Source organism: Legionella shakespearei DSM 23087, assembly GCF_000373765.1.
GTDB classification, from domain to species: Bacteria; Pseudomonadota; Gammaproteobacteria; order Legionellales; family Legionellaceae; genus Legionella; species Legionella shakespearei.
Map to the genome: position 1 here is coordinate 7,248 of NZ_KB892396.1, position 43,941 is coordinate 51,188.

Here is a 43,941-nt window from a genome sequence, read left to right on the forward strand (position 1 = left end):
CTAATACGGGCTACAAATTCTGCAAGATATGGGCAGATATATAGTAGAGTGCCCCCATCATAGTGTTTTAATGAACTCGTTAAAACATTCTTGCACTTCTTCCTGTTTAAGAATCCATGGACAATGTCCTGCATCAATCACTTTGTTGATTATATTTGCCGATTGGAATCGTTTATCTTGTATAAAAATCTGGGGAGGGCAAATAAAATCGTGTTCACTGGCAATGGTCATTGCTGGTATTAAAGAGGGTTGCCATTTGCATTGATAGTTCGCATAAAAATTATGAATGGTGTAATCATAGGCCTCACTGTTAAAGGCAAAAAGCGGTATCATTTGTTCCCCTTCACGCATTTCTTCAGCTGTAAAACAATAATATTTATAGGTATTCCAGAATTCTCTATACGTCTCATCAGACGGGTTTAAATGATAGACGGTGGCAGGAGCAACCAAATCGGGAAGCTGATGTTTTTCTTGCATCGCCGCGACATGCTCAAAAAAACTGTTTTTTGTTGTGGTATTCATCATCACAAGGCCTGACAGATGTGGTTCAATTTCAGGAATATTCAAGACAAACATGCCGGCAAAACTGTGAGTGACCAATACCGGATTATGAACTGTTTGTAATAACGCAATCAGTCCCTTTTCCCAATCTTTAAAATCAAGAGTCCCTTGAGGGTTTGTGCCATCCCTGGGGAAATCAAGCAGCAATATGCTGCCTGGTAATTTCAGGTTTTTGCAAAAATCTATTAAATATTCGGATCCTAAGCCAGGACCACCTGGCAAAAATATCCAGGTATAACCAGAGCTTTGTACTATTGGGTTAATTCTATAACCATGATCTGTGAACTTCATACTGCTTTTATCCAACATATAGTTTCAGATTCGTAGCCCGCATTAGCGTGAGCGTAATGCGGGAACATGGGTTCCTTGCCACTTCGATCCCGTATTACGCTTCGCTAATACGGGCTACGTCCTTTGTTTTTTATAATGTATCGTTGCAGGAAATAAAAAAATTCCCGCTTGTGCGGGAATTATATAATAAATGCTTGATTTGGCGAATCAGGAACCCTGATTTTGACGCTCTTTGATTTCAGACAAGGTTTTGCAATCAATACATAAGGTTGCAGTAGGTCTTGCTTCAAGGCGTTTGAGGCCAATTTCAATACCACAGGCTTCGCAATAGCCGAAATCGTCATTTCTTAAACGTTCCAGAGCATCTTCAATTTTCTTGATAAGTTTTCGCTCTCTGTCACGGGTACGCAGTTCAATACTGAACTCCTCTTCCTGGCTTGCTCTGTCAGAAGGATCAGGGAAATTGGCTGCTTCGTCTTTCATGTGGGTCACAGTTCGGTCGACTTCTTCCATTAATGACTGACGCCAGGCTAACAATATTTGTTCAATATGAGCCAATTGCTTTTCATTCATATACTCTTCCCCTTCAGTCTCCTGATAAGGGGCGATTCCCATGCTTCCTATTGCGTCGTTTTTCACGTTGTATTGTCTCTCATTGGTTTTATCAATTAATTGTTCTGTCATTTTGGCCTCCAACTCCTCGGTCTGTTGACTTTGAAACTGAGTTCTGTGGAAGTCGCAAGATATACCAAAAATCGACAGATTCATCAACAAAATAATCTTTTAATATCAATATCAAGGATGCCAACCTCCACTAACCCTATCATGTCCCTGAATATCTTGCCAGCACTGCACATTTTTATATCCTGATTTATTAAGTATAGTCTCAATATCAGTTTTTTGATCATACCCGTGCTCGAGCAAGAGTAAACCATTAGGCAAGAGGTGGTCATAACCGTGTTGGATAATATATTGTAGATCAGCTAATCCTTCTTGACTACTCACCAATGCACTTCGTGGTTCAAATCGGACATCACCTTGATTTAAATGAGGATCTTGTTCATTAATATAAGGAGGATTAGAAATAATTGCATGATATTTTTTTTCTGGCAGGGCACTAAACCAGTCTGAATGGTAAAAATGAATAGTGCCAAGACCTAAATCTGCTGCATTTTCCATGGCTACTTTTAAAGCCTCTTCACTGGCATCACAGGCACTGATTTCCCAATCAGGCCGCTCTTTGGCAAGTGCCAGGGCAATGGCTCCACTGCCTGTTCCCATATCAAGAACAGAGATATTGGGCTGATCACCCAGAAGTTCCAGAGTTAACTCAACCAGACGTTCTGTATCATGCCTTGGAATTAACGTATGGCTATTTACTTTTAAAGTAAGAGACCAGAAATCACGGTATCCTGTAAGGTAGGCGATTGGAATTCCCGAAGCACGTTGCGCTATCAGTTGCTTAAAGGCTTCTGATTGCTCAGCGTTGATAGCTTCTTCAGCATGCGCGTAAAGATAAGCCCGGTTTTTATTTAAAAGATGGCCTAATAATAATTCTGCTTCCAGACGGGTATCGGTATCGAGCGCGTCAAGTTGCTGCGAGGCTTGTTCCAGAGCCTTGCGGATACTAATCATTGCGTCCCAGTTCCGCCAGTAATTCGGCATGGTATTCGCGTTTCAAAGAGTCTATAACCAGGTTTAAATTTCCTTCCATTACATCACCTAACTGATAAATGGTCAGGTTAATACGATGGTCGGTCAGACGCCCCTGTGGAAAATTATAGGTACGGATGCGTTCCGAACGGTCGCCAGTTCCTACCAGTGATTTACGGGTTTGTGCCTGCTCTTTTCTTTGTTTGCTTTGTTCTGCATCCAATAAACGGGTTTGCAGCAGAGACATGGCTTTTGCACGGTTCTTATGTTGAGAGCGCTCATCCTGACACTCTACAACCACGCCAGTCGGAATATGAGTAATTCGAATGGCCGAATCCGTTTTGTTAACGTGCTGGCCTCCGGCACCTGATGATCGATAGGTATCAATACGTAAATCATCGGGGTTAATTTGAATTTCATCAATTTCATCAACTTCGGGCATAATAGCTACTGTGCAGGCTGAAGTATGCACGCGGCCTTGTGATTCGGTTTCTGGCACTCGTTGAACCCGATGTGCCCCTGACTCAAATTTTAATTGCGAATACACGGCACTGCCGCTGATTCTGGCAATAATTTCTTTATAACCACCGTGTTCTCCATGGCTTGCACTGATTAACTCCAGTTGCCAGCCTTGAGTTTCTGCGAAGCGGCTGTACATGCGATAAAGATCGCCTGCGAAAATGGCTGCTTCATCGCCACCAGTCCCTGCGCGTACTTCAAGATAGATATTGCGTTCATCGTCAGGGTCTTTAGGAATTAAATGCCATTGCAACTGTTCATCAAGCTCTTCCACCAATTGTTTGGCACTGTCTTGTTCTTCTTCTGCCATTGCAGACAGTTCTTTGTCATCACCATTCAAAAGTTCCTCTAAGGACAATAAATTATTTTTAGCATCCAGATAGGATTCATAACATTGAGCAACCGGATCCAGTTGCGCGTATTCTTTGGATAAGGCTTTAAACTGATTTTGATCGGCAATCACAGACGCTTCGGATAATAAACGACCTACTTCCTGAAAGCGTTCCAGCATTTGCTGTAATTTTAACTCAAGAGATTTCTTCATAGGATGATTGGCATTGTGTGGTTGTATTAAAAAGGTATTGCGCCAGTGACAACAAGTCTTCCCGACCGTCCCAGGCAATTTGTCTTAAGCCTGTGGTTGGATTATGAGTTAATTTGTTTACCAGGCGCTCGCTGAATTCATTAAGAACCGTCTGTTGGCTTTGGCCGGCAGAAAGCTTTTTCAAGGCACGTTCCAATTCCTGTTGTGCCAGCTGTTGCATTTGACTGCGATAATCGCAGATTACATCTTTTGCCCTTAAGGAACGGTGCCAGCGTATGTAATTATCCAGTTCACTTTCAATTAATTGCTCTGCCTGAAGGGCTGCATGCCTTCTTTCATCCATTCCCTTTTCTATCATGATGTGTAAATCATCCACATTATAAAGATGAACTTGCTCTAATTCACCGACATTGTTTTCAATATCGCGAGGAACAGCCAGGTCCAGGAAAAACATAGGTGCTTGCTTTCTTTGGCTCATTGCATGTTCGACCAGGCTTTTATTAATAAAGGGAAGAGGGCAGGCCGTTGCCGAGATAACCACATCTGCCTGGGGCAGATATTGGGGAATGTCACCAATGGAAACTGTTTTTCCGCCAAAAGTATCAGCAAGCTTTTGGGCATTTTCCAGCGTCCTGCTGGCAACCATAAAGCGGTGCACTCCATGTTGGTATAAGTACTTGGCGACCAGGGATGCTGTTTCTCCAGCGCCAATTAAAAATACATTGAGCGGCTTATAATTTGTAAATAATTGACCTATCAGTTGCACTGCTGCATAAGCAACAGATACGGGATTTGTACCTATACCACTGCGAGTTCTTATTCTTTTTGAGGCACTAAAGATGTATTCAAAAACCGGACGCAGTTGTGTTTTGACTGTGCCCAGACGACAAGCCTGCTGGTATGCCTGTTTCATTTGCCCCAGAATTTGTGGCTCACCTATCATCATCGAATCCAGGCCGCTGGCAACACGCAGGGTATGTTTGATTCCCTGATTGCCTTCATGCACATAGAGAAAAGGCGATAATTCATCTTGTAATAATTGATGTTCGTTTGCCAGCCAGTGGCTAATGATTTCTGGCTCTTCAGTATCGCAATAAATTTCGGTGCGATTGCACGTAGATAAAATAGCCGCTTCGTTCACTGCCGGAAGTTCTATAAGACTGTGCAGCAAGGAATCCTGCATAGCAGCAGGCAATGCGACTTTTTCACGCACATTAATTGGAGCCGTTTTATGATTAAGTCCGCAAGCGACAAACATTATTGGATATTATTAGTCATTGTTTCAGTTGAATTAATGAATTGTAACCGATCAACCGCAAAAGGTGTAGAGAAACAACGAACAAATCCTAAAGTAGTTTTTCATTTGGCCGTCAACAATGATAGCCACTTTTTGCACACACTGTGTAAATTAGAAAGGAGCAGCTAATGGACATTATCCTTCAAGGTCAACATAATGCTGAAGAAATGGTTGAGAGCCTCGACCGGGTTTTGAAATTATTTAAGGAGCGTTATCAGGTTGAAGGTTTTCGTGAAATCCATTTGACAGTCACTTTATTGGATCAACAAGGTGATGAGGTGGAGTTAATAGATACTGAATCTCATCAGGCTTATCGAATTTTCGAAGTGTACCGACAAGGATATGAATTGGACGGACGCAAAGGTATTCCTATGCTGCAGTTAGTAGTGGATAATACCAGTAAATAAAATATTGTGGCACGAACGTAGCCCGGTTGTAAGCAGTTGACTCTTCTACACACGATCCACGTCGTCCTGAGCGCGTCTTTTGGCGAAGGATCTCCTGAAAGCGGCACGGTGCCAGCATTTGGAGATCCTTCGCGCCAAAAGACGCGCTCAGGACGACGTGGAGCTGCTACGGACCGTCCACAGCTAATCCGAATAGATACAGGAGTTACTATGTTGATGGCGATATTAGCCATAATTCTCACCCTTATATTGGTCGTGGGTATCCATGAAGCAGGACATGGAATTGCAGCGCGTATCTTTGGGGTAAAAATAAAAAAAATTTCTATTGGTTTTGGCAAACCCTTAATTCAATGGCAACGCCCCAATGGCACTGTATGGAGCTGGGCAATGTGGCCTTTGGGTGGCTATGTTGATCTTCTTAATACGAGAATCACTCCTGTTAAACCCGCTGAAGAGCCCTATTGTTTTGATAAGAAGCCTGTTTGGGTGCGCCTGATTATTTTGTTAGCAGGTGTGTTTGCTAATCTCCTGACAGCCTGGATTGCTTTCGCTCTGGTTTTTTATATTGGTATTGCTTATAAAGTGCCACAAGTGCAATCAGTTCAGCCAGATAGTCTGGCTGCTCAGGCTGGAATAAACCCGGGAGATCAAGTGCTTGCAATACAGGGGAGACAAACATCTTCCTGGAATGCGGTGGGCATGCAATTGATTATTTTCTGGGGACAAAAGGATATTAAAGTAACGGTGAAACAGGCTCAAAATCAAGCTCTGAAAGAGGTCACTCTTGATTTAAGCCTGCCTCGTTTTACCCAAAAGCAACGCTCTTTGTTAGCAGGACTTGGCATAAGTCCGGATGCCTCCGCAGCGCAAGAGGTCGTACGCGCTTCTTCACTGACTGATGCAATGTGGCAAGCGAAAACAACAATCCTGCATTTGCTTTATTTCTTTATCATGATTTTAAAACAGTTGTTCACTGGTGCGCTCCCATTTTTTATTTTATTAGGGCCTTTAGGCATTTTTGCTGCTTCTGTCGCTTCCTTGACTCAAGGCGTGATGATTTTTATTTATTTCATTGCAACTTTTAGCGTGGCTGTTGCCTTGGTTAATTTATTTCCCTTACCTGGCCTTGATGGTGGTTCCATGGTGTATTTGTTAATAGAAAAGATAAGAGGGAAGCCCATATCGGTCGCGATGGAAGTTTTATTATATAAGCTGATGATGATTGTGTTTTGTGTATTATTAGTACAATTGTGTTTGAATGATTTGGCCCGATTAGTGTAGGGTTATTGTTCATTGTGTTAATACAGTGAAAGATGCGAATAAATATGAAAATCTACGCAAGTGGCCCCTCCACCTTCGGGGGAGGGTGATTCTGCATAGTTCGGAGGGTTACTCAATTATGAATTTTTAACAATTGTTCGTGCACAACACCAAACATCCACTCTTTTCACCCCGGCATTTTTTAAACTGAAAGCGATTTCATTTGCCGTACTGCCGGTTGTTAACAGATCATCAACGAGAGCAACATGTTCATAAGTCATAGGAGCGGTATGAAAGACTCCCTTGAGGTTTTTTTGTCGCTGTTCACTGTCTAATCCTGCTTGTGGTGCGGTATTAATTACTTTCTTACAGCTGGTCAAATCAAAAGGAAGACTTAACTTCCTGGCCAGCAATTTAGTCAAAATTGCTGCCTGATTAAACCCGCGAGCCTTGAGACGGCTGGGGTGCATGGGGACGGGAATAAGACATTGGGGTTTGGGCCTGTCAGTGTCCCAGGCCTGCACCATCAAATGACAGAATAAATTAGCAAGATAAAGGCCATTGTAGTATTTAAATTGATGCAGCAGGCTTCTAAGTGGTTCTTCAAAGGAATAAGCAATAAACGTTGCATCAAAATGCGGAGGATTTTTAATGCAGTGTCCACAGATTAAGTAACCATCGTCAGGAAGAGGGTAGGCACACTGGACACAGCGACAGCCCAGACGGCTCATTAATTGAATGCATTCAGCGCACACAGCCAAGGTGCTTTTATGAAATTGGTTGCACAATGTGCATATTGAAGGCAGACGTATACTTCGTGTTATACTGATTATTTTCTGGCGCACGAGCGTTGGATTTCCTGTATTTAACTTTTTTCCTGGTCAGTATAATGGCGGTCAAAAATGAAATTAGCAAGGCATTTAATCAACATGCCGCAGAATATGAACTGGCAGCAAAAGTTCAACATGAAATTGGCGAAAGGCTGTTTGAGCGTCTGCAGTATTTAAAAATGGCTCCTCAGCGTATCCTTGATTTGGGCTGTGGCCCCGGGATGTTTTCGCGTGAATTGGCAAAGATGTATCCCAAGGCGCAAATTGTTGGCCTCGATTTGGCTCAGGCTATGTTGCTGCAAGCCAAAAAGAAACAGAGCTGGCGGCGTAAATGGTCTTTAGTAACTGCGGATATGAGCCATATGCCTTTTCCTTCGGGTCTTTTCGATTTGGTATTTGCCAATCAGGTGATTCATTGGGGGCATCCGCAGGCTCAGGTTTTTCGTGAAATTAACCGGGTAATGAATGTGAATGCCTGTTTTATGTTTACCACTTTAGGGCCAGACACGTTTAAAGAGTTAAAAGCCGCATGGTCCGGAGTTAATGAATTTCAGCATGTGAATGAATTCGTTGATATGCATGATATTGGCGACAGTCTGATGGCTGAGCACTTTTTAGAACCAGTGATGGATATGGAGTTATTAGCTGTCCATTATGAGACTTTGCCCCAATTATTAAATTCTCTGCAAGCCCAAGGGGTAAGAAATATTAACCCGCAAAGGAATCAGGGCTTAACCGGTAAAAAATCGTGGCAGCAATTTGAGCGCAATTACGGGGCATTGCAAACCGGTAACGGTAAATATCCCCTTACTTATGAAGTAGTTTACGGGCATGCCTGGAAAGGGGAACAGCGAAAAACAAACAACGGTATTGAGACCTTGATCCCCTTGTCCCAAATCAAAAAAAACATTCCTAAGGGGATATAACCTGTCGTAAGGAATTTCGATGACTAACAATCAGCATGAAGCAGATATTTATCAATGTCCTCTGGCCACACCTGTAGATGCGACCCAGTTCACGGTGGGTGATCTTCATGCTAATTCCATGTTGTTCCTGTATTTTCTTGCTGAAAAAGGCATAGTAAAAATCAGTGATGCACATTACGAACGTTTAAAAAATATATACCTCAAACATCCTGCTTCAGCTCCTGATCGAGAGCCTTCAGAACAGCCACTTGCCTCAGAAGACATTATTGAATTCAATCAAATCATTGATGGGCTTGAAGCCGGGGAAAAACCTCTGGTCCGACTGATTGGCGATGAGATTTGCGACCGCGGCCAGAATGATTATTTTATTTTCAAAATTTTAAAAAAATTGAAACAGAGCGGTATTCCCTATGAAATACTCCTTTCCAATCACAGTATCGAATTTCTTATTGCCTATGAGTATTTAATTGGGAACGATGTGACTAACCTTGGTGCCCCCAATATTAATTTTTCCGGGCAGGCAAAATCATTAAATAATATGAGAATGCTCATCCAGGAAGGGTTAATTACCAGGGAAGAAATTGATGAACTGGTTAAAGACGTTTATAAACCAGGCTTAAGATTACTGTCGTATTCTATAAGCGGGAATGATATTACCCTCTACAGCCATGCAGGAATTGATTTGAAAACCATCCGTTACATGGCTCTTAAATTCAGGCAATATGGTGTGGTGTATCAGGATGGCAGTATTGAAGAATTAGCCCGCACAATTGATGCGATTAATGAAGTATTTGCGGAACATGTACGACTTGGTATGGTCCATCAATTACCTGTAAATTTAACACTGCGTCCTAATGCTAAAGATGATCCCATCACTTTTGCACTTTGGAATCGCGAGTATTCTGAATTAAAACGGAATAAACAGCATAAAGGCTATAATGTCTTTTATGTCCATGGGCATGACTCTCAGGAGCCAACGCATGAAAACATTATCAATCTTGATGGTGTTCTGGCTAAGGGGATTGCAGCAAATATTGGTGATTACACTGGCAGAGTTTTTGCCACCAACGGGGGGCCGTTATCTGGAGTTGCCAATGAAATTGCCGAAGCAAAATTACATGCAAGGCATCAGGTAATATTAAATAAAATTGATGCGATTTTTGCCGAGCTTCAGAATAGGATAGGAAAAGAAAATCAGCACAATAACACAGAAGCTCTTGATAAAGCTGGAAAATTAATTACGGCTTTACAAAAGGCGCGTGATAAGTATGAAGAACAATTAAAAAACGGAATACCTTATCTTAAAGCGGGATTTCAATTTAAAAGAAAATGCGAACATGCGATTGAGGATGTAAGGACTGTATTGGAGCGCGATTTGGGTTGGGGGGACTTTCTGACCAATCTGTTGAAAACACTGATGAATGTGGTAATCCAGGTCTTTACTTCTAATCCGAATGCTCTGTTTACAGCGAACAGATCCAAGGCAGCCGTGGCTTTAGATCAAATGGAAGTGGATTTGAATTTGAAGCACAGTCCTTAAAATGTAGCCCCCAAAAAAATCCACGTCGTCCTCCTGATCTACGTCGTCCTGAGCGCGTCTTTTTGCGCGAAGGATCTCCCCATTCTGGCACCATGCCACTTTCTGGGAGATCCTTCGCGCAAAAAGACGCGCTCAGGACGACGTAGATTATTACGGCTATCGCCTAATACGGGCTACGTATTATCCCAATTGATTCCCTGAGTCTGGGTTAGGAGCATCGGTCTTGCTTTCTTCTGCTTTGGGTTCTGGGCGGAAAAATGCGTGGCGATCTTTTAGCAGATGTACTTCTTTCTCAAAGCGCGCCCCTTCGCTTTTAAACAAGTCGAAAGGTTGTCTTCCAGTCGCTGCATAGACTATACCCGCAATAAGTAATCCCGGTAAAATTCCTGTAAGTACGGTTGCAGCAATGATTGCAATACCTTTAAGGAAATTCAAAGCCGAGACATGGGTATCTTTCTTAATGATGTCCATATTGGTTAATGGCTCAGAGCTGATAAACGAAGTTTGTGCGCTGTCCAGATAGGCATAAAAGTCTTTAATTTTATCTTCTGGTTGCTTCGATTTGCTTTTTAATAAGGAAACCAGGTGGCTGATAACAGGATTTATTGATGCTTTCTCTGGTCTTTTATGCAGATCGGCCTGATATTTCTGAGTTAAGGCCAGCAGCTCACTGACGATATTTGAACATTCTTGTTCTTGCTTCAGATCCAAAGTTTCAGGCTTTTTCTCTGGCATTGCATCTGGTTGAACTGGAGTAATCAATGGAGGCGTCTGTGCTGGCAAAATGGCCGGAGCATCGTTATCGATCGTTTGTTTTGGGCCATTATCCCGATCATAAACCGCTTTCTTCTTGTTTACACTTAACTCTTGCTGCGCATAAGCTTCTGGCGTTAAAGCGCACTGAGCCTTAAAAACACTGCCTATGTTATCAGCGACGTGACATGAGGCATCTGTACCACCATGACCGTCATATACTCCCATTAAAAAGGGTGGTGTTTCTTTCGTGATGGTTTGAATTGCGACAGAAATGTTATCGCGAGATCCATCACGTTTTGCTTGCTCCACTAACTCTTGAGCCAATGCTTCTTCAGATTCATTGCCTGGTGAAGACATGTCTCTTAAAATACGGAACAGATACTGTTCATGTCCTTGTTTGGACTGATCTGAACCTGCACCATCAGTAAATCCATCACAAGTTGTAATAATTTGAATTTTGCTTATCTTTTCTGGAGCAATGTTCAGCCTGTCAGCAATCTGAGCTGTACTGGTAATATCAATTTGTGCTTCAGAACAAACACCTGCCTGTTTCAGGCTATTATCACCAATCGCACGTGATACAGCCAAAGTTCCGTTAACCCTGCCCAAAAAGATAAAACCACCCGCCGCTTCAATTCGGGTTTTTTCCTCTAAATTGGTAGGCTTGTGTGTCACACTGTTTAAACGGACAACACCAAGAACTTGTCCCCATTCATCGTAAACCGCAGCAAAACTGGCTGCATCTGCCAGGGTGGCTGTGATCAGATTTCCTTTACCATCGTATACAGTTGTTGATGCCGTTGTACCTGCCTTTAACTCAGGTTTTTCCAATAATTGATAACTGGTCCATAAACGGTGGCCAATTTCTTCCGGGCTTAAAGGTGTTGTGGTATTGGCAGCGGTTAATTCATTGTTCTCCAATACATGCCATGCCAAGGCATCTTCCTGAGCATCACGGTGGGAAAAATTGGCTGTTTCATAATAGCCAAAATGGTATTCTTTATTAATTCCTGACACATTTTCTTCAATGTTTTGCGGTTTGGAAATGATATGCGGCATTATCTGCTCCTGGAAAAATACATTGTGATCAAAATTATATCACATTAAAAATGAATTAAATAGACAATCAGAGGGCGATTCACTCTGAGCATTCAACCAATTTACTGCGTTTTTCCAATTGGCTGGTTAATTCAATTAAATGATTTGCTTTTGCACCAAATAATTTTAAAGAATCAAGTGCAATCTGGTAATGGTTTGCTATATCGGCTTCCAATTGGGAACGTGTAAACAGGGTAGCAAAAGTTGTTTTTTTATTGGCCAAATCGGAAGAGCGTCCCTTTCCTAAAAGTTCGGCGGGAGCATAGTAATCCAGATAATCATCTTGTATTTGAAAGACAAGACCAATATGGTGAGCATAAGTTCTGAGCGCTGCTGTTTCCTGTTCTGTGGTGTTGCTCTGGGCAGCCAAAACCATTTCAAAACAAGCCTGAATCAGTTTTCCTGTTTTAAGGTGGTGTATTTCTTTTAATTGGGCTTCAGTTACGGAAGAGGTAGCCAGTTCAGACAGGTCAAGGCTTTGTCCACTCACCATACCACTCACACCACTGGCCTTAACCAATTCGCGGGTAATCGCTACAATTTGCCCGGCATGGAGTAAGGGGGGCAAGCGTGTCAGTAATGCTTCTATTGCCAAAGCCTGCATGCCATCACCAACCAAAATGGCTGTGGCCTCATCGTAGGCTTTATGGCAGCTCGGTTTGCCACGGCGCAAATCATCATCGTCCATAGCTGGAAGATCGTCATGAATCAGTGAATAACAATGAGTTAATTCTATTGCTGCTGCTATCACATCCAAAGCAGAAAGGCTGACTTCGAGAAGTTCACCTGCCAGATAAACCAATACTGGCCTTATCCTTTTGCCACCCGGAAATAAAGAATAATGCATGGCCGACTGGATGACTTTTGCAGGAGTTTCTGTGCCCGCAAGCAATTCTTCAAGATAGCGTTCGTGTCTTTGGGTATATAATTCAATCACTTATTGATTCATCCGAATTAAGGTCAGCACTTTGGGATGCGGTGGTTAAAATTTCTATCTTTTGTTCTGCCTGGTTTAATACCTCCTGGCAATGTCTGGCAAGTCCGATTCCCTTTTCAAATTGTTTGAGTGACTCTTCAAGAGTTAATTCACCTTTTTCCAACTGTTTTACAATCTCTTCCAAATCAGATATTGATTGTTCGAAATGAATGCCTTTGTCCATAAAAGATTACCTGTCTTATCAAAAGGGGTGATTATACTGAGTTAGATTCAGGATTCAACAGTGTTAATTACTTTGCATCCCCAGATCCACGTTGTCCGATCTACATCGTCTGATCGATCCACGTCGTCCTGAGCGCGTCTTTTTGCGCGAAGGATCTCCTGAAATTGGCATGGTGCCAGTATTTGGAGATCCTTCGCGCAAAAAGACGCGCTCAGGACGACGTGGATCGATCAGACAACGTGGATTAGCGCAGCGTAATAGTAATACAGGAATATTTTACCCCGTACCCATTAAAGGTTATGATTCGTCTAAAGCTCTTACGCAGGTTAAATATCATGAAAACCAAAACACAGTTTGTCTGTAATCAGTGCGCAGCAACCTTTAAACAATGGGCCGGACAATGCGTGCAATGCAGTGCCTGGAATTCCATTGCTGAAGAAGGGGTGATTCCGGAAAGCAGGAATTCACGAACCGGGCAATGGGCCAATCAGCGTTCCATGATCACGGCTGTTGAAGATGTCGTTATGGATAAGGAAGTGCGTATGGACTGCGGTTTATCCGAATTAAACCGCGTTTTGGGTGGCGGTCTGGTTTATGGTTCAGTGGTATTGATTGGCGGAGACCCGGGGATTGGCAAATCGACTTTGTTGTTACAGACCTTAGCCAATTTATCCATGCAGGAAACGGTTTTATATGTCACCGGTGAAGAATCCTTACAACAAGTGGCCATGCGTGCCCAGCGTCTGGGTTTGCCTCTGGCTGGCTTGCGCTTGTTGGCAGAAACACAGGTTGAAGCCATTCTTGCTCATGCCCAAAAAGAAAAACCGAAAATTATCGTTGTCGATTCGGTACAGACTATTTTTACTGAAACCATTAGCTCAGCTCCCGGAGGCGTGAGCCAGGTTCGTGAATCAGCAGCGCAATTGGTTCGTTTTGCCAAAATGACCCAAACGGCGGTATTTTTAGTCGGCCATGTCACTAAAGAGGGGACTTTGGCGGGACCACGTGTTTTGGAACATATGGTGGACAGTGTCTTGTATTTTGAAGGGCAAAGTGACAGCCGTTTCAGAGTGATAAGGGCGATTAAAAATCGCTTTGGTGCGGTCAATGAGTTAGGTGTTTTTGCTATGACCGACAGGGGCTTGAAAGAAGTAGCCAATCCTTCTGCTATCTTTTTATCCCGCCAGCCAGAGCCAACACCAGGTAGTGCTGTCATGGTTACCTGGGAGGGGTCTCGTCCCATGCTGGTTGAAGTTCAGGCCTTGGTTGATGAGTCGCACGGACAGCAAGCCAAGCGGGTAACAGCGGGGCTGGAGCATAATCGCCTGGCCATTTTATTGGCCGTTTTACACCGGCATGGCGGTATCGCTACTTATGATCAGGATGTCTTTATTAATGTAGTCGGGGGTGTCAAAGTCACCGAAACCGGCAGTGATCTGGCCTTATTGGCTGCCGTTGTATCCAGTTTGCGTAATCGTGTTTTTGACAGTGAAACCATTATTTTTGGTGAAGTGGGATTGGCTGGTGAAATCAGGCCGGTACAAAGTGGCCAGGAGCGCATTAAAGAAGCAATAAAGCATGGGTTTAAACGCGCTATAGTGCCCTTTGCCAATGCTCCCAAACAACAAAGCCCTGACATGATCATCGAACCTGTTAAATATTTACGCGAAGTATTGGACAAAATGTGAGTATTACTTATGAGTTATCCATTAGATGGCGAAACAATAAAACACTTTCAGGAGCAGGGTGCAGTGTGTATTCGGCAATTGCTTCAGGCTGACGAAATTGAGTTGTTACGAAAGGGAATCGAACTGAATCTGGCCTCTTTAAGCCCACGGGCAAAGGTTGCAAGCAAAGCTGATGATCCGGGTTTTTTCGTAGAAGATTTTTGCACCTGGCAACAAAATCCATATTATCAGCAGATCATCTTTGAAACAGCTCTTGGAGCCGCGGCAGCCCAATTAATGCAAAGTCAGACGGTTCGATTGTATCATGACCATTTGCTGGTTAAAGAACCAGGAACCCGGCAAATTACTCCATGGCATCAGGATCAACCTTATTATAATGTTGAAGGCAGAATGAATTGCAGTTTTTGGATTCCGGTTGATCCAGTCAGCAAAAATGCAACTTTGGAATTTGTCGCCGGCTCCCATCTTGGTCCTTGGCTTATGCCGCGCACCTTTATGGATAATCAGGCGAAATGGTTTCCCGAAGGAAGTTTGCAGGAGCTTCCCGAAATAGAAAAAAACAGAAGCTCTTTTCCTGTGATTGGTTGGGAAATAGAACCTGGAGATGTGGTTTGTTTTCATATGCTGACTTTACATATGGCCAGAGGAGTGGAAGGCAAACAGCGTCGACGCGTGTTTTCTGTACGCTTTCTGGGAGACGATATGGTTCATGCGCCCAGACCCTGGCCGACTTCGCCGGACTTTCCTGGTTTGGCTGAAAGTTTGCCGGCAGGCGTAAGGATGGAGCATCCTTTGTTCCCTATAGTCAAATAGGTTCATTTCTTATACACTGAAAATGTACTTATGAGGAGTATAAGTAGGCTCAGGACTCACTGCCATTAAATTAAGGGGTTCCGCCGTCCCGCGGCTTGTCCGCGGGATCCAGAGATCTCATTCCGATCTTAGATCCCTGGATCCCGCGGACAAGCCGCGGGACGGCGGAGTAGATGGCAGTGGGTTCAGGATAGAGCTTTAATTTAAGAGTTATATTTACAAGGAGTTATTATGACTTTTCCTGCTGAATTACAAGCACGTTTCATCAAGGTATTAAGTAAGGGCAAAATCGCTTACGCCAGCGGTTGGGCGAATTATATGGAGAATGTTTCCAATCCGGCAGCACTTGTTGTAGAAATTAAAACTGAAGAACAATTACAGACCGTCATTAAAGCTATAAAAGAATTGAATGCAGAGAGAACTCCTGATGATAAAATTACAGTCAGAGCCACTGCAGGCTGGTCTGACTCCAAAACCTGCGGTTGCAGTTTGTTCCCCTGGAACGATGCTCAGGAAAATCAATACAATGAAGGTTTTTCATTTTCTCAGGTAGTGGGAGGAAGAACGGCTCCAGGAACTCCCGGAACCGATGTCGTTATTCGTTTCGCCAAGAAATTTCACCATAAAAAAATCATCGGGGCTATAGATGAGCCGGTCGTGTTCAATCCTGAGAACCCGATTCATCAATTGCCTTCTACTTTAGTAGAAGTCAGTGCCGGGGTGCAGATTTCCGAATTCGCTGATTATTTACGTAAGCATAACTTGTCGTTGCCTACGGTGAGCATGATTGCCTGGGTTACTGCTGTCGGTTTGGCTGGAACTGCAGGACATGGTACGGGGCGGGATGAGCCCGCATTCAGTGGCTTAATCGAATCCATCAGAGTGTGTGACATGGATGGAGAAATACGTGAAATCAATGCCGATCATCCTGATTTTGAAGCATTACGGGGTGGTCATAGTGGTTTGCTGGGGGTAGTGTTAAGTATTAAATTACGTGCAGTTAAAGCATTTAATTTACGGGAAACCATTGAGTTATATCCCAATACAGAGGCAATGACGGGTAAACTGGATGATGTATTAAAGGATAATCAATACGTGAGCATCATGGGGGTACCCAGTTACGGTTGTCCGGAAATAGCAAAACTGGTGCCCAAATGGCAAGTCCGCAAGTGGAATTATTCAACAGAAAAGCCTACTAAGAAAGCTAATGCACCCTATGATGCGGATATACGCTCTTTTGCTCAGGAATTACAAGTGCGTGTAGGTGCTTCAGTGATGGAGTTTTTACTGGATTCGGGATTAAAGCATTTAATGCCAGCGTTTATGTTGCTTTCTGCGGCTGTTGTAACCGGTACGCGAGGCACCAAGGCCAAAGTAGATTTTGAAAATCACATTACTCATCCTCAAGTTGCTTTTCCCAAGGACATGCGTGACGTCAGTTACCTTATCCCGGTCAAGGATAGTGAGGCAGGGACTCAACTGGAAACCATACTGGAAAAGATGGAGTCTTTGTTAAACAGTGGGGCTGCTCGTGGCGAATATCCTGTGACTTATGCTGTGTATGTGCGTTACATCAAGGGAACAAATGGTGGTCTATCAACCAGCTTCACTACGGCGGAAGACGAACACATTTTGGCTATAGATGTAGTGACTCATCCAGAAGCCCCAGGAATTGCCCGCTTTGAGCACGATTTTATGACTTACTTAAAAGAGAATGAAATTACTCCGAGAAATCATTTGGGTAAGAATTTTCCTGCCGGCGTGGTTAGCTATGATCAATTTTTAGGTGCTGAACGCGTTAATGGCTTTAAATCAGTTTTAGAGCGTTGGTATAACAGTAACCCTGAGGCTCACGATGGCGCTGAGCGTTTGGCCATGTCACCGTTTAATACTCCTTATATGCAACAGATGTTAACTCCTCGTCCGGCATTAAAGGCAGAATTGGCTGATGAACCTGAGCTTAATAGCGTAGAAGTGCCTCATAATGATCATACGGATATGGAGTGTGCTGAGTTTTTGAATAAATTACATGCTGAAGTAGCTCAGTTGGAGGTTAATACTGAAGAGGGAGTCGCAGCTAAAAATGCATTTTTGAAAGCCTGTATGGCCGAAATGTCGCTCAGAAGTGAAAGAGTGCATGCTTCAATGTAGTCTGAGTTGTCTATATCAGAGGCACTGCCATTAAGGATCTCCGCCGTCCCGCGGCTTGTCCGCGGGATCCAGGGTTCATAAGAGGCGTAGCCTTGATGCAGCGATAGCGTAATCAAGGTTTTCATGCTGAAAGGTAAAGACCATAGGAAAACCTTGATTACGCTATCGCTGCATCAAGGCTACAGCTTTTTATATATTTAAATCAAGCTCCTTATCCATAACTCACGTGAGTTATGGATAAGAAAGTTGTTTGCACCAGTCGTTACTTCGATGCCGTTCGGGCTGAGGAGAGGCGGTAGCCTCGTCTCGAAGCCTTAGCACCATGCCAAGGCTTCGAGACAGCGCTATCGCGCTTCCTCAGCCCGAACGGCATCGAAGTAACGACTGGATAAAACACGCTTCTTATCCGAAACTGATGTTAACTCACGTTAAGTTGTCCTGTATTACGTCTTTATCTAATACGGAGTACATCAAAATATAGAATCTAATTAATTTTATTAGCAAATTTATGCACTTTGACTAAACTTAAGTTATCAAAATAAAACGGCAGAGTTCTCTATGGACATAACTCCTTTTTTTAAATTGATGGTTGATAAGGGTGCATCAGATTTATTTTTCAGTGTAGGAGCTCCGCCCAATATTAAAATTGAAGGCATCACGTCCCCCATAGGGCAATCTGCAATTAAATCGCATCAAATGTCCGAAATTATTTTATCCATAATGAACGATGATCAGCAAAAAGAGTTTGAAGCCACTATGGAACTGAATATGGCTCTTTCCCTGGCAGGGGTTGGTCGTTTCAGGATCAATGTGTTTCGGCAGCGAGGCGAAGTGACTATGGTTGTTCGTTATATTAAAGGAGAAATTCCGTCTATAGACGATTTGAATTTACCTTTAATCTTAAAATCCATAGTACTGGAGTTACGGGGTCTGGTATTGGTTGTGGGTTCTACTGGTTCAGGTAAATCAACCACACTTGCATCAATGATCGATTACAGGAATGAACATCATAGAGGTCATATTTTAACCATTGAAGACCCTATTGAATACTTACACAAACATAAAAAATCCATAGTGAATCAGCGTGAAATTGGTATTGATACCATCAGTTATGACAATGCACTGAAAAATGCCATGCGCGAGGCCCCTGATGTTATCCTGATTGGGGAAATTCGAGATCGTAATTCCATGAAACATGCTATTGCTTATGCTGAAACGGGACATTTGTGTATTTCAACCTTACACGCTAATAATGCGAATCAGACCATGGACAGGATTATTAACTTCTTCCCTGAAGATGCAAAACCACAGGTTTTAGCCGACTTGTCCCTTAATTTACGGGCCATTATCTCTTTACGTTTGATTCCAGGAATAGACAATCAGCGTGTGGCGGCTGTTGAGATATTAATCAATTCTCCTTATATTTCCGACTTAATTGAAAAAGGAAAAATCGACGAAATAAAAGAAGCCATGGCACGGGGTAATGAGCAGGGAATGCAGACTTTTGATCAGGCTTTATTGAAATTATACAATGAAGGCAAAATTACCAAAGAAAATGCCATCAAATACGCTGATTCCAAAAACAATGTGGGCTTACAGATTCGCCTTAATGAAGAAACATCATTTGACCAGGATCAGAATTTAACCATTCAGCCTGATGAATTGGATAAATTCAAATAAGATACACTATAAGTCGCTTCTAGTTCCTATTTAATCGGTTAAAATTTGTTTCATTTAATATTATGTTAATCTTAATTGAATAATATTGGATTAAATGTATTAAATTGAGTCTTATATATGAATCCCGATGTACTCTATATTCAAAAGCAAGTTAAAAAGCTTTATGCAAGCCTGAGCCCTGCGATACAGGATGGATTAGCAGACTGCAATGTTTCATTCCTGGCTCATATACGCAGCGGCCAATTTAAAGCCGCTTACGAGGATGCACGGGTCATTTATAAATTCGCTAAAAAACCGGAAACAGAGTTGAACACTCTCTTTCACAATCTGCTTTTTGCTGAAGACGTTATTACACCCGATTCGGTTGTGTTTATCCATAAAGAATCGCCTTACCGTAGTTCGTTGCAAGTTCTGGGGAGAGAAGTAGGGTTTTCAGTACAGGAGCATGAGTTTACAAACAGTTACTGGACTAAAGATTATATGATTTCCACTGGTAAGGAAGTTGTAGTACCTGTAAAAGATTCACGGACAAACTATTTCACTGCAGGATTTATGAATCAGGCAAAGGCTAATCGTAGCCTTTATTATGCGCCCCTTCAAATGGATGAGCATCATCGGGCAAAGTCAAACATCAGTTCACCAAGTCAGTGGCAAGCAGAAGAACTTTTAGCTCACTCAACGTTTGCCAGAAAATCAGTGTTAGAAGGAGGGAATTTCTTTTGTGCTATTAATGAGCAAAAAGAACGCTATCACATAGTTGGCGAAAATGCCATTTCTGAAACCATGGCTTATAACAATGTGGATAGGGAACAGGCCATAATTTATTTAGCCAAAGATTTGTCCTGTTCTGTTGAACAGATATTGCCTATTCCACAATGGACTTATCATCTGGATCTGCAAATGGCATATCTGGGTAAAGGCCAGTTCATTATTCATTCTTTTGATCAGGATAAAATAGATTTTGGATTGTCAGACGTAGAGATAGATGGCATTAGAAAGACCTTTGAAGTGCTGAAGGATTTATTTGAAATAAATATTATAGAAGCTACGCGTGAGATATTGGAAAAGCATGGTTTTGAGGTGACTAAGGTGTTTGGCTGTTTGTTTTATCTTACTGATGAAACTGACCCGGAACAGCTTAAATACGTACCTTATTGCAAAAGCTCTGAAGGTTTTGATGGCGCCCTGGCTTTAATGATGAATGGTATAGCCCTTGATTTGGGCGAGAAAGGTCGTCATTTTATTACAGCACGGCAAGATTTACCTTTATTTAGTGAGCAATTTGCTTCTTCTTTAAGAGATTTAGGGGTAACCCGTGTGCATGGTGCTGATATGCTGGAAGCTTATGATTACAGCGGCGATTTCTTAAGTACGTTACTGGGCATTCAAGGTGCCTGTAATGTAAGTCAAGTTGCAGCATATATGAATGGTGCATTACGTTGCCAAACATCGATAGTGAGTAAAACACAATCAACTGCCTTTCATCCAGACGTGTCGAAACACCGTTTCTTTAAACATGTTGAATCTTATGATTTAGCTGAAACAGAAACTTCTGAACATCCGGTCGAATGCGCCACCAGCACGTCGCAATTTCGTAATCAGTAGTTCGAGCTACTGTTCAGTGCCCATCAGATTCGTAGCCCGTATTAGGCGTCAGCCGTAATACGGGAATTAGCTTATTGCCACTTCGATCCCGTATTACGGCTGACGCCTAATACGGGCTACGTTTTGTGCCACATCATATGGGTTTATGAAAACAACCCATATAAAATGGCTGAGATGGATATAAGACCCATGATGGTGATGAATATATTGCTAAGCTGATTACCGTATTTTTTCATAGCGGGCACTTTGGCTATTGCATACATAGGCATAATAAACAAAAGAATAGCTATTACCGGGCCGCCTAACGTCTCTATCATTTTTAAAATATTGGGGTTTACTGTCGCAACAATCCAGCAAGTCACAATCATGAACAGTTCAATAATACGTTGCAGCGAACTTTTACCGATGGTTTTACCTGAGGATTTTAGTGATTTAACGATAATGCCGCTAAGCCCCTCTTTGGCTCCCAGATAATGTCCCAGAAATGATTTTGAAATGGCGATAAAGGCTATAACAGGAGCAACATACGCAATGAGTGGCGTATTAAAATGGTTGGCCAGATAAGAGAGTATCGAAATATTCTGTTGTTTTGCCTGCATTAAATCCTGTGGTGAAAGACTAAAGACACAGCTGAACACAAAAAACATTACAGAAAACACCATCATTAAATGACTGTATTTCATAATCAAAGAGCTTTTTTTGTCTGCCTGATTGCCGTAGTGTTGTTTTTGGCTGACTGCAAAAGAGGAAATAATAGGAGAGTGGTTAAAAGAAAACACCATGACTGGGATAATAAGCCATAAAGTCATCAACAAACCATGCCCGCCATTTGCCTGCAAGGAGTTACTGTGTTGCAACACTGCCGTGTTCCAGTGCGGAATTAAATATAAGGATAAAAGCAGCAGGATAGTGGCGAAAGGGTACACCAACACGGACATGGCTTTTACTATGATTTCCTGACCCAAACGAATTATGGTCATGAGTCCCAGAATTAATGCGATAGCCAGTAGCGCCCGCGGTGGGGCACTTAATCCCATCTGATTCACCAGGAAACTCTCGGTGGTGTTGGTAATGGCGATGCTATACATCAGCAAAATAGGGTAAATGGCAAAAAAGTAGAGTCCAGTCAGTAACCGCCCGGCAAAAGAACCAAAATGTTCTTCCACCACATCGGTAATGTCGTTATGGTTTGAAGAGCCAGACAAAACAAAGCGGCAAAGGGCGCGATGCGAGAAATAGGTCATGGGGAAAGCAAGGACAGCCATGATGATTAAGGGCCAAATGCCATTTAAACCAGCATCTATGGGAAGGAATAAAGTACCCGCACCTATAGCTGTGCCATAAAGGCTTAGCATCCATATTGTATCTTGTTTTTTCCATTCTGAAGAGCGATTGTCAGCTGCTTGAGATACTATAACTGCCGATTCATTTAAAGACATGAACACATCCTCGTTACATTACTGATGGGTGAGAAATTACTTGGCTGGTCAATTTTAACACTATAAAGTCAATGTTTCAACAGAAAACTTATTAATCATATCGAAGAGAATTCAACAAAGCAATAGATTTTCCGGCGATAATTTCGTCAAGTGGTGTACTCTTCAGAAGTTCACGTTTATCATTCGACCATGGAATTTTAATTAAAGGAGTAATGATGAATAGGATATTTTGTACTTTAATTTTTTGGTTTCTGGTGGGAGCAGCCCATTCTTTTTCTGCGTTGCCAAATCATGCCAGTATTAATTTTACCCTTTCGCAAGATAAGGGAAATTGTCCGGCACTACTTGATAACGCACGAGTTGTTATCGATTATGATTATAATTTTGAACGCAACTGGGGTTTGGCACATTTGAGGGAATTGCAGTCTGCTCATTGGAGTGAAGAATTGCATCCTTTAGGTTTAAGTAATTATTATGCCTTTATGTCGAGCATGAAGCCCAAAACCATTCAACTTGATGGTGGGGAAGTGACGGTTTACCGTATTATTTTCCATCTGTACAACAATGGCGACAGCAAGGTGTTCCTGATGATTGGCCAAGATGGAAGTTGCATTATGGCTTCAAATATTGTGAATGTTAATTCTTGAGAAACAGTGAGTGTAGCCCGGCTTGCTTGCAACCGGGAAAGAGGGCTTGGTCAGGTATCTACTCGTTGGTAGTAATTTTATCCTCTGCACCCTTTTTCATCACTATAATGCTGATGCGGCGGTTTTCCGGATTAAGGGGATTCTTTTTATCCAAAAGAACAGTTGATGAAAAGCCCGAAACGGTCATTACCTTATCTTCATTCATTCCGGCTTTAATCAGTGCTCTGCGGGCTGCGTTCGCTCTTTGGGAAGATAATTCCCAGTTGGTGTAATCAAGCTCTTCCGGATTGTGGTAAGGACTGGCGTCAGTATGCCCCTGAATGGTTATTTTATTGGGTACGGAATTTAACAGTTTGGCTATATTGGCAAGAATAGGGTCTATTTCCGGGTTGATTTTATCAGATCCTACATCAAACATCGGTTTGTTTTGATTATCGATTAACTGTATTCTTAAGCCGTCTGAAACCACATCCATTCGCAATTGTTTTTTTAATCCGGCCAGAGCGGGATCTTGTTCAATACTCAAATTGATTTCTGATTTAAGTTCTTCCAGTTTTTTTAGTTCGGCATCTTTGGACTGAGTTATTTCCTTGCTTTCTGCTAATGTGTCATTTTTAAGCGGTTTATTAGAGGCAGATACTTGTCCGTCACTTTCTTCTATATTGGGGCCGCCTCCTTTGATGTTGATTTGCCGGCTACCCATACTGTCGCCGCCAAAAAGTGCTACCTTCAACGGCTGCTTAAAATATTCAGAGATCCCTGCCTTTTGTGCTTTGTTTAATGAAGCAACCAGCCACATGAGGAGAAAAAAGGCCATCATTGCCGTAACAAAGTCTGCATAGGCAATTTTCCATGAGCCACCATGATGCCCATGACCATGCTTTTTAATTTTTTTAATGATGGGAACAGGAGCCGCCTTTTCCTTTTTTTCTTTTTTCTCTTTCTTTTCTATGGGCTCATCAGGCAATGGATCACTAATATCATTTATTTCGCTCATGGTTATACTCTAACTTGCTGCAGGTTCAGCGGATTCGGGAGCTGCGGCGGATGCTGCTGGTTTGGCATTCTTTATCTCATCATTTAACTGATTAAAGGATGGCCGTTCCGCAGAGAACAGTACTTTACGCCCAAATTCTACTGCTATGATAGGCGGATTATTATGTAGACTGGCCAGAATGGTGACTTTAATACATTGCAGCATTAATTGTGTCTGGTTGGCACGTTGTTCCATAGCCGTTGCTACAGGACCTACAAATCCATAACCAATTAAAATACCTAAAAAGGTTCCCACCAGCGCATGGGCAATCAATACCCCTAACTCAGACGGGGGCAAACTGATGGATTCCATAGTGTGTACCACTCCAAGAACCGCAGCAACAATACCAAAAGCAGGCATTGCATCAGCAACTTTGCTGATGGCGTTAGGCGGGATCATCTCTTCTTCATGATGCGATTCAATTTCCATATCCATCAGCGCTTCGAGTTGGAAGGGCTGCATATTGGAGGTGATAATGAGCCTTAAATAATCACAAATAAACTCAATGACGTGATGTTTGGCCATTAAGTTGGGATAGCTTGAAAAAATAGCACTTTTTTCCGGCTCATCAATATCACTTTCAAGAGACATCAAACCCTGTTGTCTCGCCTTGTTTAACAGGTTGTACAGCAGGGCAAGCAAATCAACGGACATGGCTCTTGCTGATTTCTGACCACGAAAAACTCCAGGAAGCGCTTTAAATACGGATTTTATTACCGTCATACTATTACCTACTATAAAGGCGCCCAAGGCAGCTCCTCCAATAATAAGTAATTCCAGGGGTTGGAATACGGCGGCAAGATGTCCCCCTGAAAGGGCGAAACCACCAAATACACAGAGTAATATTACTATATAACCTACTATAATCAGCATTTCATCACCGAATCTATTGTCATAATTATTGGGCCAGATAATCGTGAACCACTTTCCCATAGGGCAAAGTTAAATCTGACTGGATATGAATTGCACTTACTATCCTGCGTACAGGAAGGCTTGCCACTGGGGCCAGTGCATGATGCGCTAATTCCAGTTGCGCGGGTCCTTGCCATGCTCCTTTAACAGTAATGTCTTCCAAATGATATTCTACCAATTCACAAATTCGTGTACTTCCATCTACATGTGGAATTATTTTAAGTAAATAATTGGGAGAAGTCATTGATTCTGCTACTTTTTTTGCATCCAGAGTTTCGTATTTATAGCCCATGGTTGCTGTAGCCACCCGGCAAGGACCATATTCCAGAGTACCGAGCAAGGTTTCATTAACCACCTGTAATTTGGGTTGCGCCAGCTTTTTAGGGAAGCCCCAGATTTCACGACCGCCAGCTATAGGTGGCTGATCATCCAGATACATGGCATGAGTATAGCCGCCAGTCTTTCCTTTATAACGGACTGGAATGACCTGGCCAGATTCGGTGTAATCACCAAAGCCAGTTGAATCAGGCATACGGATAAATTCGAATTTAACCAGAGGCTCTGTGACCTCCAGAGGTTCAGGAACCACTTCCCGCAGTAAATCCAAATCAGTTTCATAAGTAATGATTAAAAATTCCCTATTGATAAAGCGATAAGGTCCCCGAGGATAAGACGGGCTGGCGATAGGCATGGCAAATGCCTTTTCTTTTACCTCTGCTTCATTCATCCAGATGCTCCTTCATTTTATTCACACGGGCCATGTCATGTAAGACTATGCCTTCTGTTATCGGTATTTTTTCCTTCCATGGCGATTTTTTAATTGCCTTTTTACCATCGTGATAACCATAAGTGATTAGTTCAGAGATGGATTTTTTTGAAAATTCATAATCTTTTGAAGACAGTTCAGTACCATCATGCTCACACAAAAAGTTAACCAGAGCAATCGTGGTTTCCTCTCCCCTTGAAATACATTCTTTGATTTCGTGCGCTTCTTTAAGTTCCCTGGGGACTAATTTTGATAAGACATGAATGCTGTTTTTAAGCGTCTGTACTTGTTTGTACACATCAATCATGCGATTCAAACGACTGGCATATTCTATATCTTTTTTACGCTTTATAATCTCATCAAAATTTTTAGGATCGAGACCATAGGAGTCAAATAATTGCACCATAAAACAGAGCAAATGTTTTTTATCCTGATTACATAATACGTAGGCCACGGGAGTGTTGCTCGCCAAACCACCATCCCAATAAAATTTGTCATCTATTTTTACAGCCGGAAAACCCGGTGGAAGTGCTCCGCTAGCCATAATGTGTTCCGGACCGATTTTTTGCTTGTGCGAATCGAAATAGATCATCTGTCCCGAACAAATTTCGACGGCACCTACACATAAGCGTGTCACTTTCTGATTGTTGATACGTTCAAAATCAACGAATTTTTCCAGGGTTTCTTTTAAGGGAGAAGTATCATAATAACTTAAAAAATCCGGCGTATTATGCCAACCTGAATGAGGTGACGGAAAACGGGGGATAAAGAAACCGGGCTGCCCATAAAGGATAGCATTCTGTGAGGACATATAATGATGTAACTGGCGGCTGAACTGGTCATTAGGAAATAACTCATCAATACAGCTTTGCGTGGCGATAGACTCCCAGAATTGGTACAGTTTTTCTATTCGTACTTTTTCCGGGTTACCCGCAGCAATGGCTGCATTGATTGCACCAATAGAGGTTCCCACAAACCAGTCAGGATAATAGCCCGCATCATCCAAAGCATGCAAAATTCCAGCCTGATAGGCTCCCAAAGCGCCGCCACCTTGAAAGGTACAGGCTATGTTCGTATATTGCTGCCGGTTTTTATTATTATTTTTTGCTCGTACCATGGTTTACTCCATAAACCATCCATGACTTACTATCAATGATTGTCCGGTCAGTGCATTGGATTCAAATGATGCAAAAAATAATGCAGTTTGTGCTACATCATCTGTAGTTGTAAATTCACCATCAACAGTTTCCTTCAACATAACCTTTTTGATAACGTCTTCTTCACTGATACCCAGATCTTTGGCTTGTTCTGGTATTTGTTTGTCTACAAGCGGTGTGCGTACGAAACCGGGGCATATAACATTGGCACGTACATTATGAGCAGCGCCTTCTTTAGCCACTACTTTGCATAAACCGAGTAATCCATGTTTTGCTGTAACGTAGGGTGCTTTTAATACAGAAGCTTCTTTGGAGTGAACTGATCCCATATAAATCACGCTGCCTCCTTTGCCAGAAGCATACATGTGCCTGAGGGCGGCGCGGGTAGTTAAAAAGGCGCCGTCCAAATGGATGGCTATCAGTTTTTTCCAATCGGAAAATTCCAGTTTATCTACAGACTCTATGAATTGAATTCCGGCATTACTGACCAGCACATCGATACTGCCAAAGCGATCGGCTACAGCGTCTATGCCTTGATTCACCTGAGCTTCATTCGTCACGTCCATGGCTACAGCCATGGCATCACCACCCAGCGACTTGATTTCTTCGGCCGCAAGATTTGCCTGGGCAAGATTCATATCCGCAATAGCAATTTTTGCCCCTTCACGCGCATAGACCATTGCGATTTCTTTGCCTATTCCGCTGGCAGCGCCCGTGATTACCGCAACCTTACCTTTTAGTTTCATCGCAACTGTCCTTAGTATTTGATTTTTCTATTTTAAAGAGTATAGCAATGGAATTTTTATATTGCTGTATGAATTTGCAAGAATTTTCAGAAAAAAGGGAACAAAGTATTTATATCCCGTATCAGGCGTTAGCCGGAATACGGGATGGAAGTATGAACTGTCCTGTATTCTGGCTAACGTCCTGATACGGGATACGTACTGAATTAGCGGTAATAGTAAGGTGAACCATAGTAATAAGCGCGTCTTCTATCCTGATCTCTACCGATAGAATTACCGACTAAAGCACCTGCGCCAGCACCAATCACAGTACCCAAGGCAGATCCCCCTGATACTGCATAGCCTAATCCCGCACCTACAGCCGCACCGCCTGCAGTTCCTACTTCGGTATTAGAACAACCAACGAGCATGGTGGTTGAAGCTCCTAATGCAAACAATGTAGCAATAATGTTCTTTTTCATTTTGACTTCCTCTTTAGTTTGTCACCTTCACTTTGAATAATAGTACAAAAAATAAGAGATGTGTAAAATAATTATTCATATAGATTATATTTGTTTCATTTGGGCGTAGCCTTGATATATTTAAATCAATTGATTGCATTTTTCAGGATAAAAATTTACTCGGACCCTGCTTTTCCAGTAAGATAAGCTTATTAACAATAATAAAAACAAGAGGGCAGCATGTTTAGAGGAAGTATAGTAGCCTTGGTAACACCCATGCACAATGACAAAGTAGATGTTCCCCGTCTGCGTGAATTGGTTGAATTCCACATTGAGAAGGGAACTCACGGTCTGGTTGCCGCCGGCACCACCGGAGAGGCGGGTACTTTATCACATGAAGAAAAGCTCCTGGTGATCAAAACAGTCATCGAACAGGCCAAAGAGCGAATTCCTGTTATTGCAGGAACGGCTATGAACGCCACCAGAGAATGCATTGAACTGACTCAAAAAGCAATGGAATATGGGGCTCATGCTGCTTTGATCATGACTCCTGCTTATATCAAGCCCACTCAGGAAGGGTTATACGCGCATTACAGCCAGATAGCAGAAGCAGTACCCATGCCTATCATTTTATATAATGTTCCCGGGCGAACGGCTTGTGACTTGTTACCAGAAACTGTAGCCAGACTTGCGAAAATATCCAACATAATCGGAATTAAAGAAGCCACAGGGCAAATGACCCGCTTACAGCAAATTCTGCGCCTCTCTGAAGGAAGTATTGACGTATACAGTGGTGATGATCCTACCAGCGCTCAATGGATGTTGTCAGGAGCCAAAGGGGTGATTTCTGTGACTGCTAATGCTGCTGCAAAATTAATGGCTAAAATGTGTGATTTGGCTATGGATGGTGATCATGCCGCCTGTCTGCGTTTGCACGATCAATTAATGCCGTTACATGAGTTAATGTTTATTGAGGCCAATCCAATCCCTGTGAAATGGGCAATGAACAAAATGGGATTGATAGGTGGTGAAATCAGATTACCGTTGACGCCGTTATCTGAAGTACACCATCAGTCATTAGAAAAAGTACTAAAAAGTCTGGAATTGATTTAATTGGGGAACGTTGTGAAAAAATTGAGTTGTGTTGTTTTGGTAGCCTTGGCTTTATCATCTTGTAATTCGCGTTATTCCAGTGGTGGAGAGCATGTGTATTTACAAAGTCGTAATGGAGTGGATCTGGATGTACCAAAGCCATTGACTCGGGCAAATATCAGTAATTTTTACAATTTGCCCCCACAAAACCAGGATGCACGGGTAAGTATTGCTCCGCCTGGTGAATAGATACATTTTATTATCCTGATTTGGCAGGCTGCCAAATGCAGGATTAACACAAGGGATGATTATGACGCCATCAGAATCAGGAGAGTTGCTCATTGTACAGGAGTTGTCCCAGCGCATCGTGGAAGCGCAACGCAAGATCAGGATTCTGGACAGTATTAAATGGGATGACGCGGTACGACAGGAGTTTTTTAAGGCAAAAGGCAAAAAGCTTCCACCCGTTGACAGAGCATATTATGAAAATAAGCCTTTGCCTTTTGATGTGCACGAAAAACAGGAAGAGTTCAGGCTGATTTTACGCGATGCGCAAAATCAGCTTGGACAATACTCCACTTTGACCCGCTTAATCAGACGTCAGTGTGAAGAGTACAGTCGCGCCACGCACATGTTGGCCGTGAGAGGGACACCGGCTTTTAGTGAATTGGCCATGGAATTATATGGCAGTCCTGATGATGTGTTTTACGCCGGAGGCCCCAGAATGTGCGAGATGGGGACTCTGTTATTTGATGTGCTGACTGATCTGAATGTTCAATTGCAGTCAGAGGCTGATATCAAGCGCTACACGCCGCAACAGGCACAGGAAATATTGCAAGCACGATTAAGCCATTTTTTTACCAAACATCCTGGGAAAGTGACGGTGATGATCAGTGACGGCATGGTTGCTGATGCCGCAGCAGGAGCAGACAGTATCAAGCTAAGCCAACAGGCGATGTTCAGTGATCGGGATTTGCGTTATCTGGAAGTCCATGAAGGATGGGTACATGTTGGTACCACGCTTAATGGTTCCATGCAGCCTAATTGTTTTTTTCTCTCTAAAGGTTCTCCCTCCAGTAGCGTCATTCAGGAAGGTTTAGCCGTAATTACAGAAATAGTTACGTTCTCTTCCAATCCAGGACGAATGTTGAAGATTACCAACAGGGTCATTGCTTTGGATAAAGTCACGCAAGGTGCTGATTTTCTTGATATCTACCGTTATTTTGTAGAGTGTGGCCTGACGGAAGATGACAGTTACAACCAGACCGTTCGGGTGTTTAGAGGAAGTACGCCAACAGGCGGCCCTTTCACCAAAGATTTATCATACGCTAAGGGTTTTGTCCTGATTTATAATTACATCCGTTTTGCTATTGGTCAGAAACGGGTTGATTCTATTCCCTTATTATTTACGGGTAAATTAATTCTGGATGATTTGCCTTTGCTCGGAGAATTGAAAGAACGCGGCATTTTAACCAATCCGGTTTATTTGCCACCGCCATTTCAGGATTTGGCCGCATTGAGTGCCTGGATGAGTTTCTCCTTGTACCTCAATCAGTTTGACTTAAATGAAATTCAGAAAAATTTCCGCTTTTTACTTATCTGACAGACGCATTTGATCAATGCGTCTGCATCTCTCCCAGACGGAAAGGATAATCGTGCCTGCAACGTGCGTAAGCCGCACCTATTTTTTCCGGGGTAGGATAGAAGGCATAATGGGTGGCATTGTAGGCGCAGCAGGGAAGCGAGCTGACAAAACATCCTCTTTTGGCATTCCAGACTAATCCTGTTTCAGTCGGCTCTAAGGTTCTGCCATCAAAGCAGACATAGCGCGGCTGGTCTGGTTTCCCTCCCTCAATACAGCCTTGAGCATGGATAAAATTCATGATCAGCATGAGTCCAGACAATATTATTATTTTCATTTGTTTGTCCTTAAACTTGCTATACTTCTAACTATAAACTTAGCTGAAGTTTAAATCTATTCAAGCCTTTGGTGAAAATGACCGTGATATTTAAGGACAATTTAATAATTCAGGCTTAAAATATATACATGATGATTGATGGAGTGCTTAAATGCCTAATAGCAGTGACATTAAGAATGAATTAACGAATAGAACTCTTCTCGGGGACAGGGACGCACAAATAGGTGCTCTAGATGCTTTGCTTCTGGTGGATCCTACTAATACAAGTGAGTTCAGAAAAGCATTAATAGCCCATCAGGTATTTTGGAAAGCGCAACCATATTTTGCCGCTGCCGTTTTTGAAGACAATGAGGCCCTCTTAACGGTTGATACACCGCTTCAGGAACTTCATGCATTGGCTGCTCAGCAGAGAGTGGTTTTGGGGCTGTCGGAAGTGGATCCTGAAGTTTTAATCAAAATTCTTTCGAATAATCAGGATGAATGCCGTGCTTATTTAGCCAGTCTGGAAAAATTGGGGTCTTTGAAGCAGGCTCATGGCTGGCAGCCTGACATTGTACCTGCTGCTAGTATAAAACCGCCACCACCTCCGGCAAACAGTCATACTAATGTTCTGTCCAATGAAGCCATTGCAGCAATAAAAACAGAGGCTGCAAATATTCATCTGTCGCAGTTGATTGAATCAACGAAGGAACATGAATTATTAAGTGCTGTATTAAATGCCAAGACCAGACCTGATTTTGACGCAGCGATCAAGAAAATTGGTTTTCCTGCTGCAGGAAATGGAGCCTTGAGACATCCGTTAAATGAAGGACAAATAAAAGAGCTCAAGGACAGCATTGCCTCTATCGAGAAAGCCATGTTACATAATTACATTGAGCATCATTTGGATGCCGCTCAATTAAAGGCTTTAGATGCCACTGAGGATTTGGATAAATTTAAAGAAGGACTAAATAAAATTGGTATCACTTCTACTGATTGGGTTGAAGATGAAGATTTAAAAGATATCAAGCAATGGATTCGTTCCCGTCAATTTGTCCTGACAGTGAAAGAATCATCGCAACTGGAAATAAACTGTCACCAACATTTGCTTAATATGTTTGACACGCTTCCAATAGACAAACAACGCGATTTATTGAACAAGCCACAAGTACTGCAGAAAATTTTACAGGCAAGGGATGCAGAAACGGTAGGGCATTATCTGGGTAAAGGAATAGAAGGAGTAAGTTCCTTTCTTCGCGAAAACGAATTAAATGCCAGCTATAAAGGCATACATAACGCTGCAGTTGCCAGAGCACTGGCTGGTTTTGATCCTGTGATCAGACTCGATGACACCCAGGTTTCTAAAATTAATGAAGCGTTGTTGGCAGCCAATGAAACCCCAAATGTGTTTACTGATGTGGCTTTATATAAGAGTTTTGTTGATCAAATCAGAGCTCAATGCGGTGCTGTAGATGCAAAAACCTTTAACGAAGCATTCAACTTAAATCAGGCTGGAACCGCTTTTAGTGTTACAACCCCGGTGAAGGATGCTATTGCTGTCCAGGCTGCGCATAACAAAGATTTATTTACAGCGTATGTACTTCCTGAGCATGCAGGGCATAAACAGCTCCTGGATGTATTGCTGTCTTTGGATAAAGAGCTATCTATTAAAGCCGACCAAATTAAACCTATAGAGGGGCTGTTTGATCAATCCAAGTCAGTGAGAGAGTTTATTAACTCACTGATTTCTGAACCAAAGCCACCAGCTCCTGCTCTAATTCCCCAGGTTCGTAGCTTCAAAACGAGATTGCTTAATGAGTTTTCTCCTGCTTTATTTGATGAAATTAAGCAGGGTCTGCTCAAGGAACAATTTAAACTGGCGAGTGTTGATGACGTCACTAAAGCCTTGACCAAAGTGCAAAAAGATTTAACTGACATGCAGGCATTGCATAAACCTATAGTTGATAATGTCAGTCATTTTAAACCTTTAGAAAAAGTAGAACCCCACCATTTATACAACCCTGCCTTTCATGGTACGGCACAAGTGCATGCTGCTGAAATGAAAGAGAAATATCAGGAATTTTCTAATACCTGTAATGACATAGTAGATCAGTTAAGACGTAATAAAAATCATTTGGAAGATTATTTAAAAAGCCTTCCCAAGGATGCGGACTTACATGCCAGTTTACCCTTGGCTGAGAGAAAGAAAATTGAAGCCTTACGTAAAGAATTGGCAGCAGAATTGGTTGTAGTGAATAAGAATCTTGAGTTTTATGAAAAAGTCCAAGAGAAGTTATCTGGCGAGAAGGGGATTTTGCAAGCCATTGATGAGGCAAAAGCAGGGAATAAAAGTTATGTGTTTCATGCCGAAGGGGTTACCCGCAGGTTCTCAACTTTGGGTAAAATGAATACTTTGACTAAGGCAGATAGCGTGCCTTTGCCCCAAAATACTGCAGTGAAAACCGGCCAACAATCAGATGAAACAAAGAATTTTGTCTTAGGCGAAGCCATACCTGAGGGGCAAATTGCCGTCTTTGACGTGGTTAAAACGAGCTATAACAGCAGTAAAGCAGTAGAATTTGAGTCCCGTGGACGTTTTACCCATGATCCTTCACCTCCCGCAGCGGTAACCAGCAAGGGTGACAAGATTACTAAAACTCCTGGAGGAAAGTTTGAAATTATTGAATTTCCGAAACAGACAGTACCCCCTCCAAAGCAAGGTTCAGCAGAAGATGTACGACTCACCAAGGCAAGGATAGAGTTTTCTATGACCATGGCGGCAGAAATTTTGGCGAGTATGGAAGGACCTCCTACTAAAAGTAAGCCTTTAAGGTTGTATGGGGCTAATGAAGAAGAAATGAGGTATTTGTGGACAGCTCTTGTTGTTCTGGGAGAAAAGGATCCCAAAATGAAATTTGGACCTGAAGCTATAAAACTGGATAAATACGGGGATAATAATTTTGATCCCAGTCAAGAAATGGGTCGTTTTTGGGGTTATAGCAATGAATCCTTGTATACAAAATTCAAACAGGATCAGTTTAAAACATCAGTAGAGAAAAAATCTGAGGATCTGGCTGAAGTAACTCAGGATAAATTTGGTAAGAAAGATGAGCAGGAAAATATGGATGCTAAAGTGATAAAAGCGAATGAGTCCTTTAAAAAGGATTTACAGCAAGTAAGAGCAAAAGCGAAACAAGACACAGCAGAACATGGTCCTGCTGTGAGTCCGAAACGGCCAGGTATGTAGACAGTCTGCTATCTATCCAACTGGTGAAAGAATAACAGACCCTGATATACTGTAATAAAAATAAGGGGCATAACGTGAACTCAAAACAATTGGCTATAGGCGTATTTGATTCGGGAATGGGGGGCTTGACCGTTTTAAAAGCCTTGCGCACTTCCTTGCCGCATGAGTCTTTTGTCTATTTAGGTGACACGGCCCGTCTTCCCTACGGTACTAAAAGTCCGGACACGGTGAAGCAATACGCCATGCAAATGGCTAAAATTCTGGTGGAACGTCAGATTAAAGCTTTGGTAATTGCATGTAATACTGCAACGACCGCAGCATTACCTCATTTGCAAAGCATGTTGAGCGATATACCGGTGCTTGGCGTGGTTGCACCGGGTGCTTCTGCTGCTGTGGCTGCGACTAAGAATAAGCGGGTTCTGGTATTGGCTACTGAAACGACTATTGCTTCGAAGGCCTATCAGGAATTGATTGTGAAGAATCTGCCTCAGGCGGTGATTAATACGCGTGCCTGTAGTGTGTTAGTCGCTTTGGCTGAAGAGGGCATGGTAGATAATGCTGTTGCCCGTGAGGCATTAAAGCATTATCTGGATGGTTTTACTGATGAAGATGCGGTGTTATTGGGATGTACTCATTTTCCAGTATTTAAATCGCTATTAACTAGCTTACTCCCGGATGGTGTTGTCATAGTAGATTCCGCTCAGGCAACAGCTTTGTCTCTTCGTAACCTGCTGCAAGAGCAGAATTTACTGAATGACGGGATTGCACATCAAGCAACGAAATATCTGGTCACGGACTCGGTAAGCAGATTCCAAAAAGTAGGGCAAATCTTTTTAGGCGAGGCCCTATCTTTTGGCAGCATCGAACTGGTAGACGCGCAAGGCAATTAATACGCGCCTGTAGCCCTGTTGCTCTTTGCCATTACCCGATCCACGTCGTCCTGAGCGCGTCTTTTGGCGCGAAGGATCTCCAAATACTGGCACCATGCCGCTTTCAGGAGATCCTTCGCGCCAAAAGACGCGCTCAGGACGACGTGGATCGGGTAATGGCAAAAGAGGTGTAAAAGAGGTGTAGAAGAGTCAGTTGCTCGCAACCGGGATCGTGCCACTTCGATCCCGGCTGCAAGCAGACCGGGCTACAAACCCAAGTTCTGCTAAAACAACACACAACCACCTGTTGCATTTTTATTTTTGGAGTTGTCATCCTCGAGACTTATTTCCTCCATATAATTCAAATCCTTATAAACAATGAGTGCGCTTTGCAATAGATCATTAGCTAAACTAAATACAGGATCAGACTCCTTATAACTAGAAGTCAGGTTATTTAGCATGCCAAGACAAAAGGCGTAATCTGAATCCTGATCAACAAGAGATTGTTTTAAGGCTGCAAATGATCCTGTTCTTGGATTAACAGGGTCAGGGCATTGTTCTAATGAAGCCAGATGCTCTAACACTGTCGGAAGCAGGGGATTACAAAGTGCAAGTAATAGACTATTTCCTTTCATATGTAGCAATGTATAAGGCGACTCTAATAATTCCTCCAGGAAACGAATTAAAGGTGCGGTCCTGGACGAAAAAGGAAGAGCTGCAAATAGTTCTTTGGCTCTTTTATGGTTTTCGATTCGATCTATAACTTCTTGATTCCACTCGCCTAATTTAGCAAGTAAAAACACGGGATAACCTGAGCTGCATTGCAGTGAGAGAATGGATTGAGCGAGTTTAAAATTTATTTCAGCGATGGATCCAACTTTTTCAAAATCAGCAATTAAGGTGTTAATCAAACGTTGGCTTGCCAGATGATCAGAATGACGTTTGTATGACTGCTTCAGTAATTCGGTATAAATGTAAGGTAAGAAATTTTGTACATACATAGAACGAACCTTAGTTTCAGGTCGAGTTCATCCTACATTCCATTTATTCTTCTTTTGCTGGACGACTCATCAAATTATTTACTGCCTCCTTGGCCTGCAACTTGTTTTGCAATAATGCATTGATTTGTTCACAAATCGGCATTTCTATTTTATTTTTTTGGGCAATAGCACATATTTGTGCCGCATTATGTTTTCCTTCTACAACTTGACCAATGTGCTTTTCTGCTTCTGCTATGGAGCTTTGTTGCCCTAATAACAAGCCAAAACGACGATTACGTGATTGGTCATCAGTACAGGTTAATACCAGATCGCCAACTCCGGCCAAACCGATAAAGGTTTCCTGTTTGGCGCCCAAGCTAAGCCCCAAACGGCTCATTTCAGCCAGTCCACGAGTAATCAAAGCAGCTTTGGCATTAGAGCCATAACCCAGTCCGTCACTGATCCCGCAGGCGATGGCCAAAATATTTTTAACCGCCCCACATAACTGGACGCCAATAAGATCGTCACTCAGGTATACACGTACATTACCATGATGAAATAATTTATGCACCTTTTTTTGATAGGATGAATTATTTCCAGCCAAAGTCAATACGGTTGGTAAATAGCGTGCCACTTCTTTGGCAAATGATGGGCCGGAAACCACTGCAACAGGAAAGTCAGCCCCCCAGCGGCCAGCGACTAATTCACTTAACAACTGATGGGTTACAGGATCAACTCCTTTAGTGATCCAGATTAAACCTTTAGGGGCTTTATTAATTTGTGATAATAATTCAGCAAAAGCATGAGAGGGGACGGCAATAATGACGTATTCTGCCTGTTCCAGGCATTCATTCAAGCTCACTGCAGGAGTCAAATTTTCAGGGAAGGGAACCCCGGGAAGATAAACAGAATTGCACTTTTCCTCTGCCATGCGATGAACATGCTGTGGGTTATGCCCCCACAGCAGGACTTGATGCCCTCCCTGAGCCAGATGCAAAGCAACTGCAGTTCCCCAGGAACCAGCACCTAATATGGCAATGGTTTTCGCATTCATTATTAGTGAGCTATTTCTTCTTTAGCTAATTGTTGCTTTTCAGCCATTTGCTGCATGTATAAGGCATCAAAATTGATAGGTGCCAAAACCAGCTGCGGGAAGCTGCCACGAATAACTTGTGAGGTAATCGCTTCACGGGCATAAGGGAACAAAATGCTGGGGCAGAAGCTGTTGAGTAAATGATCCAGTTGGTTCACTGCAGCACCTTGAATAGTAAATATTCCAGCCTGTTTTACTTCAACAAGGAAGGCAGTTGCTTTTTGGTTGGCAACTGTTGCTGTTACTGTCAGTACTACTTCAAATACACCATCTTCCAATTGAGTGCTGGTAGTGTTTAAATCTAAAGACAGTTCAGGCTCCCATTGTTGCTGGAATACAGCAGGAGTGTTGGGTGCTTCATAAGATAAATCTTTAATATAAATCCTTTGAATCATGAATTGAGCTTCGTCATTTTGTTGTTGTTCGTTATTAGCTTGTTCAGTCATGATATTGCTATCCTTTTAATAGTTGGTTCAATTTTCCCTGGGCTTCCAGGGCATATAAATCATCGCAGCCACCAATAGCCTGGCCGTTAATGAAGATTTGGGGTACGGTTCTTCTGCCGCTTTTAACCATCATTTCTTCACGTAACTCGGGTTGCAGATCAACACGTATGTCCGTAAAGCTTATGTTTTTGCTGTGAAGCAAATCTTTTGCGCGAATGCAGTAAGGGCAAGAGCCAGTACTGTACATGATGACTTCAGCCATGAATCTATTTTCCCTTAACGACAGGAAGATCAGCATTTTCCCATGCGTTCATTCCCCCGCCAAGTACGGTGGGTTGATAGCCCAGGGCTTTGATTTTTTCAGCTGCTGCTGAAGATTGCATACCACGGGCACACACAAGAATCACAGGCTTATTTTTATATTTATTCATTTTAGCCTGTTCAAAATCTTCAGCGCTACAATTAATCGCGTCGATAATGTGACCATTTTTAAAAGTTTCTTTATCACGCAAGTCAACGACTACTGCATTTTCATTATTAATTAGATCAACAGCACCGTGAGGACTAAGTTCTTTGGCTTTCTTTTTTTGTGTTACCAGCTCGTTAATAAAAGTTAAGAGTAAAATGACGATAAAAGCAAGCCAGAGTTGCCAGTGATTGCTAATGAATTGCCCTAAATGTTCCATATATTGCTCAAGATTTTTATAATGATGTGCGAATTATCCTTAGATTGGGGGGGGAACGCAAGGGGCACTATCATTAAGTTGAGGAATTCCACCGTCCCGCGGCTTGTCCGCGGGATCCAGAGATCTCACCCTGATCTTGGTTCCCTGGATCCCGCGGACAAGCCGCGGGACGGCGGAGTAGCGCTTAACTTAATAGCAGAGAACGCAAGGGGCTGCTTTAAGTCAGAGCGGATTTTCTTCGCGATTTTTTTTCAGCAATACATAGACGGCACCATGTCCGCCGTCTTTAGGCAACGCGCTATGAAAAGCCAAAACTTCATTGAATTGCGGCAACCAGCGATTAACAAGATTTTTTACTACCGGTGGCGCACCCTGATGGCCGCCTTTCCCATGAATAATTAATAAACAGCGTTTACTCGTCTGAATTTGATTGTGGATAAACTGACACAAGGCATGACGTGCGGCTTCTGTTTTCATGCCATGTAAATCAAGTCTCGCCTCCCAGGGAATCTGGCCGTTTTTCAGTTCACGAAACCTTTTACTGGTGATGCTGGAGTCCGCATAAGACAAGAGAGAGTCGGACAAGACAGTCTCATTGATAAAATCAGATAAAAAATATTCTGTGGCTGGAAGTGGTTTTTTCTGATGGGCTGATGGCCGCCTGGAGCATGGCGTGGGTATTGATACAGGGGGCGCCGGATCTTTAACTCGTTTTGTTTTTTCGTTTAATGGCTTAACCGTCCGCATATGCTCGCGAAACAGAGCCTTGTCCTCATCGGACATGAAATCATCAGCCATTTGTGCACTAATTTATTTATAATAATCAAATTATAACTTAGATTTGTTGTAATTTCTCAAGATTCGTAGCGGTAGTTCCTGCCACATCGATCCCGGCTGCAAGCAGACCGGGCTACAAGACCATGACACATCTTTGTCATTACCTCGATTCACGTCGTCCTGAGCGCGTCTTTTGGCGCGAAGGATCTCCTGAAAGTGGCATAGTGCCAGTATTTGGAGATCCTTCGCGCCAAAAGACGCGCTCAGGACGACGTAGATCAAAGATGTATAGAAGAGACAGTTGCTTGCAGCCGGGAATGATGTGGCAATGAGCCTATAAGAGGGTTGAAGTATCACGTGTATAGAGTACAATTTGTTCTTTTTCGCGCATTATTTAGGGTCTTATGAGCAGCTACATTATTAAAGAAACTGAAGAACTGGTTACTATTCTTGATTTTTTACGTTTTAGTTTATCCTGTGCTATAGACGCCAATTTATATTATGGCCATGGTACTGATAATGCATGGGATGATATGCGTTCCCTGATTTTGAGAAGTTTGGCGCTGCCTTATGATGTTGAGCCGGCTTTATTAAATGCCCGCCTGACTACCAGTGAGAAAAAGCATCTCTGCCAACAACTGGACAAGCGTATTAACCAACGGGTTCCTGTACCTTATTTAATTAAGGAAGCCTATTTTTATGACTTGCCTTTTTATGTTGATGAACGAGTCCTTATTCCCCGTTCACCCATAGCCGAGTTAATCAGTAATCAGTTTTCACCCTGGATAGAGGCTGATAATGTCCACCGTATCCTGGATTTGTGTACGGGTAGTGGTTGTATCGCTATAGCCTGTTGTTATGCATTTCCTGAGGCACAAGTCGATGCAGTGGATATATCCAGTGAAGCTCTGGCTGTAGCGGCTATTAATCGTGAACAGTTAGATGTAGAAGAACAGTTACAGTTGATTGAATCCGATTGTTTCGCAAAGGTACCGCATGTGAGCTATGATTTGATAGTAAGCAATCCTCCTTATGTCGGTAAAGAAGAGATGCAGACTTTACCTGATGAATACAGACATGAACCAGTTTTAGCATTGGAAACCAGCAACAATGGCCTGGCCATTGTTGAGCGTATTTTAAAAAATGCTGCATCCTATCTTAGCGAGCATGGTGTTTTGGTAGTGGAAGTAGGTAACAGTGAAGAAGCATTATGCGAAGCTTACCCTATGGTTCCATTTACCTGGCTGGAAATGAGTCATGGCGGGCAGGGGATATTCCTGCTAACAAAACAGCAGTTGGAAGAGTTTTTCTAATCAGGCGGGCTGAATATGTCGGGAAACACTTTTGGAACATTATTTAAGGTAACTACCTTTGGTGAAAGCCATGGACCTGCCATTGGCTGCATTATTGATGGCTGCCCTCCCGGTATGTCGCTGAAAGAGGAAGATATTCAACCTTTTTTAGATAAACGTAAACCAGGCCAGTCAAAATTTACCACCCAAAGAAGGGAAGACGATAAAGTTCAGATTCTTTCCGGGGTCTTTGAGGGCAAAACGACTGGTGTTCCAATTACCTTGGTGATCCATAATACCGATCAGCGCTCCAGTGATTATGAAGACATTAAAACGATGTTTCGCCCGGGCCATGCTGATTATACTTATCATCATAAGTACGGCCATCGTGACTATCGCGGCGGAGGCCGTTCTTCCGCGCGGGAAACTGCGGCACGCGTAGCGGCAGGTGCGGTTGCCCGGTTGTATCTGCAACGGACTTTAAACGTGGAAATTGTGGGTTATTTGCAGCAAATGGGTGATTTGGTTTTGTCCTTTGAGAATGAAGCAGAAATTAACAACAACCCGTTTTTTTGCCCCAATAACAAACAGATTCAGGATTTAGCTGATTATATAGAACGTTTGCGTCGGCAAGGTGATTCAGCAGGAGCCAGGCTTAAGGTTTTGGCCAGAGGCGTTCCTGCCGGTTGGGGTGATCCGGTTTTTGATAAACTGGACGCGACTTTAGCTTATGCCATGATGTCTATCAATGCAGTCAAAGGAGTAGAAATTGGCGCAGGCTTTGCAGCCGTGCAGCAATTAGGCAGTGTGCACAGAGATCAAATGACACAGCAAGGTTTTTTAAGTAATAATGCCGGAGGTGTTTTAGGTGGTATTTCTACGGGGCAGGTTATAGAAGTGAGTATGGCTTTAAAACCAACTTCCAGTATTACTACTCCTGGCAAGACGATTAACACTGCAGGAGAAGAGGTCACTGTAGTGACTAAAGGGCGGCATGATCCCTGCGTAGGAATCAGGGCTGTTCCTATAGCTGAAGCCATGATGGCCTTGGTTTTGATGGATCATTATCTGCGTCATAAAGCGCAGTGCATGTAAGAATAGGCTTCCCGCATTACGCTTTGCTAATGCGGGCTACGGGTCTGAAGCCTTTGTAGCCCGTATTAGCGAAGCGTAATACGGGATTGGGGTGGCACCGGAACCATGATCCCGTATTACGCTGACGCTAATACGGGCTACGAATCGATGAGAAAAGAGGGTAATAATGAGCAGACAATTAAATATAGCTATAGTGGGGGCTACAGGTGCTGTAGGAGAGACCTTTTTAACCGTACTGGAAGAGAGAAAATTTCCGGTAAAAACTCTTTACCCATTAGCCAGTTCTCGCTCAGCAGGTAAAACCGTCTTTTTTAAAAACGAGCAATTAGACGTTTTGGATTTAGCCGATTTTGATTTTTCCAAGGTAGATATTGCTTTATTTTCTGCCGGAGGCTCTGTATCTAAAGAGTTTGCACCAAAAGCAGTAGCAGCGGGATGTATTGTCGTTGATAACACGTCCTGTTTTCGTTATGAAGACGATATCCCTTTAGTAGTTCCTGAAGTGAATGCCCATCGCATTGCTGACTACAAAAAGAGAGGCATTATTGCCAATCCCAATTGCTCGACCATTCAAATGGTTGTTGCTTTGAAACCTTTATATGATGTGGCCGGTATTGCACGCATTAATGTCGCCACGTATCAGTCAGTATCAGGTACGGGTAAAAAGGCAATCAGTGAGTTGATCTCTCAGGTAGCTGATCTGTTGAATGGCCGTCCCGCAAAGACTGATGTTTATCCGCAACAAATAGCTTTCAATGCTCTCCCGCATATTGATCAGTTTGAAGATAATGGGTACACGCGTGAAGAAATGAAAATGGTATGGGAAACACGTAAAATTATGGAAGATGAATCTATAATGGTTAATCCGACTGCGGTCAGAGTTCCAGCTATTTACGGCCATTCCGAGGCGATTCATGTGGAGTTGAAAAAACCGATGACGGCAGAAGATGCGCGTGCCATCCTGTCAAAAGCACCAGGTGTTAAAGTAGTCGATAATGTTGCCAAATCTTCTTATCCTACAGTAATTAAAAACGCTGTGGGTCATGATGATGTATTTGTCGGACGTATCAGAAATGATATTTCTCATCCTTGCGGATTAAATTTATGGGTGGTCGCAGACAACATCCGTAAAGGTGCCGCAACCAATGCGGTGCAAATTGCAGAAATTCTGCAAAGAGAATATTTGTAACCCCCTATGTAAGGGCTACGACCCTGAATCCTGGGTATTCCCGGATCCACGTCGTCCTGAGCGCGTCTTTTTGCGCGAAGGATCTCCCGAAGTCGGCATGGTATTTGGAGCTCTTTTTTAAATTTCAAACGGACTTTGAGATGCGAAAACGCTGTATTACTTGATTTTTGTTATCTGTTACGCCACACATATACATATGATAAAAAAACTAGAAAGGGCTGCGTCTGCTTTTGGAGAATGGGGTAACTTCCGGGATTCAGGTAAAGCATAAAATAAATTGAAGATCATCCTTCAGTTGCTTGATGCTGCCTCAAAACCCGAAGACCTTGATTTGCCGGGAATGAGATTTCATTCCTTAGTCAACAGGGTCATATTGCGTTGTGTTGCAGGGCTATGCTTTATTGAGTTGATTTGCTACTCTGGAAGAGCGAAAAAACTTATTAAATGGAGAGGATACTTGAATGAAAAAAGCCAGAGTGCTGTTTGGGTTAACTGGGATTGTTTTATGGGGTGGCGTATCGGCGGGCACTATGGGCTCTGCTGTACCTGATGCTGCGTTCCGGTGGGTGGGAACCTTGAGTGTTGGTCCTGTGTGGTCAAAAGCTGGGGAGAATCAGAGTTTTTATTTAACGCCTGAGATAGAAAAGACTTATGTCGCGTATAAGTCGAGTAAGGCACTGGCATCTGGGGAGTTGTTTTTAGGAGGCCAAAAACGCTTGAGTGGTGATTGGCAGGGTCAGATGGGTCTGGCTTTGGGTCTTTCCGGGAATGCAAAAGCTCAAGGGATTATATGGGATGATAGCGACTCGCTATTGGATAATCATGCGTATGCTTATAAGGTGCAGCATGGTCGTGTTGCGGTTAAGGGGAAATTACTTTATGACTGTGGCGGTTTGCTGACTCCCTGGATAAGTGGCAGTTTGGGGATTGGCTTTAACCGTGCACATGGGTTTAGCAATACGCCATTGATTTTTGAGGCCTTGTCTAATACTAATTTCGCGAGCCATACCCAAACAGCCTTTACGTATACGTTAGGCGTCGGCGTGCAAAAGAGCCTGAATGAGCACTGGCAGTTGGGGGCAGGTTATGAGTTTGCCGATTGGGGCAAGAGTGAGTTGGGGCGTGATGCGGGGCAAAGCTTAAACAGTGGCTTGAAGCTGAATCACCTGTACACCAACGGGGTGTTATTGAATGTGACGTACCTTTCATAAGGACTTGGAGCATCATGAGTAAACACAATAAGAAAACAAAAGGATGTTTAGGCATTTGGGTGGCGGGTGCCAGTCTATTGATAAGCAGTAGTGTGCACGCAGGCATTCCGGTATGGACGTATTCGGCACCGAGTCCTGCAAGTGTGG

Annotated in this window: 42 protein-coding genes; 19 read left to right on the forward strand and 23 right to left on the reverse strand. The window is 42.8% G+C overall.

The window, feature by feature from the left end; translation table 11 throughout:
- Positions 1-57: 57 nt before the first annotated feature.
- The 5 genes from B094_RS0107420 to hemA all read right to left on the reverse strand — a co-directional run bounded on the left by B094_RS0107420 (position 58) and on the right by hemA (position 4,829).
- Positions 58-852: an alpha/beta fold hydrolase gene (locus B094_RS0107420; RefSeq protein WP_026253930.1), complete on the reverse strand. Its 795-nt coding sequence runs from the start codon at positions 850-852 to the stop codon at positions 58-60.
- 207 nt (positions 853-1,059) lie between these two features.
- Positions 1,060-1,536, reverse strand: a complete 477-nt coding sequence (gene dksA / locus B094_RS0107425) for an RNA polymerase-binding protein DksA (protein WP_018577179.1) — start codon at positions 1,534-1,536, stop codon at positions 1,060-1,062.
- Between the two features lie 111 nt (positions 1,537-1,647).
- Positions 1,648-2,487, reverse strand: a complete 840-nt coding sequence (gene prmC / locus B094_RS0107430) for a peptide chain release factor N(5)-glutamine methyltransferase (RefSeq protein ID WP_018577180.1) — start codon at positions 2,485-2,487, stop codon at positions 1,648-1,650.
- Positions 2,480-3,568 (reverse strand): peptide chain release factor 1, encoded by a 1,089-nt coding sequence (gene prfA / locus B094_RS0107435; RefSeq protein ID WP_018577181.1) that lies wholly within the window; start codon positions 3,566-3,568, stop codon positions 2,480-2,482. The genes prmC and prfA overlap by 8 nt, the downstream gene beginning before the upstream one ends.
- Complete coding sequence (gene hemA, locus B094_RS0107440; RefSeq protein WP_026253931.1) at positions 3,552-4,829, reverse strand: glutamyl-tRNA reductase; 1,278 nt, start codon at positions 4,827-4,829, stop codon at positions 3,552-3,554. Before hemA ends, prfA begins: the two co-directional genes overlap by 17 nt.
- A gap of 164 nt (positions 4,830-4,993) precedes the next feature.
- Between hemA and B094_RS0107445 the strand changes: the two genes are divergently transcribed.
- On the forward strand, positions 4,994-5,272 hold the full coding sequence (locus B094_RS0107445; protein WP_018577183.1) for a hypothetical protein: 279 nt from the start codon (positions 4,994-4,996) through the stop codon (positions 5,270-5,272).
- Between the two features lie 210 nt (positions 5,273-5,482).
- A complete protein-coding gene (locus B094_RS0107450; protein WP_018577184.1) occupies positions 5,483-6,553 on the forward strand; it encodes a M50 family metallopeptidase in 1,071 nt (356 codons plus the stop codon).
- 116 nt (positions 6,554-6,669) lie between these two features.
- On the opposite strand, the gene B094_RS0107455 is transcribed toward B094_RS0107450, so the two are convergent.
- Positions 6,670-7,377, reverse strand: a complete 708-nt coding sequence (locus B094_RS0107455) for a ComF family protein (protein ID WP_420324235.1) — start codon at positions 7,375-7,377, stop codon at positions 6,670-6,672.
- 44 nt (positions 7,378-7,421) lie between these two features.
- Here B094_RS0107455 and bioC point away from each other — a divergent pair, with 44 nt between their 5' ends.
- Both bioC and wip read left to right on the forward strand, forming a co-directional pair.
- Positions 7,422-8,288, forward strand: a complete 867-nt coding sequence (gene bioC / locus B094_RS0107460) for a malonyl-ACP O-methyltransferase BioC (RefSeq protein WP_026253932.1) — start codon at positions 7,422-7,424, stop codon at positions 8,286-8,288.
- Between the two features lie 19 nt (positions 8,289-8,307).
- Positions 8,308-9,828, forward strand: coding sequence for a Dot/Icm T4SS effector Wip (gene wip / locus B094_RS0107465; protein ID WP_018577187.1), 1,521 nt, complete (start codon positions 8,308-8,310; stop codon positions 9,826-9,828).
- A 180-nt stretch (positions 9,829-10,008) separates the two neighbouring features.
- Here wip and B094_RS16850 read toward each other — a convergent pair whose 3' ends face one another.
- The 3 genes from B094_RS16850 to B094_RS0107480 all read right to left on the reverse strand — a co-directional run bounded on the left by B094_RS16850 (position 10,009) and on the right by B094_RS0107480 (position 12,842).
- Positions 10,009-11,643 (reverse strand): PP2C family serine/threonine-protein phosphatase, encoded by a 1,635-nt coding sequence (locus tag B094_RS16850; RefSeq protein ID WP_018577188.1) that lies wholly within the window; start codon positions 11,641-11,643, stop codon positions 10,009-10,011.
- Positions 11,644-11,722: 79 nt separating this feature from the next.
- Positions 11,723-12,619 (reverse strand): polyprenyl synthetase family protein, encoded by an 897-nt coding sequence (locus B094_RS0107475; protein ID WP_018577189.1) that lies wholly within the window; start codon positions 12,617-12,619, stop codon positions 11,723-11,725.
- A complete protein-coding gene (locus tag B094_RS0107480) occupies positions 12,612-12,842 on the reverse strand; it encodes an exodeoxyribonuclease VII small subunit (protein ID WP_018577190.1) in 231 nt (76 codons plus the stop codon). The genes B094_RS0107475 and B094_RS0107480 overlap by 8 nt, the downstream gene beginning before the upstream one ends.
- 335 nt (positions 12,843-13,177) lie before the next feature.
- Between B094_RS0107480 and radA the strand changes: the two genes are divergently transcribed.
- From radA to B094_RS0107505, 5 genes are all read left to right on the forward strand, one after another.
- Complete coding sequence (gene radA, locus B094_RS0107485; protein WP_018577191.1) at positions 13,178-14,530, forward strand: DNA repair protein RadA; 1,353 nt, start codon at positions 13,178-13,180, stop codon at positions 14,528-14,530.
- A 9-nt stretch (positions 14,531-14,539) separates the two neighbouring features.
- Positions 14,540-15,343, forward strand: a complete 804-nt coding sequence (locus B094_RS0107490; RefSeq protein WP_018577192.1) for a phytanoyl-CoA dioxygenase family protein — start codon at positions 14,540-14,542, stop codon at positions 15,341-15,343.
- Between the two features lie 231 nt (positions 15,344-15,574).
- Entirely contained in the window at positions 15,575-17,494 is a 1,920-nt protein-coding gene (locus B094_RS0107495) for an FAD-binding protein (protein WP_018577193.1), read from the forward strand.
- Positions 17,495-18,052: 558 nt separating this feature from the next.
- A complete protein-coding gene (locus B094_RS0107500) occupies positions 18,053-19,174 on the forward strand; it encodes a PilT/PilU family type 4a pilus ATPase (RefSeq protein WP_018577194.1) in 1,122 nt (373 codons plus the stop codon).
- Between the two features lie 117 nt (positions 19,175-19,291).
- Positions 19,292-20,779 (forward strand): hypothetical protein, encoded by a 1,488-nt coding sequence (locus B094_RS0107505; protein ID WP_018577195.1) that lies wholly within the window; start codon positions 19,292-19,294, stop codon positions 20,777-20,779.
- Positions 20,780-20,922: 143 nt separating this feature from the next.
- Here the strand turns inward: B094_RS0107505 and B094_RS0107510 are convergent, their stop codons facing one another.
- Positions 20,923-22,218, reverse strand: coding sequence for a serine/threonine transporter (locus B094_RS0107510; RefSeq protein ID WP_018577196.1), 1,296 nt, complete (start codon positions 22,216-22,218; stop codon positions 20,923-20,925).
- A 212-nt stretch (positions 22,219-22,430) separates the two neighbouring features.
- Between B094_RS0107510 and B094_RS0107515 the strand changes: the two genes are divergently transcribed.
- Positions 22,431-22,865 carry a hypothetical protein gene (locus B094_RS0107515; protein ID WP_237762312.1) on the forward strand — a complete coding sequence of 145 codons (435 nt, stop codon included), beginning with the start codon at positions 22,431-22,433 and terminating at the stop codon, positions 22,863-22,865.
- A gap of 58 nt (positions 22,866-22,923) precedes the next feature.
- On the opposite strand, the gene motB is transcribed toward B094_RS0107515, so the two are convergent.
- From motB to B094_RS0107545, 6 genes are all read right to left on the reverse strand, one after another.
- Positions 22,924-23,862: a flagellar motor protein MotB gene (gene motB / locus B094_RS0107520; protein WP_018577198.1), complete on the reverse strand. Its 939-nt coding sequence runs from the start codon at positions 23,860-23,862 to the stop codon at positions 22,924-22,926.
- A 9-nt stretch (positions 23,863-23,871) separates the two neighbouring features.
- Positions 23,872-24,774 (reverse strand): flagellar motor stator protein MotA, encoded by a 903-nt coding sequence (gene motA / locus B094_RS0107525; protein WP_018577199.1) that lies wholly within the window; start codon positions 24,772-24,774, stop codon positions 23,872-23,874.
- 25 nt (positions 24,775-24,799) lie between these two features.
- Positions 24,800-25,540 carry an acetoacetate decarboxylase gene (locus B094_RS0107530; RefSeq protein ID WP_018577200.1) on the reverse strand — a complete coding sequence of 247 codons (741 nt, stop codon included), beginning with the start codon at positions 25,538-25,540 and terminating at the stop codon, positions 24,800-24,802.
- The gene (locus tag B094_RS0107535) at positions 25,533-26,696 is read right to left on the reverse strand and encodes a patatin-like phospholipase family protein (protein WP_018577201.1); all 1,164 of its coding nucleotides are present in this window, start codon (positions 26,694-26,696) and stop codon (positions 25,533-25,535) included. Before B094_RS0107535 ends, B094_RS0107530 begins: the two co-directional genes overlap by 8 nt.
- A 3-nt stretch (positions 26,697-26,699) precedes the next feature.
- On the reverse strand, positions 26,700-27,482 hold the full coding sequence (locus tag B094_RS0107540) for a 3-hydroxybutyrate dehydrogenase (RefSeq protein WP_018577202.1): 783 nt from the start codon (positions 27,480-27,482) through the stop codon (positions 26,700-26,702).
- Positions 27,483-27,685: 203 nt separating this feature from the next.
- A complete protein-coding gene (locus tag B094_RS0107545) occupies positions 27,686-27,940 on the reverse strand; it encodes a glycine zipper domain-containing protein (RefSeq protein ID WP_018577203.1) in 255 nt (84 codons plus the stop codon).
- 219 nt (positions 27,941-28,159) lie between these two features.
- Here B094_RS0107545 and dapA point away from each other — a divergent pair, with 219 nt between their 5' ends.
- From dapA to B094_RS0107560, 3 genes are all read left to right on the forward strand, one after another.
- Entirely contained in the window at positions 28,160-29,032 is an 873-nt protein-coding gene (gene dapA / locus B094_RS0107550) for a 4-hydroxy-tetrahydrodipicolinate synthase (protein WP_018577204.1), read from the forward strand.
- A gap of 12 nt (positions 29,033-29,044) precedes the next feature.
- Positions 29,045-29,260, forward strand: a complete 216-nt coding sequence (locus B094_RS0107555; protein WP_026253934.1) for a hypothetical protein — start codon at positions 29,045-29,047, stop codon at positions 29,258-29,260.
- Between the two features lie 61 nt (positions 29,261-29,321).
- Entirely contained in the window at positions 29,322-30,614 is a 1,293-nt protein-coding gene (locus tag B094_RS0107560; RefSeq protein WP_018577206.1) for a flavohemoglobin expression-modulating QEGLA motif protein, read from the forward strand.
- Between the two features lie 13 nt (positions 30,615-30,627).
- On the opposite strand, the gene B094_RS0107565 is transcribed toward B094_RS0107560, so the two are convergent.
- Complete coding sequence (locus B094_RS0107565) at positions 30,628-30,930, reverse strand: hypothetical protein (RefSeq protein ID WP_018577207.1); 303 nt, start codon at positions 30,928-30,930, stop codon at positions 30,628-30,630.
- 151 nt (positions 30,931-31,081) lie between these two features.
- Here B094_RS0107565 and B094_RS0107570 point away from each other — a divergent pair, with 151 nt between their 5' ends.
- Together B094_RS0107570 and murI are read left to right on the forward strand one after the other, a co-directional pair.
- Complete coding sequence (locus B094_RS0107570) at positions 31,082-34,156, forward strand: hypothetical protein (RefSeq protein ID WP_018577208.1); 3,075 nt, start codon at positions 31,082-31,084, stop codon at positions 34,154-34,156.
- Between the two features lie 74 nt (positions 34,157-34,230).
- Positions 34,231-35,046 (forward strand): glutamate racemase, encoded by an 816-nt coding sequence (gene murI, locus B094_RS0107575; RefSeq protein ID WP_018577209.1) that lies wholly within the window; start codon positions 34,231-34,233, stop codon positions 35,044-35,046.
- Between the two features lie 263 nt (positions 35,047-35,309).
- On the opposite strand, the gene B094_RS0107580 is transcribed toward murI, so the two are convergent.
- From B094_RS0107580 to B094_RS0107605, 6 genes are all read right to left on the reverse strand, one after another.
- Positions 35,310-36,026: a hypothetical protein gene (locus tag B094_RS0107580; RefSeq protein ID WP_018577210.1), complete on the reverse strand. Its 717-nt coding sequence runs from the start codon at positions 36,024-36,026 to the stop codon at positions 35,310-35,312.
- Positions 36,027-36,069: 43 nt separating this feature from the next.
- Positions 36,070-37,059 (reverse strand): NAD(P)H-dependent glycerol-3-phosphate dehydrogenase, encoded by a 990-nt coding sequence (locus B094_RS0107585; RefSeq protein WP_018577211.1) that lies wholly within the window; start codon positions 37,057-37,059, stop codon positions 36,070-36,072.
- Positions 37,060-37,061: 2 nt separating this feature from the next.
- The gene (gene secB / locus B094_RS0107590; RefSeq protein WP_018577212.1) at positions 37,062-37,544 is read right to left on the reverse strand and encodes a protein-export chaperone SecB; all 483 of its coding nucleotides are present in this window, start codon (positions 37,542-37,544) and stop codon (positions 37,062-37,064) included.
- Positions 37,545-37,551: 7 nt separating this feature from the next.
- On the reverse strand, positions 37,552-37,806 hold the full coding sequence (gene grxC, locus B094_RS0107595) for a glutaredoxin 3 (RefSeq protein WP_018577213.1): 255 nt from the start codon (positions 37,804-37,806) through the stop codon (positions 37,552-37,554).
- Positions 37,807-37,810: 4 nt separating this feature from the next.
- Positions 37,811-38,230 carry a rhodanese-like domain-containing protein gene (locus B094_RS0107600; RefSeq protein WP_018577214.1) on the reverse strand — a complete coding sequence of 140 codons (420 nt, stop codon included), beginning with the start codon at positions 38,228-38,230 and terminating at the stop codon, positions 37,811-37,813.
- A gap of 222 nt (positions 38,231-38,452) precedes the next feature.
- Positions 38,453-39,028, reverse strand: a complete 576-nt coding sequence (locus B094_RS0107605; RefSeq protein WP_018577215.1) for a Smr/MutS family protein — start codon at positions 39,026-39,028, stop codon at positions 38,453-38,455.
- A 383-nt stretch (positions 39,029-39,411) separates the two neighbouring features.
- On the opposite strand from B094_RS0107605, the gene prmB reads away from it, so the two are divergent.
- The 4 genes from prmB to B094_RS0107625 all read left to right on the forward strand — a co-directional run bounded on the left by prmB (position 39,412) and on the right by B094_RS0107625 (position 43,794).
- Positions 39,412-40,320 (forward strand): 50S ribosomal protein L3 N(5)-glutamine methyltransferase, encoded by a 909-nt coding sequence (prmB, locus tag B094_RS0107610; protein ID WP_018577216.1) that lies wholly within the window; start codon positions 39,412-39,414, stop codon positions 40,318-40,320.
- Positions 40,321-40,335: 15 nt separating this feature from the next.
- The gene (aroC, locus tag B094_RS0107615; protein WP_018577217.1) at positions 40,336-41,394 is read left to right on the forward strand and encodes a chorismate synthase; all 1,059 of its coding nucleotides are present in this window, start codon (positions 40,336-40,338) and stop codon (positions 41,392-41,394) included.
- Positions 41,395-41,560: 166 nt separating this feature from the next.
- Positions 41,561-42,583: an aspartate-semialdehyde dehydrogenase gene (locus B094_RS0107620; RefSeq protein ID WP_018577218.1), complete on the forward strand. Its 1,023-nt coding sequence runs from the start codon at positions 41,561-41,563 to the stop codon at positions 42,581-42,583.
- A gap of 461 nt (positions 42,584-43,044) precedes the next feature.
- Entirely contained in the window at positions 43,045-43,794 is a 750-nt protein-coding gene (locus tag B094_RS0107625; RefSeq protein WP_018577219.1) for an outer membrane protein, read from the forward strand.
- Positions 43,795-43,941: the final 147 nt, after the last annotated feature.

What these genes read in the sequence shown, in the direction of transcription:
- B094_RS0107500 (WP_018577194.1), top strand. Translation starts at nt 18,053, where the DNA reads ATGGACATAACTCCTTTTTTTAAATTGATGGTTGATAAGGGTGCATCA.
- B094_RS0107600 (WP_018577214.1), bottom strand. Translation starts at nt 38,230, where the DNA reads ATGGAACATTTAGGGCAATTCATTAGCAATCACTGGCAACTCTGGCTT.
- B094_RS0107625 (WP_018577219.1), top strand. Translation starts at nt 43,045, where the DNA reads ATGAAAAAAGCCAGAGTGCTGTTTGGGTTAACTGGGATTGTTTTATGG.
- B094_RS0107450 (WP_018577184.1), top strand. Translation starts at nt 5,483, where the DNA reads ATGTTGATGGCGATATTAGCCATAATTCTCACCCTTATATTGGTCGTG.
- dksA (WP_018577179.1), bottom strand. Translation starts at nt 1,536, where the DNA reads ATGACAGAACAATTAATTGATAAAACCAATGAGAGACAATACAACGTG.
- B094_RS0107490 (WP_018577192.1), top strand. Translation starts at nt 14,540, where the DNA reads ATGAGTTATCCATTAGATGGCGAAACAATAAAACACTTTCAGGAGCAG.
- B094_RS0107560 (WP_018577206.1), top strand. Translation starts at nt 29,322, where the DNA reads ATGACGCCATCAGAATCAGGAGAGTTGCTCATTGTACAGGAGTTGTCC.
- B094_RS0107540 (WP_018577202.1), bottom strand. Translation starts at nt 27,482, where the DNA reads ATGAAACTAAAAGGTAAGGTTGCGGTAATCACGGGCGCTGCCAGCGGA.
- B094_RS0107545 (WP_018577203.1), bottom strand. Translation starts at nt 27,940, where the DNA reads ATGAAAAAGAACATTATTGCTACATTGTTTGCATTAGGAGCTTCAACC.
- bioC (WP_026253932.1), top strand. Translation starts at nt 7,422, where the DNA reads ATGGCGGTCAAAAATGAAATTAGCAAGGCATTTAATCAACATGCCGCA.
- aroC (WP_018577217.1), top strand. Translation starts at nt 40,336, where the DNA reads ATGTCGGGAAACACTTTTGGAACATTATTTAAGGTAACTACCTTTGGT.
- B094_RS0107505 (WP_018577195.1), top strand. Translation starts at nt 19,292, where the DNA reads ATGAATCCCGATGTACTCTATATTCAAAAGCAAGTTAAAAAGCTTTAT.
- prmB (WP_018577216.1), top strand. Translation starts at nt 39,412, where the DNA reads ATGAGCAGCTACATTATTAAAGAAACTGAAGAACTGGTTACTATTCTT.
- B094_RS0107565 (WP_018577207.1), bottom strand. Translation starts at nt 30,930, where the DNA reads ATGAAAATAATAATATTGTCTGGACTCATGCTGATCATGAATTTTATC.
- B094_RS0107480 (WP_018577190.1), bottom strand. Translation starts at nt 12,842, where the DNA reads ATGGACAAAGGCATTCATTTCGAACAATCAATATCTGATTTGGAAGAG.
- B094_RS0107620 (WP_018577218.1), top strand. Translation starts at nt 41,561, where the DNA reads ATGAGCAGACAATTAAATATAGCTATAGTGGGGGCTACAGGTGCTGTA.
- B094_RS0107510 (WP_018577196.1), bottom strand. Translation starts at nt 22,218, where the DNA reads ATGTCTTTAAATGAATCGGCAGTTATAGTATCTCAAGCAGCTGACAAT.
- B094_RS0107530 (WP_018577200.1), bottom strand. Translation starts at nt 25,540, where the DNA reads ATGAATGAAGCAGAGGTAAAAGAAAAGGCATTTGCCATGCCTATCGCC.
- B094_RS0107515 (WP_237762312.1), top strand. Translation starts at nt 22,431, where the DNA reads ATGATGAATAGGATATTTTGTACTTTAATTTTTTGGTTTCTGGTGGGA.
- B094_RS0107495 (WP_018577193.1), top strand. Translation starts at nt 15,575, where the DNA reads ATGACTTTTCCTGCTGAATTACAAGCACGTTTCATCAAGGTATTAAGT.
- B094_RS0107605 (WP_018577215.1), bottom strand. Translation starts at nt 39,028, where the DNA reads ATGGCTGATGATTTCATGTCCGATGAGGACAAGGCTCTGTTTCGCGAG.
- prfA (WP_018577181.1), bottom strand. Translation starts at nt 3,568, where the DNA reads ATGAAGAAATCTCTTGAGTTAAAATTACAGCAAATGCTGGAACGCTTT.
- B094_RS0107420 (WP_026253930.1), bottom strand. Translation starts at nt 852, where the DNA reads ATGAAGTTCACAGATCATGGTTATAGAATTAACCCAATAGTACAAAGC.
- B094_RS0107570 (WP_018577208.1), top strand. Translation starts at nt 31,082, where the DNA reads ATGCCTAATAGCAGTGACATTAAGAATGAATTAACGAATAGAACTCTT.
- prmC (WP_018577180.1), bottom strand. Translation starts at nt 2,487, where the DNA reads ATGATTAGTATCCGCAAGGCTCTGGAACAAGCCTCGCAGCAACTTGAC.
- radA (WP_018577191.1), top strand. Translation starts at nt 13,178, where the DNA reads ATGAAAACCAAAACACAGTTTGTCTGTAATCAGTGCGCAGCAACCTTT.
- grxC (WP_018577213.1), bottom strand. Translation starts at nt 37,806, where the DNA reads ATGGCTGAAGTCATCATGTACAGTACTGGCTCTTGCCCTTACTGCATT.
- B094_RS0107585 (WP_018577211.1), bottom strand. Translation starts at nt 37,059, where the DNA reads ATGAATGCGAAAACCATTGCCATATTAGGTGCTGGTTCCTGGGGAACT.
- B094_RS0107535 (WP_018577201.1), bottom strand. Translation starts at nt 26,696, where the DNA reads ATGGTACGAGCAAAAAATAATAATAAAAACCGGCAGCAATATACGAAC.
- motB (WP_018577198.1), bottom strand. Translation starts at nt 23,862, where the DNA reads ATGAGCGAAATAAATGATATTAGTGATCCATTGCCTGATGAGCCCATA.
- B094_RS0107445 (WP_018577183.1), top strand. Translation starts at nt 4,994, where the DNA reads ATGGACATTATCCTTCAAGGTCAACATAATGCTGAAGAAATGGTTGAG.
- wip (WP_018577187.1), top strand. Translation starts at nt 8,308, where the DNA reads ATGACTAACAATCAGCATGAAGCAGATATTTATCAATGTCCTCTGGCC.
- secB (WP_018577212.1), bottom strand. Translation starts at nt 37,544, where the DNA reads ATGACTGAACAAGCTAATAACGAACAACAACAAAATGACGAAGCTCAA.
- dapA (WP_018577204.1), top strand. Translation starts at nt 28,160, where the DNA reads ATGTTTAGAGGAAGTATAGTAGCCTTGGTAACACCCATGCACAATGAC.
- B094_RS0107580 (WP_018577210.1), bottom strand. Translation starts at nt 36,026, where the DNA reads ATGTATGTACAAAATTTCTTACCTTACATTTATACCGAATTACTGAAG.
- motA (WP_018577199.1), bottom strand. Translation starts at nt 24,774, where the DNA reads ATGCTGATTATAGTAGGTTATATAGTAATATTACTCTGTGTATTTGGT.
- B094_RS16850 (WP_018577188.1), bottom strand. Translation starts at nt 11,643, where the DNA reads ATGCCGCATATCATTTCCAAACCGCAAAACATTGAAGAAAATGTGTCA.